This is a genomic window from uncultured Microbulbifer sp., assembly GCF_947498635.1.
Taxonomy (GTDB): Bacteria; Pseudomonadota; Gammaproteobacteria; order Pseudomonadales; family Cellvibrionaceae; genus Microbulbifer; species Microbulbifer echini.
Window position 1 is genome coordinate 1 of the sequence record NZ_CANMKV010000039.1, and the last position, 41,959, is coordinate 41,959.

At 46.2% G+C, this 41,959-nt stretch carries 27 protein-coding genes; 15 read left to right on the top strand and 12 right to left on the bottom strand.

From position 1 onward, the window contains the following. Positions 1-290: 290 nt before the first annotated feature. The 4 genes from Q1A69_RS16435 to Q1A69_RS16450 all read right to left on the bottom strand — a co-directional run bounded on the left by Q1A69_RS16435 (position 291) and on the right by Q1A69_RS16450 (position 3,623). Positions 291-863: an NAD(P)H-dependent oxidoreductase gene (locus Q1A69_RS16435; RefSeq protein WP_299587752.1), complete on the bottom strand. Its 573-nt coding sequence runs from the start codon at positions 861-863 to the stop codon at positions 291-293. Between the two features lie 36 nt (positions 864-899). Next, entirely contained in the window at positions 900-1,277 is a 378-nt protein-coding gene (locus tag Q1A69_RS16440; protein WP_299587754.1) for a MerR family transcriptional regulator, read from the bottom strand. Between the two features lie 261 nt (positions 1,278-1,538). Then, positions 1,539-2,498 (bottom strand): transcription termination factor Rho, encoded by a 960-nt coding sequence (gene rho, locus Q1A69_RS16445; RefSeq protein WP_299587758.1) that lies wholly within the window; start codon positions 2,496-2,498, stop codon positions 1,539-1,541. A gap of 147 nt (positions 2,499-2,645) precedes the next feature. Next, positions 2,646-3,623 (bottom strand): TIGR00341 family protein, encoded by a 978-nt coding sequence (locus tag Q1A69_RS16450; protein WP_299587761.1) that lies wholly within the window; start codon positions 3,621-3,623, stop codon positions 2,646-2,648. A gap of 1,681 nt (positions 3,624-5,304) precedes the next feature. On the opposite strand from Q1A69_RS16450, the gene Q1A69_RS16455 reads away from it, so the two are divergent. The 3 genes from Q1A69_RS16455 to Q1A69_RS16465 all read left to right on the top strand — a co-directional run bounded on the left by Q1A69_RS16455 (position 5,305) and on the right by Q1A69_RS16465 (position 9,539). Further along, a complete protein-coding gene (locus Q1A69_RS16455) occupies positions 5,305-6,876 on the top strand; it encodes an FAD-dependent oxidoreductase (protein WP_299587764.1) in 1,572 nt (523 codons plus the stop codon). A 16-nt stretch (positions 6,877-6,892) separates the two neighbouring features. Further along, complete coding sequence (locus tag Q1A69_RS16460) at positions 6,893-7,501, top strand: hypothetical protein (protein ID WP_299587767.1); 609 nt, start codon at positions 6,893-6,895, stop codon at positions 7,499-7,501. 1,033 nt (positions 7,502-8,534) lie between these two features. Continuing rightward, on the top strand, positions 8,535-9,539 hold the full coding sequence (locus Q1A69_RS16465; RefSeq protein ID WP_299587769.1) for a hypothetical protein: 1,005 nt from the start codon (positions 8,535-8,537) through the stop codon (positions 9,537-9,539). 1,577 nt (positions 9,540-11,116) lie between these two features. Here the strand turns inward: Q1A69_RS16465 and Q1A69_RS16470 are convergent. The 3 genes from Q1A69_RS16470 to Q1A69_RS16480 form a co-directional block, all read right to left on the bottom strand. Then, on the bottom strand, positions 11,117-12,508 hold the full coding sequence (locus Q1A69_RS16470; protein ID WP_299587771.1) for a class II 3-deoxy-7-phosphoheptulonate synthase: 1,392 nt from the start codon (positions 12,506-12,508) through the stop codon (positions 11,117-11,119). Positions 12,509-12,577: 69 nt separating this feature from the next. Beyond that, positions 12,578-13,768 carry an amino acid aminotransferase gene (locus Q1A69_RS16475; RefSeq protein ID WP_299587774.1) on the bottom strand — a complete coding sequence of 397 codons (1,191 nt, stop codon included), beginning with the start codon at positions 13,766-13,768 and terminating at the stop codon, positions 12,578-12,580. A 24-nt stretch (positions 13,769-13,792) separates the two neighbouring features. Then, a complete protein-coding gene (locus Q1A69_RS16480; protein WP_299587777.1) occupies positions 13,793-14,293 on the bottom strand; it encodes a MarR family transcriptional regulator in 501 nt (166 codons plus the stop codon). Positions 14,294-14,566: 273 nt separating this feature from the next. Here Q1A69_RS16480 and Q1A69_RS16485 point away from each other — a divergent pair, with 273 nt between their 5' ends. The 3 genes from Q1A69_RS16485 (at position 14,567) to Q1A69_RS16495 (ending at position 16,923) form a co-directional block, all read left to right on the top strand. Continuing rightward, a complete protein-coding gene (locus Q1A69_RS16485) occupies positions 14,567-15,697 on the top strand; it encodes a homogentisate 1,2-dioxygenase (protein ID WP_299587779.1) in 1,131 nt (376 codons plus the stop codon). 84 nt (positions 15,698-15,781) lie between these two features. After that, positions 15,782-16,411, top strand: coding sequence for a maleylacetoacetate isomerase (gene maiA / locus Q1A69_RS16490; RefSeq protein ID WP_299587781.1), 630 nt, complete (start codon positions 15,782-15,784; stop codon positions 16,409-16,411). Between the two features lie 203 nt (positions 16,412-16,614). Beyond that, positions 16,615-16,923 (top strand): 2TM domain-containing protein, encoded by a 309-nt coding sequence (locus Q1A69_RS16495; protein WP_299587783.1) that lies wholly within the window; start codon positions 16,615-16,617, stop codon positions 16,921-16,923. Positions 16,924-17,147: 224 nt separating this feature from the next. On the opposite strand, the gene Q1A69_RS16500 is transcribed toward Q1A69_RS16495, so the two are convergent. From Q1A69_RS16500 to Q1A69_RS16515, 4 genes are all read right to left on the bottom strand, one after another. Then, positions 17,148-27,152: a calcium-binding protein gene (locus Q1A69_RS16500; RefSeq protein WP_299587786.1), complete on the bottom strand. Its 10,005-nt coding sequence runs from the start codon at positions 27,150-27,152 to the stop codon at positions 17,148-17,150. A gap of 165 nt (positions 27,153-27,317) precedes the next feature. Further along, a complete protein-coding gene (locus Q1A69_RS16505) occupies positions 27,318-27,833 on the bottom strand; it encodes a hypothetical protein (RefSeq protein ID WP_299587788.1) in 516 nt (171 codons plus the stop codon). Between the two features lie 175 nt (positions 27,834-28,008). Continuing rightward, a complete protein-coding gene (locus Q1A69_RS16510; RefSeq protein WP_299587820.1) occupies positions 28,009-29,379 on the bottom strand; it encodes an HlyD family type I secretion periplasmic adaptor subunit in 1,371 nt (456 codons plus the stop codon). Further along, entirely contained in the window at positions 29,376-31,559 is a 2,184-nt protein-coding gene (locus tag Q1A69_RS16515; RefSeq protein WP_299587821.1) for a type I secretion system permease/ATPase, read from the bottom strand. Before Q1A69_RS16515 ends, Q1A69_RS16510 begins: the two co-directional genes overlap by 4 nt. Positions 31,560-31,967: 408 nt before the next feature. Here Q1A69_RS16515 and Q1A69_RS16520 point away from each other — a divergent pair, with 408 nt between their 5' ends. The 4 genes from Q1A69_RS16520 to Q1A69_RS16535 all read left to right on the top strand — a co-directional run bounded on the left by Q1A69_RS16520 (position 31,968) and on the right by Q1A69_RS16535 (position 35,225). Then, positions 31,968-33,446 (top strand): ricin-type beta-trefoil lectin domain protein, encoded by a 1,479-nt coding sequence (locus tag Q1A69_RS16520; RefSeq protein ID WP_299587823.1) that lies wholly within the window; start codon positions 31,968-31,970, stop codon positions 33,444-33,446. A 173-nt stretch (positions 33,447-33,619) separates the two neighbouring features. Beyond that, positions 33,620-33,898: a hypothetical protein gene (locus tag Q1A69_RS16525; protein WP_299587825.1), complete on the top strand. Its 279-nt coding sequence runs from the start codon at positions 33,620-33,622 to the stop codon at positions 33,896-33,898. 353 nt (positions 33,899-34,251) lie between these two features. After that, on the top strand, positions 34,252-34,695 hold the full coding sequence (locus tag Q1A69_RS16530) for a CopD family protein (protein ID WP_299587828.1): 444 nt from the start codon (positions 34,252-34,254) through the stop codon (positions 34,693-34,695). A gap of 38 nt (positions 34,696-34,733) precedes the next feature. Further along, positions 34,734-35,225, top strand: coding sequence for an arsinothricin resistance N-acetyltransferase ArsN1 family B (locus Q1A69_RS16535; protein ID WP_299587830.1), 492 nt, complete (start codon positions 34,734-34,736; stop codon positions 35,223-35,225). Positions 35,226-35,261: 36 nt separating this feature from the next. Here the strand turns inward: Q1A69_RS16535 and Q1A69_RS16540 are convergent, their stop codons facing one another. Continuing rightward, the gene (locus Q1A69_RS16540; RefSeq protein WP_299587833.1) at positions 35,262-36,014 is read right to left on the bottom strand and encodes a phytanoyl-CoA dioxygenase family protein; all 753 of its coding nucleotides are present in this window, start codon (positions 36,012-36,014) and stop codon (positions 35,262-35,264) included. Positions 36,015-36,731: 717 nt separating this feature from the next. Here Q1A69_RS16540 and Q1A69_RS16545 point away from each other — a divergent pair. The 5 genes from Q1A69_RS16545 (at position 36,732) to Q1A69_RS16565 (ending at position 41,740) form a co-directional block, all read left to right on the top strand. Then, positions 36,732-37,346 carry a polymer-forming cytoskeletal protein gene (locus Q1A69_RS16545; protein WP_299587835.1) on the top strand — a complete coding sequence of 205 codons (615 nt, stop codon included), beginning with the start codon at positions 36,732-36,734 and terminating at the stop codon, positions 37,344-37,346. A gap of 69 nt (positions 37,347-37,415) precedes the next feature. Beyond that, complete coding sequence (locus Q1A69_RS16550) at positions 37,416-38,645, top strand: class I SAM-dependent methyltransferase (RefSeq protein ID WP_299587837.1); 1,230 nt, start codon at positions 37,416-37,418, stop codon at positions 38,643-38,645. A gap of 2 nt (positions 38,646-38,647) precedes the next feature. Beyond that, positions 38,648-39,958, top strand: a complete 1,311-nt coding sequence (locus Q1A69_RS16555) for a MotA/TolQ/ExbB proton channel family protein (RefSeq protein ID WP_299587840.1) — start codon at positions 38,648-38,650, stop codon at positions 39,956-39,958. Further along, positions 39,951-40,652 (top strand): OmpA family protein, encoded by a 702-nt coding sequence (locus Q1A69_RS16560; RefSeq protein ID WP_299587842.1) that lies wholly within the window; start codon positions 39,951-39,953, stop codon positions 40,650-40,652. Before Q1A69_RS16555 ends, Q1A69_RS16560 begins: the two co-directional genes overlap by 8 nt. Further along, entirely contained in the window at positions 40,649-41,740 is a 1,092-nt protein-coding gene (locus Q1A69_RS16565) for a hypothetical protein (protein ID WP_299587844.1), read from the top strand. Before Q1A69_RS16560 ends, Q1A69_RS16565 begins: the two co-directional genes overlap by 4 nt. The last annotated feature ends 219 nt before the right edge of the window (positions 41,741-41,959 follow it).

The following is a 41,959-nucleotide window of genomic DNA, read 5'->3' on the forward strand; positions in this document are numbered from 1 at the left end:
AGAAGCAGCAGATATTACCTTCAGCTGACCGTTCTTTTCCAGGTGATTAACTGATGCACTTCAGAGTTGAATGCAGGAAATATTAAACGAGTACCTATATAAAATTTCGGAACTACAGAAACTCAGATGGAAAAAGTGTGCTTAGACTATAAGTTAGTTCCCTGAACAATACGACATATTCGGCATAGAAGTGACAACCAATATATCATTTTGGTAACCGATGTGAAATTTAACTCTATATTAAGAATGCCCCACCTGATGGTGGAGCACAGTTGAATCTATGCCTTAATCTAAATACAATTAGAGCCCAGTTCTTTTACTATCTCAGTCCACTGGACTATCTGCTCTTCAGAAGCAGATACTACCGAACCAAATAAATTATACTTCGCCATTTTTACACCGCAATACTGCAACGTGAACCGGTCTAACTGCTCCAAGACAGGTTTGAACTGATCAGTATGCATATTGACTGGGGCATCCATCGTTACAATTAATCGGGAAGTTTTACCCTGTAAAAGTTGTACAGGTACCGCGGAACCCGTTTCAAATTTAAATGTAACTCCAGGAAGAAATGTACGATCTATTAACCCTTTCAGCTTGCTTGGCAACCCACCCCACCACACTGGTAATACAATTACGATATGATTAGACCATAATAATGCCTCCGTGAAGTCAGACAAGCAGTACTCTAGCCTCAGAAATTCATCATATCCGCAGTCTAAACTAGGGTTAAAATCCATCGCACACAAATCAAAGCGCCTAACAATCGCACTCTCACGCGCCTCAATCTCATAAGTATCACTTAAGTGAGAACATAAACTGTCTATTTTTGGGTTTCCGTTCAAAAGTAATATCTTCTTCATCACCTTACGTCCTAAATCTCATCTCTAGTGATGATTCTAAAGTCTCCCCTTAGGGGGAGAGTCAAGACCCTTAGGACACGACTCTATACCATCAAGACATCGCTCAACACGTGTAACTCTGTCTCGAATGGTTTGCATCTCTCCTATAAGCTGATCTTTGACCTCAACGAGAAATCTAGAAATTTTTTCCCAATCAACTCTTCCAGATTCATAGGTTACAACGTTCTTAAGTGTAGACAACGTAACACCCAACTCTTTTGCCTCAGAGATCAGATTAAGAACTTCGATATCGGCATTGGTATACACACGATAACGTCCCTGCCTTTTTGGCGCCTTAATAATACCCTTTTCTTCATATAGCCTTATAGCTTTTATCGATAGCCCTGTCTTTTTAGATGCTTCGCCGATAAACATAAGCTTCTCTTAACCTCCGAAACTATAGAACTATAAACAACCTGAGTTGATGAGAATACAATGATTGTACAAACACCCAAGAACAAAATCGGATAAACCAAATTCAAGACGGATTGAAAATGGGAAATACCCTTGGTGAATCACACAAATTCATCGCCTTACCATACCTTCCAAAATTACGATACCACATAACAAATGTATTATTATAGGCACTGCATGCTCAAACCAGGCAGACACCAATAATATTTCAGGGCATATAGTTTATTCTTTTCTGGAAAAACGACTTAGTAGCTCCGCATTCGCAGGATATTTCTCAAGTAGCTCTACAAGCTTTCCAGCACCCTCTATAGGTTTTAGGCTGCCGAGCGCTCGACGTAGAACCCTTATACTTTCAATATCTTTTGAGTCTATCAGTAGCTCCTCTCGACGTGTACTACTTTTAACAATATCCAGCGCAGGAAAAATGCGTTGTCTCGCAACCTCTCTTGACAGAACCAATTCCATGTTACCTGTACCCTTAAATTCTTCAAATATTACCTGATCCATCCGACTGCCTGTATCCACAAGAACGGTTGCTAATATAGTAAGCGATCCTCCCCCCTCTATCTTTCTTGCCGCACCAAACATTTTACGGGGTATTTCCATAGCTCTAGCATCAATACCACCAGACATGGTACGCCCTCGCCCCTTTCGCTCTGCATTATGTACACGAGAAAGCCTTGTAAGTGAATCTATAACAATCATTACATCGTGGCCGCTTCCTGCTTCGCGACAGGCAATTTTAAGAAGGTCATCGGCCACACGAACATGCTGTTCATAACTGTTATCTGAGGATGAGGCATGTACTTGTGCAGGAACACTGCGCTTAAAATCTGTTACCTCCTCTGGTCGCTCATCAATCAGCAACGCATAGAGCTTTATATCTGGATAAGCTTCTCCGACCGACTGACAAATATGTTTTAAAATGGTAGTTTTTCCACAGGCCGGTGGCGCAACAATCAATCCTCTTTGCCCCATACCAATTGGTGTTATTAAATCCATTGCGCGCATAGTGAATTGTTCAGAACCGGATTCTAGACGTATAGGCTCAGAAGGATTAACCGCGATACCATCCAAAAATCGTTTCTGGGGATCCTCAATCTTTTCAGTTTTCAATTTATTATCATCTAGCTCGACATCTGTATTTCGTTTTACCTTCAGAGACAGTATTTTTCTAGCCATAGTTCTCATTGATTACATTAAATAAGTTAGCAGACACACATCAAACAGATGCCGTGATAAAAGCTTGCAAATAAGGCAAGATTATAGCCTTGCCCCACCAGATAAATTGTTCTATAGATATCTCAAAGAAAGCAATTAGCGACAGCCTTAAGAGCTGCCACGAAAAAAGATAAAGGTCAACAGGGCTGTTAATGTAGATATCCAGCCAAGGATATAACGCATCATGGCTTTATTTGCTTTCTTTTTTTCTATCCAAGTTCGGGGACGAATTCCCTTGAACAAGAATATTGATTTACTGGCGAGATTAACACAGACAATATTGATAGCAAGTAATAACCCAGCGCCGCTCGCCAGATGCATCTGCCCGTTACCTAGCATAATGCCCATAGTTACAGCTGGTGGCAGCAACGCCACAGCAACCATTACACCAACAAGAACCCCAGATAAACCAGTGGTCAATGAAAGAGTAGCTGCAGCTCCGGAAGCAAGCGCTAAGGCAATTGAATCCAGACTGGCGTTAGTCCTAGACATGATTTCATGATTATGGAATTGTCCAGGCCATAACAACCCGATTACCACAGACATACCAATGGCAATAAGAATCCCGATAAACAATGTTTTTATGGAATTTAGCATTAACTTCCCATCGCCTAATGCTGTTCCAAGACTTAGCGCAAGATTCGGCCCGAGTAATGGTGCAATGACCATCGCACCAATAACAACTGCAACATTATTTTCTATTAGACCAATGGCAGCTACGGTTGTAGCCAAAATCACGAGTAAAATATAATTGGAATCTAATCGCGCCCCCCTGGCGACTTCTTGATAAAGCGATTCACGAATTATACTGGACGATACTTTTTCATCTTTTGGCTCATCCTTTTTTTTGGGTAGATCGGCATAGACGGGTAAAACCACTATACGAATAGTGGGCTGCGCTCCTAGAACAGTCTGCAATGTATCTAAGGTTTCCTGCAGATTATTATCATCAACAAGCATGCGCATCTGCTGCATACCATCCTCCCCGAGGACTCCAACCCGAAAGTCAAGAGCCTTGACTTTTTTGGCTATGGCAGAAATGGTATTTTTACTTCCTGCACTTGCAATTATTTCTACATATTTCAATGGTAACTCTCTTTATGAGTGTAATCGTTCACGGTCGTTAACAGTCAAAGATGAGCCTAAAGAGCTTCCAGATCACTCTGGAATCCCTCTATATTCAAAGAGATTCGCAGTCAAGAAAAAGATATTAGGAGCATCTAGATTTATCAAAAATCGGAAGCGTAAAGTATCAATTACCTGGTAGCCCGCCATAAACCTCTAAAAGCAACACCTGTCATGTAATTGTCATTCGCGGCAAGTTCCACCTATCATCATCGTGGTTTCAGGTCACATAGAGACATTGTGAAAATAACTGAAGACTCTTTAGTTGCCTTTCTTAAGATCCTTAAGCCAAATGCAAGATCAAACTTGTATCCAGAAAAGCCACCAAGTCCAATACGCCACGAGAAACCTGAGATTATATCGCCTTTGGGTGCTAAAAGGTGGATTTAATCCTTAAAAATTCAAACTTTTTGCTCCGCTCAGCGATACATTCTGAATCATTTCATAGCGGATTATTTCATATGCATATAAGATATGACCATCGAACCCTCTATATAATACTGAAAACATTTAAACACCGACTGAAATTAGAGTAATAGGAAATCAACTAAGAATCCTTGCAATAGGGAATATGATCATTCTTCTGGTTCATTAATTAGTGCTTGCATCATAATGAAGCCAGCCAAGAAATATTAACAGATAGCCTTTCAGTGGCAGGCCTTACTATAACCTGCCTGATATGTTTGTCGAATTAAACCACCTGAAGTCGCCCACCTATCTCATAAGGCCAAAATGATATCGAGTACATCCATTACTCACCTGATAAGTATATAATTAATCGACCCCTAAAAATATAAAATTAGCTACATTAAACCCTGAAAAGCATCACCTTTTGAGCTACTACTGTGGATGTATACGGATGTGTAAAATAGATATCGATATCTTGAGCCCCACTAACCTTCTTGTGCAGAGCAAATTCTTAGCCATTATCGTCGATGGTGTCTAAATACCTTTAGGAATCATGTAAAAAAACTAGAGTGACCAACCTTGTTTCTTTTTGTGCTCAACTTGCTGAGAGAGTGTGAGTTTGTTCTTATAATCTAAAATAGCAACCAGCTCATCAATATGATGATTTACCTATAACAGTATCAATTTTCCACTCTCCGAAGCAAGATGTATCTTCTACTACTTGTTGCCGCTGCCCAATGCTGATGGTGTTCTTGATACACCCCAGAGTTTATTTATCACTACCTCCTTTGTTATAAATTCTATTTCTGCAGCGTAATTTCGAGCAAAGAATCCTCCACGGCATTTATCGAACTAGACATACCGGTAGGTAGTTTCATAGCTGACTGGCAACTATTTACCAAGTTCTAACCAGTCGCAATTTTTTTGAGTATCAGCAGATATTATCACCTGCGGGATGTTCTTTTCTAGATGATCATCTAATGTACTTCAGCGTTAACTGCAGGATTAACAAAACAAACTGAAGATGCATTAAATTTAATTGCTAACTCAACCTCTCATACAACCATCAAATTAAAACTCACCAACAGGCAATCACCTGCAAAATCCTCTAGATGCTTACTCAAAATAAAATCACTGGTAATGAGAGAGATTCGGCAAAAAATTCAGATAAAAATCTATTTAGAAGCCTCTATCGAAAGCTAAAATCCCTATAACTATCAGTAAGGATTGGAATATGCTTCTCGATAAATTGGACTCATTGAAATTAAGCGATAAGGGTTCGAACCATGAAAATTACAAAAACAGTGGTTTAGTTGGCCACATAAGAGACATTAAAGGTATTTATATACCAAAAACCACAGATGAATTAAAGAAAATAATCCAAACTTGCCACCTTATAAACCAGCCATTTTATGCAATAAGTACAGGAAAAAATTGGGGTTACGGAAAATCCGTCCCCGTCATGGACGATAATATAATAATTGACCTTAGCCAACTTAATGAGATTTATCATTATGACTCCGACTTGGGAGTAGTTGAAATTGGCCCAGGTGTAACCCAAGGGCAACTGGCGAATTATTTAAAAGGTACGCCTTGGATGCTTGATTGCACAGGTGCAGGACCAGCAACCAGTATCGTTGGAAATGTACTTGAACGAGGGTTTGGCCACGGTTCTCGCGGCTACCGTAGCCAACACTTCACCATAACCGAGTACATCCAGGCAAATGGGAAGACAAAATCCTTAGATACTGCTTCACGTTATATTGGGCGCAACGGTCATAGCGCCGGGCTTACAGAAGTCTTCACACAAAACAACCTAGCCGTAATTACCAAAATCCGCTTTGAATTAACAATGCGGCAAGAATTGAGTCTTCGCTGCATAGTTAGGTTAAAAGAATCAGAGAGTATCGGTACTTACATAGATATCATGCGTCAACTTAAATCTGAAAACACATTAGACTGCCTAGCGCATATTGGTAATAATTACCGAGTGCTCTCCATGATCACCCAATTTGACTTTTCCAAATGGAATCCAAGTCACGGCGTACCTATACACGACCTATATACGCTTGAGATGCAGAATCATATAACACCATGGACTGCTGCTTTTGTTGTTTCTGGTGAATCTAAAGTCGCAAAAGCAAAAGCCAACCGTATTAAGCAGGCACTAAGTGATATTGGAGATGTAAAGATCCTATCTCTACAAAAACTCAACAGGTTGAATTGGTTTTTACACGGCTTAAAGCCGTTATTTAATTATTCATCGCGGCTCACCAAATTTCAAAAAAATTTAACTAAATTCACTCAAGCTATGCTTATGCTTGAGGGTAATCCCAGCCCTATGGCATTAAAGGGATGCTACTGGAGAAACCAATCACAGAGCTTCGATAATAGCAATGATCCAATCGATAGCGATTGCGGCTTCTATTGGATAGCGCCTGCACTGCCGATGTTAAGTAACGAAATAAATGCTTGCATGCAGAAAAGTGAACAGTTATTTCAAAAGTTCGGGTTTGAATTTGGCGTTACCCTAACTTCTATTTCAGCACATATGTGTCAGGCCATTATCAGCCTCTATTACGACGTTAAATGCGATAAAGAAAAGCAAAGGGCAAAAGAGTTGATAACTCAACTCCGCCAATGCTTTAAAGACAATAACTGGCAGTGTTACAGGCGTTCAATTGATGAAATGCCCTTCGATTTATCCAAGGAAAGCAATAGAGATGCGCTAGCGCTAAAGCATAAAATAAAAATAATGCTTGACCCAAATAATCTTATCAATCCTGGCCGCTATCAAATAAAGTAAAAATAGAGTATTTACGATGATTAATACATGCCTTATCTCTCAGAGCAAAGAACTAGAAGCATTTACCAGAAATTATATACTTGAATCAGGAAACGAGACATCAATCAAGCATTTCGAGCGTATTTCAACTGTTCGAGTATTCAAAAATAGACAGGGCGACATGATCGGTGGCTACAGCTTAAATACACGCCTACCGATACGATACTTTGAGGACATCCCTAAAACAACTATCTTACCCAGCTTTGTAACCCAGTCAATTAATGTAATCGAAACAGGTGGGCTATGGATTAATCGTGAAGTTAACCAGTTCTATCGGGGAGTTATTTTACTATACTCACTTTGGGATATACACCAAAGTAAAAAGAAATACATCGTAAGCGGGGCCAAACACCCCAAAATAGCGAAAATTCAATCACTGGTTTTTCCTCACAAGCTTTACGAGGGCCCGGTAAAGAACGCACAATATGCATGTATTTTTTATGCAAAACGGGGATATCTACCTACCCAAGCCTTAATAATTATAAGTAAATACTGGATTATAGAACCACTCAAAAGCCTAACCTTTCATTGTAAGAATATCATGAAAAAACCCATTAAAAATATAGAAAACAATCTGAAAAATTAAATACCCCCCATTTAACTTAAAATTTTTAGACATCCGCAGCCGCAATCCCTAAAAATTCGCTTTGGGACTCTATAGTAATTAAAACCCAAAACTACATGAACGTTCAAAATTACAACTAAGAACACAATCTCAAATTCTAAGGCCTGGCCGTTAATGCATTAATTAAAAGTGTATTCAACTCTAAATTACATCACTCTTTAGACTACAGCGACGGCCGTCTACCCTCCCAAGACGCATACGAATGTGTAGATTGGACTTCCATATCCAGAGCCTCACCAATCTTCTCGTGCAAAGTAATTTATTTGCCACTATCGACGGGGCTGTTTAAGTACCTTTAGGGATTAAGATGTGTCATGGCAGACCGACCAAGCAAGTCTGCCTTCTTTCACCCAGCCGGCTGAGAGCAGTGTGAATTTTCTCTTACGATCTATAATAGCAATCAGAATATCACTATCACCTAAACCATTAGCGGTATCAATTTTACAGTCTTCGATGCAAGACTTATTATCTACAGCCTGTTCCCCAGCGCCATGCTGATGGGATCCTTATGTACTCCGAGTTAGTAACTCATTCGTTCACTTGTTTTAAGATCTAACCTGCGGCGTGAGCTCTAGTACAAAGTCCCTATCGATGCCTATTGACCCAGACAACTAGATAAATAGTTTCATCGCTGATAGGCAGGTATTTCTCAAGCTCTAACCAGGCAGAAATTTTTTGAAAAACTAGCAAATATTACCCCCCCCGCTGGCCCCTTTTTCCAGATGATCAGCCGATGCACCTCGGAGTTAAATGTAGTTATTTTGAATAACGGCCTTTAAAAATTATACATATCCCGTAATTATTCATTTTTTATGGGCTAGGGGGAGAGTCATTATCTATTTTGAAAAATTGCATTTTTTATTGATTTTTCTTCTTAATGGCTTTTAGGGTTGATAGAATCCTACGTGACCAAGTGAAGAGTCGCTCTATTTGACTGAAGAGGAGGGCTATTTCTCCAGTTTTTACAAGAATAATCAAATTAAAATGGTGAAAAATGAATATTCAAGTAACAAAATTTACAACCTACTTGGCATTTTTTTTTGGCGCCATCCAAGCTCAGGCATTTGAACCTAAATCGAATTTCTCAGTGAACTTGGAGCGTGTTCGTTATTGTCAAAACTTTTGGTGTACACAGCAGTATACTCAACCCGAGTATCAGGTTTGGGATCAAGAAGGTGTGAGTAAAACGCATCAGTTGTACACTCAGATTGCCAGAATTCAGCAACCGATGCGGGAAGATGTGCGAAATTTGGTGTTTATTGCAGCTGGGCAACAGCCACCGGGATACGGTTCTGAGAGCTCTGTAACAGGTCAGGAAGATAACTATAAGAAAGACTGTGGAGTCTCAAAGGGATCCTGTTCCCGAAGTGTTGATGGCCGCTCTCTTGCTCGGCAGGTACTGGATTCAGAATATTTTCCAGCTGACGACACTTTCTTTGCGGTAGCTTTTGATACCCAATTTAATTATATGGTGAGTAGCAGTGAGAAGTCTCGCATGGAGAGGGCTTACCTAAATTGGCTAAAGTCAAAAGCTTATGCGTCCAATCTTGAAACTATCTATCTGGCCGGATCTTCCAGAGGTGGATGCCTGGCCATGCGCTTGGCTAAAGCCCTGCGTGATGATCCTGCTTTTCGTAAGATTCGAACTATAGTTCACAGTTTTGATGGTGTCTGTAAGTGGGACCAAAATGAAATGGGAGTAACCTCTTCATTTTTCCGCAGTCCAGTGAATTCAAATTATTTGAGTTACTATACTGATCTGGATGTTCAGTTTCCCTATAAAGACAACCTGTATATCCGGCAACTGGCAGGAGGTGATGAGGTGATTGAATTTACTGGAGTCCACTCTTTTGTATATGCGGCAACGGATATCAATTTAGGGTGGTATGCTCAACAATGGGTCAACTTAAATCATATTACTATCGATCGAGATATGACGCCTACTGTACGTGATCTGACCGTAGTACCTTTTTTACAACATTTGGATGATATTTTTTAATTATTCTTCAGGAATTATTTATTTAGAGTTGGGATTGTTTGACCGGGGACAAGGGCTACTGTGTAGTGGCCCTTGTAATTAACCCGGAGAATAAATGGTTCACCCATGCTGTATATTTAATTGATACATGTTGGAATTAGCATACTACACGCTCAGGCTTCTTTTGAAATATGCTCATCTGGTAAAGCACTTCCCTTTCAGCTTCTCCTTGGACCGCGCTGGCATCCCACTGTGGGCGCCTTCTTTAAGGTCGCAATACAGGTACTCATCTAGGATCAGCTCAGGTGAATGTGCCGGCAAATACACTATTTCTATTTCAGCCTCCAGCTCTTTCAGTCAAGCTTTAGCGAATCAAACATGATGCACTCTAAGGTTATCCATGATGAGATTAAGTTTGCGGGATTGCTGCTCTGATACATCGTTTGAGAATATCAATCTATCTGTCACCATTTATACTTCCTTTGCAAAATTGAAAGCGCACGGCTCCTTAACTTGTAATCGCGGAGAGCTTATTGGGTTAAGTACGTTTTGTATTCAGCTTTACAATAGGCGTTTTTCCTTTTGGTACACAGTCGCGCTTATTAAACCCCTGTGCCTACTGGTTTCGCACGCTGCCAAATACCTGGATACCTTCTTCCATCCATTTTTTAACCGCTTTTGGGTTTTACTCATAGGCCCGTTTAGCGGGTTTCTGAGGCATAAAACTCCGGCGTTTCAGGTAACCATCAGCGATGCGAATTAGTATTGTTATTCCACATTCGCATTCGATCAACTCCATGACAGCCAATTGTGGCCACAACACATCCTTGAGCTTGAATTGATCTGGCTGTTCATCCGTGATTTTTTAAAGCTTTTTTTACTCTGCAGTTAGCCTCTAACTCATACCTTCCGGGTGGCCGTGCTTTAACAGCCAATGCTTTGAAAGCACCTGCCTTATAAGCATTAATCCAATTTAATACACCTCGACTAGAAATATCCATTGTCCATGCAATTTCCTCTTTAGACTCTAATTTCTTCCAAAATTTAAAGCCGTTCAGTATTTTTCTTCCTAGACGGTAGCGGGTAAATTTCTTGCATCAATAATATCGATTTGGACATTATACGGAACGATAGGATCGCCAGCTTAATAGTGATCACCCGAACCTTTATTCTCGTGATTACTATTACTGCTGTAAACTTGTACCTCACCCCCTAACCTTCTTTAAAGAATCAATTAGATATGGTCAACTGGTACCACCGTTGCCCTCCCCCCCTAGAAAAGGGTTCTTCATGCTCACAATCACATTTATTTCTATACGCTTCAACCAGTTGATTTTAAGAAATATTTCCCTTGAATTTCATATTTTTCAGAAACAATCGTCACAATAACCAGAACTACCGTAACTATTTTGTCACGAAGTAAGGAAATCAAGCTCAACACGCTTATAAATAGGCACTGAAATTTACATTGGATACGATGCCCATTAATGGTTTTTAAGGGGCCTGATTCTTTGCAGTTATATAAAGAAAAAACCCCTTATCCAAGCGTTAACTCAAAGAAGGGGTTTCACTTTTTACTTTGCGTTTTACTTATGCCGTTAGGCTATTCGCCCTGCGCGCAACCATTCAGACACACAGAAGGCCAACTCCAAAACCTGATCGGCATTGAGTCGTGGATCGCACTGGGTGCGGTAGCAGCTGGCGAGGTCGGCTTCAGAAATTTTCCAGGCACCCCCAGTGCATTCCGTGACGTGTTCGCCCGTCATTTCCAAATGGATACCGCCGGGGTGGCTTCCCTCAGACCAATGCACCGAGAAGAAATCACGAATCTCTCGCAAAACCTTATCAAAATCACGGGTTTTGTAACCGTTGCCGGCTTTAACCGTATTGCCGTGCATGGGGTCTGTGCTCCAGACAACCGAGCGACCCTCTTTTTGGACGGTACGCACCAGGCCCGGTAGTTTATCGGCAAGAGTGTCCGCCCCCATACGCGTAATCAGCGTAAGTCGACCCGCTTCATTCTCTGGGTTGAGCTTGTCGATCAAACGCATCAACTCATCGGGCTGCATGCCTGGGCCCACTTTTACGCCGATAGGGTTGCACACACCAGAGAGGAACTCCACATGAGCGCCGTCCAGCTGGCGAGTGCGCTCGCCGATCCAGAGCATATGTGCAGAACAGTCATACCATTTGCCGGTGAGACTGTCAGTGCGCGTTAGAGCCTGCTCATATTCCAGCAGCAGCGCTTCGTGGGATGTATAGAGTACGGTCTCACGTATCGCGGGGGTATTTTCTGAAGTAACCCCGCACACCGCCATAAATTCTAGGGCCTCTTGCAAACGCTCCGCCAATTGCGCGTACTTTTCACGCTGGGGATTATTTTGTAGGAAGCTTAGGTTCCAGCCGTGTACCTGGTGCAGGTCGGCGAGGCCGCCCTGGGCGAAAGCGCGCAGCAAGTTGAGAGTGGCCGCCGACTGGTTATACGCAGTAACCATGCGTTGGGGGTCTGGCTGGCGAGATTCCGCTGTAAAGTCGATACCATTGATGATATCGCCACGATAGCTGGGGAGTTCAATACCATCGACTGTTTCAGTGTCCGCGGAGCGTGGCTTGGCATATTGGCCGGCCATACGCGCCACTTTGACTACGGGCAAATTGCCAGCAAATGTCAGAACTACGGCCATTTGCAGCAGCACTTTGAAAGTATCCCGAATCCGGTTGGCATTAAAATCGGCAAAAGACTCCGCACAATCACCACCCTGCAACAGAAATGCCTTTCCCTCTGCCACCTGGGCCAACTGGCGGCGCAGTTCGCGCGCTTCAGCGGCAAACACCAGAGGTGGATGGCCTGCGAGCTGCTTGGCTACCTGGGAGACGTCTTCGGCGGAGGTGTATTTGGGCTGCTGGTGCGCGGTGAAGTTTCGCCAACTCTGTGGGGTCCAGATTTGGTTAGGGGATTCAGGCACTTGGACTCCTAGCTCAACTTCCATCTTTCACTCTTACTTCTAAGGATAACTCTTAAAGGGTGAGCACAATGCTCACCCTCAAATGTGCCGAATTTACAGCACGCTGGCAACCGCCTTGCAGAAGTATTCCATATTGTTGGAACTCAAGCCGGCAATGCTGATGCGACTGGAGTCCACCATATAGATGGAATAGTCTTTCTGTAGTTTTTCCACCTGCTCTGCGCTGATGCCCAGGAAGGAGAACATGCCCTTCTGCTGGCGGATAAAACTAAAATCTCCTGCGGCTCCGGCGGCAGCCAGGCCCTCAACCAAGCCGGCGCGCAGCCCGTTGATGCGCTCGCGCATTTCGGTGAGCTCCGCTTCCCAGTTCGCCTTAAGGCCCGCATCTGTAAGGATAGATTCCACAATCGCTGCACCGTGCGAAGGTGGCATGGAATAGTTCCCACGAATCGCACTTAGCATTTGGCTGTGGCCTTTATCGGCGCTCTCAGCATCGGCATAAATCACCATGGCCAGGCCGACGCGTTCTCGGTAGAGACCAAAGTTCTTGGAGCAGGAGGCTGCCACTAGCATTTCAGGTACAGACTGCGCCATCAGGCGCAGGCCGTAGGCGTCGTCTTCCAGGCTTTCACCGAAGCCCTGGTACGCCATATCAATAAACGGGGTAAAACCCTGCTTCTGGGCCATTTCCGCCAGCACTTTCCACTGCTCGCGGGACAGGTCTGCACCGCAGGGGTTGTGGCAGCAAGCGTGGAATAGAACTACATCGCCCTCGCCCACATTCTTCAGGGTGTCTACCATCTTGTCGAATTGCAGACAGCTGGTGGCGCGATCGTAATAGGGATAACTTTTGATCTGCAGGCCGGCATTACCCAACAAAGGCACATGGTTTGCCCAAGTGGGATCGCTGACCCAGACGGTAGCGCCTTTCTTCGCGCGATGAACCAATTCCGCCAGGACACGCAAGGCGCCGCAACCACCGGGGGTTTGTGCGGAACGCACACGACCGCCAACCAGTGCCGGGTGTCCTGCGCCCAGGACCAGTTCCTGCATCACCGAGTTGAAACCCGGTGTGCCCGCGGGGCCGATATAAGCTTTGGTTTCTTCGCTATGCAGGAGGCGGGTCTCCGCTTCTTTCACCGCTTGCAAAACCGCCGTGTGGCCGGCCTCATCTTTGTAGACCCCTACCCCAAGGTCGATTTTGCTGGGGTTTTCATCCGCTCGGTAACTGGCCAGCAGGCCGAGAATTGGGTCGGGCGGTAGGCTGCCTAAATGCTCAAACATCTGAAAACTCCTTATTTATGCTATTTATTCGTCGATCAGTCCGCGCTCGGACCACTCTTTAGCGCGAACCATCAGCTTTTCAATAATGCTATCCAACTGTTCCCTCTCCTCTGTGGAGAGTGAGGTGATTAAATCATTCTCATACTGCTGGGCCAGGGGCACTATGCGCGCATATACCTCGCGCCCCTGCTCTGACAGGTTTAGTACTTGGCGGCGGCGGTCGGCCGGATCTTCTCTGCGGGTGACGTAGTCGCTCTTCAGCAGGGAGGAAACCGCTCGACTGATCGCCACTTTGTCCATGGCCGTCTGCTCTACCAGCTCTGCGGCAGAAATATCGGGAAATCGCCCGAGAATAGCCATTACACGCCAAGCGGGAATGGTGAGATGGAAACGCGCACCATACGCTTGTGAGATGGCATTACTCACACGATTGGAGAGTACCGAAAGGCGGTATGGCAAGAATTTTTCCAGGCGCAACTCATCCTGCTTTATCACCGTTTGCGGTGCATTGTGGTCATTAGTCATGGCTGCTCTCACACCTGCCTGTCTGCGAACTCCGGTTGTACCAGATGCCCAATTTAACTAACATTGGTTTCAATTGTAACCACTGTATGTGCATTTTTTGAACTGGGAATTCCTGGGGCACCGGACGAAATTGGTCGCACAGTATAGGGTTTTTTACGCCATTCTGGTTAATCCAATGCCGTTTAAACGTAAAAAACAGGTGCGATCAAACAGCGGGGCGCTCAGTTCCCTGCCCTACCCCAAGTGCCCGGTTAGCAAGAAGCGAGGCCGCCAATGAACAAGTGGATCCGCTTCCCCCGCGTTGAAGGGAAGACCAGCCGCCAGGCCCATGCGGACTTCCCCCCCAACACCTTTGAGCGAGAGATGGGCAAAGAGGGGTTCTTTGGCCCGTGCACGCACTTCTACCATAGCCACCCACCAACTGGCTGGAGCGAGTTTGCAGGGCCCATGCGGCCCCACGCATTTGACGGTAGGAAGATCCCGCATTCAGGCAATAGCCCCTGGGATCAAAGACCACTCCTGTGCAATAAGAACAGCCTGATAAGTCTGTGGACTTGCCGGGAACCCATGGATCATCTGGTTCGCAATGCCGATGGCGACCAACTACTGTTTGTCCACAACGGCAGCGGAGACCTGTTCTGTGATTTTGGCCACTTAAGCATCCGCGATGGTGACTACATACTCCTCCCCCGCGGTACCCTGTGGCGCCTGTCCCCCACGCGAGACGAACCCCTGGAACTATTGCTGATAGAGGCAACCAGCGGCCATTTCCAGCTGCCGGAGAAAGGCATTTTGGGCCCCAATGCCATTTTTGACGAGGCCATCTTGGATGTTCCATGCATCGACAATGCCTTTCTCGCCCAACAGGAGGAAACACTATGGCAGGTGGTGGTTAAAGCCCGCCAACAGCTATCCAAGATCACCTACCCCTTCAATCCGCTGGATGCCGTCGGCTGGACCGGGGACAATCTGGCCGTAAGGGTGAACTGGCGTGATATACGCCCAGTTATGAGCCATCGCTACCACCTCCCCCCTTCCGCCCACACCACTTTTGTCGGCCCCGGCTTTGTCGTCGCCACTTTTGTACCCCGCCCGATCGAAAGTGACCCCGACGCACTCAAGGTGCCGTTTTTTCACAACAATGACGACTATGATGAACTGATTTTTTACCACCGAGGCAACTTTTTCAGCCGCGACAATATCCATCCCGGCATGCTCACTCTGCACCCCACGGGCTTCACCCACGGTCCCCATCCAAAGGCCTTTGCCGCCGGCGCTAAACACGCGAGAAAGGCAACCGATGAGGTAGCCGTAATGATCGATAGCCGATCTCCTTGGGATATATTGCCAGATGCCCATGCGATAGAGTGTGAGGATTATGTTAACTCCTGGAAGACGCCATAGCCTCCAGAGAACAGAAACAATACAGTAAGCGGCAACTCCCCCTGCTGCCGCCAGAATAACGCGTAAAATAAAGGGAAAAAGAGAATGGACCTTTACGGATATTTCCGCTCCTCCGCCAGCTACCGAGTGCGCATAGGTCTCAATTTAAAAGGCCTCAGCTATGACTACCACCCGGTCAATCTATTAAAAGGCGATCAACACGGTGAGCACTATCGCAAACTAAATCCCCATGGCCTATTGCCAACCCTCAATGACGGCGATACCAGCCTCACTCAATCACTAGCCATTTTGGAATGGCTGGATGAAACACACCCAGAGCCCGCATTACTACCCAAGGGAGCGGAAGCCCGTGCGTATATTCGCGCACTCGCACAGAGTATTGCCAGCGACATTCAGCCACTGCAAAACCTTCGTGTACTCAAATATTTAGTTTCTGAGTTCAAAATCACGGAAGAGCAAAAAATTCTGTGGATCCAACAGTGGATTCACATAGGTTTTGCCGCCCTTGAAAAGCAGTTAAAACCGACCCCCTTTGCCGTAGGTGACACACCTGGGCTATTTGAATGCTGCCTGCTGCCCCAGGTATACAATGCCGAGCGCTTTGGAGTAGATATGAATCAATATCCTAAAATTCAAACAATAGCTGCAACTTGCAATGAACTGTCGGCCTTTATCGAAGCCCACCCACAAAGTCAACCAGACAGCACGGTATAACTGAGCGCTTCAGGTGTTCGGGCGACCGGACACCTGAGCAAACGCTGAACAACCGGTCAAATACTACACCGTCTCTATCCCTCCTCCTCTTAACAAACCCCAACACCTATCACATTCTTTATGCTTGCCTGCCACGGCAAGCTGTGGGTAATATCCCTGGCAATAATTACAAGAAATTATTGCAATATTGGCCTTGGCCTCTAATGACCCAATCCGACGAGATCAATAAGATGCACCCCGAGCAACAAACATCGGCAAAAGAGAGAGAAGCCATCGAGCATGTCAGAAAGCTCAGAGGCTTTTATCAGCACCTGATCACTTACCTGGTGATCGTTTCTGGCCTTATTCTCGCCAACTTAATCCTAGCCCCAGAATATTTATGGTCCCTTTGGGCCGCTCTGGGCTGGGGTGTTGGCATCACCTCCCATGCAATACGCACCTTTAAGCCATTTTCGATTTTTGGGCCCGAGTGGGAAAAGAAGCAGGTTGAAAAACGGATGGGTAAAAAGTAGCGCTATTTATTAGCAAGAAGGCAATAGAAACTCTACTTGTTAAGAAAAAACAAAGAGCCGGTAACTCCTCACCTTATTTATCTCTGCACTTTTCGCAGAATAAAAATCCCCACCCCTATCATCCTTACTCACACAAAAAAGCCTGCTCGCAGTCTGAGCAGGCCCTTCAATTAAATAATAAGATTTGGTACTCCCCAGAAGTGGAGCACCAAATTTATTAGGGTTTATGCGCTAGCTTGCCAGCTGGAAGCAATTGCAGTGTTAACCTGCTCTTGTTCCTCTGAGGTCAAAGTAATTTCACCACCAGAGGGTGCTCCAAAGGATGCCATGGCTGTAACCAATTGCTCAATATCACTATTAGAGATCACGGTATCGTTAGTTCGTACGTTATCTAATTGGTTTGAAGTATTAGCAAACCAATCTTGTACAACAACCTGATCCTGGCTACCAAGCAGATCTACAACCAAGTCATCACCTTGTTGACTAAACCACAAATCAGCTTCATCAACGCCCTCGGCAAATTGTAGCTCATCATTACCAGAAGAATTCGAGAAGTTATTTATGGTGTCAACGCCATCACCAGCGGCAAAGTGATAGACATCATCGCCCTCTCCGCCTATTAGATAATCATTACCAGTACTACCATACAGATGGTCATCACCGGCTCCGGCATCGACAAAGTCAGCATCTGAAGAGGCAACGATAACTTCATTTGCAGAGCTACCAGTAGTCAAGGTACCAAAACTGCGCTCATCCGGTAACCCACTATAATCAGGGGAGCCTTGAGAGTCTGGATTGCTAATACCGAAAACCCCAAAGAGTTGGTCGGAAGATATTTCCTGGCCAGAGGAAAATTCGATCTTGTCGATAGCATGATCTCCCCCCTTGAAGAAATCCTTCAGCGTAATTTGATCGCTAGAACCGCTCACTTGTAAGATCAAATTATCCCCAGATTTTAAAAAGCCACTGGCAATATCGTTAAAACCAATACCTTCAAAGCGAAGGATATCTACCCCCCCTCCGGTATTATCGATAATGTCTTGACCATCTCCGGCACTGAATAGGTAAACATCATCTCCACGGCCACCAACTAGCAGGTCATTGCCAGTTCCACCAGATAGTTGATCTGAACCATTCCCCCCCTCTAGCTGATCATTCCCAGCATCGCCATTGAGCTGGTCATCGCCATTAAAACCACGGATTAAATCAACATTACCAGTCCCATCTAAGGAACTATCATTTCCGGAGCTACCATCAATAATCTGGTCAAAGGCGTCCTGAGGCGTTGGTATCGCCATCCCAAAGGCACCAAAAATATCACTCGTAGTCAATTGGCCGCCGGTTTCAAATTCAATGGTTTCAACTAGGTTATCCCCTCCCAAGAAGAAATTCTTAAGTGTAATCTGATCCGGCCCGCCGTTAACTTGTAAAACCAAGTCATCACCCGAACCTACTAAACCTGAAGCGACATCATTCCAAGTAATGCCTCCCGAGAAGCGCAAAGTATCAACGCCTCCCAGTTCTTCAAGGACATCCTGCCCACCAGTGAAGATATAAACATCATCCCCTTCACCACCACGGAGAACATCATTTCCTGCACCACCGGTAAGCGTGTCATCACCGGATCCAGCTACAAGTATCTCATCCCCGCTAGTACCGGTAAGCACATCATTACCACCTAACCCGGGTTGGGGTACAGGATCCGTGCTGCCATCACCAGAGCCAGTATCGCCCTCACCTGGATCGGTATTACCATTTCCTGTGCCAGGGTCAGTGCCTTGGTCACCATCTTCATTACCTGTATCGGCGGGCAATGCCGTTAACATGGAGTCAATATCTGCGGCACTTATTGAGAAGCCACCATCTGTTGGCTGAACAAAATTGATAGCATAATCCCCTCCCAGGAAGTGATTGGTTACTCGCACTTGTTGCTGCAAGTCTTCGTCAATCAATATCACCAGATCATCGCCATCACGGTGGTAACTCAGGCGTGATCTCTCAAGTCCATCAAGGAAGAAGATACCATCAGCACCACCACCACTATTGTCGATGGTATTCACCCCGGGAACATCCTTAAAGTAATAGTGATCATCACCTGCTCCACCAGCCAGCTGGTCATTTCCGTCCTCGCCGACGAGAACGTCATTACCAGCACCACCAATGATTACGTCATCACCGCTACCGGAGTAACTGCCATTACCACCATATAATTGGTCAGCACCTTCACCACCTTCGATCTGGTCGTTACCTCCCGCACCAAAGATAATGTCGTCACCATCAAGCCCCTGAATAAGGTCCTGATTACTGGTGCCGCCCAGTTGCTCTCCACTATTGGTACCAGTGATTACGTTGTCGAAATCACCATTTTGCTCCCCGGCCACCAACTGGTTGATACTAGTGGTATTGATCATTGAGCCACCGACTGGTTGTACCCAATCAATTGCTGCTTCGCCGCCAAGGAAATGATCCTTTACACGAACACTATCGCTACTACCATCATCGATAAGTATTAACAGGTCGTCACCATCACGGGTAAATGTCAGGCGATCTTCAGTTAGCTCATTGGCAAAGTACACACCATCAGAACCACCGTCACTATTGTGAATAACATCATGGCCGTCACCAGCACCGAATACATACATATCATTGCCAATACCACCGGTCAGCTCATCATCGCCGGCGCCACCACTCAACTGGTCATCACCACTTCCGCCAAGCAAGGTATCTTCACCTTCTCCAGCTTCAAAGTAGTCATTATCAGCACCACCATCCAATAGATCGTCGCCTTCACCACCAAACAAACTATCTTCACCATCCTGGCCAAATAACTGATCAGCACCTTCGCCACCTTGAAGAGAATCTCCCTCAAGGCCGCCTTCCAGATAGTCATTGCCAGCACGGCCAACCAGATTATCTACACCGTCTCCACCAAAGAGTCGATCATCACCTTCTTCACCATCCAGGTAATCATCTCCGGCTTCACCATGGAGCTCATCATTACCCGTGCGCCCCCAAACCTTATCATCACCGCCACCGGCAAAGACTTTTTCATTGAGGTCACGATAACCGGTCCAAGAGTCGACGCCATCGGTTCCCAAAGTCACCATCTGCGCTTCAAGATCCGCATCAGTAAGGACCGTTCCATCAGTAAATTCAAAGCGGTTAATCTTGAAGTGGTCATTTGGTTCGCGGAACCAATTGCTTATCGTGATTTCATCGGTGCCGTTAAGATGGCGAATATGCAGGTCATCTCCCTGACGAATAAATTCCAGATCAACAGAATTAATACCTGCACCAAACTGCAATGTATCCATTGAAGGGTCAACATTACTAAAGTTTTCACCTTCACGACGTTCGATCAGGGTGTCTTTACCATCCCCAAGGTTAAACTGATAGATGTCATCCCCGAATGAGCCATACAGAGTATCGTTACCGGTCCCACCCGCAAGAGTGCTTGCCGTGCCAGACCAGGTATCAGTGTCTGCAACCAGGGTATCGTCTCCTGAACCACCTATTAATGTTGCTGCACCCAGCCCGTACAGTTCGTCGTTATCAGCACCGCCTTCCAGTAACCCTGTACCCTCGAGCTTGTCGGAGCCAGCATCGCCATAGAGCTCACCAGAGCCGTACAGTTCATCATTACCCTCTCCACCATGAAGCGCATCAGTACCGCTATCCCCATACAGGGTGTCATTGCCAGCATCACCATACAGGGTGTCATTGTCCTGGCCACCACGTAAGGTATCGTCGCCTTCTCCGCCATTCAGAGTGTCTTCACCACTTCCGCCGGAAAGGTCGTCATTCTCGGTTCCACCGTAAAGAGTGTCGGAACCGCTATCGCCGACAAGGACATCCTCTCCGGCATCACCGTGAAGCTCATCATCTCCACTGCCGCCATAAAGGGTATCGTTATTGTCGCCGCCCTTCAGAGTGTCATCGCCAAGCTCACCATGTAGCTCATCACTACCCTGACCACCTTCAACTTGGTCATCTCCGTCACCGGCATTAACCAAATCATCACCGCCTAAGGTTTGAATCACTTCGCTTGAACTAAACCCTTGGATAGTATCAGCACTCTCAGTACCGGCTATTGCCTGGGCCATCAATGCCTCAAAGTCCCAAGTTACACCATCACTAAAATTGACGGTTTCAAAGCTGGAGCTTGCAGCAGTTAATTGTTCTCCAAGGAACTGATTACTTATGGTAATTGCATCGGAAGAACCGGGGATACTTATGACCAGATTGGCCCCTTGACGACGCACTAAAACCTCACTCGAGGCAATATCGGTGAACTCCACACGATCTGCTCCGGAGGTTTCATTAAAAGTATCGGCTCCATCACCGCGTTTAAAGCGATAAATATCATCCCCTGCGCCGCCGGAAACCTTATCGCTACCGGTATCGCCTGAGAGAATATCGTTGCCCTCGCCACCACTCAATTGGTCATCACCAGCCCCGCCTGACAAGGTGTCGTTACCACCATTTGCTTCCAGCACATCAGCACCGTCGTTACCTTCCAGCAAATCATCGGTGCTATAGCCAATTAAGTAATCATCGCCCTCGGCACCAATAAGAGCCTTATCTAATAGCGACTCACGATTCCAAACAGTACCGTCACTAAAGTGAACTTCATCGATAGCGTTGTTGCTACTACCTTCTTCCAGGAAGAAGTTGTGCACCAGAACCTGATCACCTGAGCCATAACCCAATAACAGGTTATTACCATCGCGAGTAACAGAAACAGATTCTGGAGATACATCTGCGGTAAACACGACTGTGTCTGTTCCACTAGTATCACTATTATCAATCTGATCTTGACCATCGCCGGTACTGAATTGATAGCGATCATTTCCTTCGCCACCAATTAACACATCGTCACCAACACCCCCGATCAGAAGATCATCGCCTTCACCACCGATAAGACGGTCGTTACCCACGTTTCCGCTGAGTTCGTCGTCTCCATCATAACCATCAATGATGTCATCACCGGTCAGGCCATCTACGATATTGGAGTTCACGTTGCCAAAAATGTAATCAGCATTTTCGGTACCTTCTAGCATCTTGCTATTTATTTCCTCTGCGGAAACATCCCAGGATGTTCCATGTAGAGCTTGGTGGAATCCAATTTTCCTTCCAGCAATACCACTATAATCGGGGAAATAATCGCGGATGGTAATTTTGTCGGTTTCGCTCTGTTTGAAGAAGACATTGAGATCAAGACCATCACGGCGGAAAACCACGTCCTCAAGCTCAATATCACTGACATAAATATAAATGGTGCCGCTATCGACAATCGTGTCCTGACCATCACCGGCAGTAAAATAATATTTATCCTCACCAGCGCCGCCTTCCAGGTAGTCGTTCCCCTTACCGCCGACTATCTCATCGTCCCCATCGTTTCCATAAAGGGAGTCATTGCCATCTTGGCCGAATAAACGGTCAACCCCACCCCCCCCATTGAGTGAGTCTTCACCAAGGCCGCCTTGCAGCTCATCCTCGCCGTCCTCACCGTGCAGCTGATCATTTCCTTCACCACCAAGCAGGATGTCGTCTCCCTCTTGGCCATAAAGTTCGTCATTGCCATTGAGACCACTCAGTACATCATTACTGGAGAAACCATAGATGGTGTCATCCTCATTTGTAGCCTGAATGGCACGCTGCTTAAGTTCAGATAAATCCAGAATAGAACCATCGTTAAATCGGATTTCGGTCAGCGCATAATCGCCCAAGCCATCCGCTTCAAAATAATTATCAACCGTTATTTGGTCCTGCATATTCTGATGGTAAAGCACCAGATCATCACCTGAACGGCGTATCCACAGATCATCAGAAGAAATATCTGGACCAAACTGTAGGATATTGATGTCAGAACCATCGGCTTTACGATCTGATATATAGTCCCTACCATCACCTAGGTTAAAGTAATAGGTATCACTGCCATAACCGCCATAAAGGGTATCATTACCTGTGCCACCAGTTATTGAATCATCGTCATTACCGGCTGAAACATAATCATCTCCCTCACCAGCATTTATGATGTCGTTACCATTTTCACCATAGATGTAATCTGCCCCATCGCCGCCATCAAGCGTGTCGTTTCCTATTCCACCATAGAGTTTGTCATTACCTTCACCGGCATCAATGCTGTCATTGCCATCTTGACCACGAATGGTATCGTTTCCGGCGAGGCCTTTTAGATCGTCATCGCTGGCATCATACCCCCAAATTTCATCAGCACCGTCTGTTGGAATTAATACTTTGTCTTTGACGGTATCAATATCCCAAACAGTTCCATCCTTGAATTCGATAGTATTTATTGCCTGGCCAGTGGTAGCGTCTACATTAAAATAATCATCGACCCGGATTGATTGAGCACTTCCCTCAAATTGGATCAGCAGATCCCAACCTCTACGAAGTAATACAGCACTCTCTGGAAGGAGACCCGAGCCCAACATAAGGCGATCAGTATCACTGGTGGAATAACTCTCCCTTATAGTCGTTTGGCCATCTCCGGCAGAGATTTCATAAATGTCACTTCCTTCTCCACCTTGTAGATAATCATTTCCTAAACCTGCTTTAAGAACATCATCTCCATCTCCTCCAGAAATGGTGTCATCTCCTTCTCCACCATCCAGAGTATCAGCACCCTTCTCACCGTATATTTTATCGTTGCCCGCAAGGCCAACTAAGTTGTCATCAGTGGCATCATAGCCCCAGATTTCATCTGCCCCAGCAGTCGGAATTAATACCTTGGCTTTAACAGTATCTACATTCCAGATAGTGCCATCGGTAAATTCAATGGTATCTACGGCGAGGCCGGTTAAAGCATCGGAAGCAAAGTAATCATCAATTCGAACGGACTGGTCCTGATCAGTAAATTCAATCAATAAATCCCTGCCACGACGTAACAAAACTGTATTTTCAGGGGAAATACCATCACTGAAAATCAGGCGATCATTCTCAGAAGCACTGCTTGATTCTCGAATAGTGTCATGGCCATCACCAGCAGCAATCCGGTATATATCGTTGCCGCTTCCTCCGCTTAGGTAGTCATTGCCAGAGCCACCTACAAGGATATCATCCCCAGACTCACCGTATAGATTATCCGCACCCTCTCCACCGGTGATATTGTCATTACCCGTGCCGCCATTTACCCGGTCATTTCCAGCCCCACCATCCAGGGAGTCATCACCAGCCTGCCCATACAATGCATCATTACCACCAAGGCCTTCCAGTGTATCTGCGGTAGCGTCGTATCCCCAGATCTCATCCGCGGTTTCACTTGGAACAATGACCTGCTGCTTAATAGTATCAACATTCCAGGTAGTACCATCCGCAAACTCGATACTATTCACTGCGTAGCCGCCATACCCATCGCCCACAAAGTAGCGCTGAATATTAATAACTTCACCGGTAGATTGAATTGTCAGCAAAAGGTTGGTGCCAGAGCGCGTTGCCACAACATCTGATGCTTCAATACCGTCAGTCAAAACTAACTTGTCGTGTCGCTCAGCACTGGTATCGTAGTTATAGATAGTGGTTGAACCATCCCCTTTAGTGAAGATATAGCTATCGTTACCCGCTCCTCCAGAGAGATAATCGCCACTACCTGTACCACCGATCAGGGTATCATTACCATCACCGCCGTAGAGGTAATCGCGCCCCTCTCCTCCCTCAAGGGTATCGTTCCCATCTTCTCCGTAGATGGAGTCATTACCGTCATTACCGTAAAGCGCATCGCTGCCAGCACGACCGAAAATTCGATCGTTGCCATCAAAGCCGACCATGACATTTTGGCCATCATCACCATAAATAGTCTCAGATGCTGAAGTACCGATATTCGAACCTATATCTAGAACTTCAAAAACAGGATTGGCAAAAGCAGGTAATAGTGCATCGAGGTCACCATATGAGGAAACAAACTGGCCAATAGATTCAGCCAGAATCGTTCGTGATGCAGGATTAATTTCTACCAAGGAAGCAATTGCCAACCACTGCAGGGTTACAGCTTCCGAATCATTCAATGAGGAGGCAATATTGCCAAGTGCTTCATCGAAAGTCTCTTTATTAATCGGCTTGACTGTCGAAAGAACATCAGTTTCTGGGTAATAAGCTAACTCTGGCATCACCTCCTCAAGCAAACCATTGGCTATTGCAAACTTAACCAATAAATTCCTGGAAAGTTCGTTGTAAGCTTGGCGATAAAAGCTACCCGTTGTTACTATCTCACCATCTTGCCGCCACTGGCCATCACCCAACTGCAGGACATCCATACCAGCATATTGTTTAATAACACCCAGTTGTTCCAAGCTGAACGCTTCACCGGCAAGTCGGAATTCCACCAATCCGGAGTCGCTATTGACGCTCAACCTGTGATTTGGGTCAATTTCCCCAATCGCAATATCACGGGCACCTGCCCATTCAATCAGCAGTTGATCAAAATTCGCAATAAGAGACTCAGCAGTTGGAGTCTGCAAAAAATCTAAAACCGAATCCTTCAAATCACTATTCATGCTCATAGCAATATGCAGGTCAGGCATTTGGCCATAACCTTTTATATTACTGACAGCGAGTACTTCTGAATCAATATCTACATCACCGACAAATTGAGTAAAAGTTGGGTTTGAAGAGAACAATACATCTGCAGCAATGCCAGTGGTCTCGGCTGCAACGCCCTCAGAGCCATCAGACCAGGTGAAGACACCCTCACGAGCAATTTGCCCATCAGCACCCTCTTGGGCTTCTACAGCTGTATGGCTTAAGCTGATACTGACTATTCCAATATCTGTTAAGGAAACTAGCTCCTCTGCCTGGCTAATACCATCCCCATCTTTGTCTTGCCACACCAGAAGCTCGGAGTACCGCTCATCATTAATATCGATAATACCATCGGCATTGCTATCAAGATCACCCAACTCCTCATAACCGGTACGCTCCGGACTTCCGAAAAGTTCAGTGATATCGTTAATTTGACCATCCAAATTTCGATCAAGTGCCAGGAAGCCATCATCACTGCTCAGCCAGGAAGTAAGCGTTGCGAAGCCATCACCATTAAGATCAAAATAGGCATTGCTTCCCGCAAGCGCGGTTAGCCCCACACCGTCTCCATTTAAGTCCAACACTAATGGGTCTCTAGGGATGGAGCTTCCTGAGCCTCCGCTGCCCTCTCCCGCCGATTCGCCTGCGCCCCCTCCTTCACCGCCCTCTTCTGAACCCGGAGGAGTAAGCTCCCTTCCCAACTGTTCTTCTAGTTTCTTTTTTGCCTCCTCCCATTCAGGAGTTCCTGGCTGATAACGCTTGTCTTGTGCCTCGGTCTCTCCAGCATGCGTGATTGACCCATCAATATTAGGCATATATTCACCGAGCAAGTTTGTTGGCCAATAATTAGCACTACCGGTACCTTCACCGCCAGTACCTTCACCACCAGTAGCTTCACCGCCAGTACCTTCACCGCCTGAGCCAGTACCTTCGCCACCGGAGCCAGTACCTTCACCGCCTGAGCCAGTACCTTCGCCACCGGAGCCTGTACCTTCACCGCCTGAGCCTGTACCTTCACCGCCTGAGCCTGTACCTTCACCGCCTGAGCCAGTACCTTCACCGCCTGAGCCAGTACCTTCACCGCCTGAGCCAGTACCTTCACCGCCTGAGCCAGTACCTTCACCGCCTGAGCCTTCGCCACCGGAGCCTGTACCACTGCCTGTACCTGCACCATCCCCCTCATCCGAACCAGTGCCCCCAGCACCTCCGGTACCCCCAGTGCCATCATCAACCGTACCAGGGTTACCACCACCAGTATCCCCCTCTAGTCCATCTTCAATCTGCTCTCTATAAGAAGTTACTATACTTGCTATTCCAAGGCCGGCAGACGCTATTCCAAGACCAGCAATAAGAAGCGGAGACGCTGCAACACCAAAAAGTACTCCTGCACCAGCCAAAGCAAAAGCTGCCAAACCCGTGATATCACTTGCAGCACCAAGCAAGTCGGAGGTTTTTATCGGCTCTCCTTTGACAAAAGCCGAGTCCATTATTTTCCCAGTATTAACCGCTAAACTTGTGCCGGTAATGAGTGTCCCAAAAATTGGGACTTTCTTATACATCACATCGAAGTACTTACTTTTAGCAGCATCCCCCATGAGCATCTGGGATATACCATATAAGAATCCAGCAGATGCTATAGCTGCTTCCCCCTTTTCTAAAGCTGTAGCATTCTCATCCGTTGCTTTCTGCATCTTTGCTAGAGAATCAAGAAACTTTGCGGATCCATCTGGTCCAGAAATTGTGCTTTCCGCAGTCTCAGCTACATCAACAAATTCATTGAATATTTTCTGCTTTTGAGAATCATAGACCCCCCCCCTTCTAAAAGCTCAAACCATTTATCATTTAAAGCCACCATCTCAACCCTCTAGTTTTTTACCAAACAAAGCAAAAAATAAAAAAACAGGAACCGAATAAAAAAACATACAAATAACAAGAAACGGCACACCTAGCCAACCCGACCTATTCATATATCCTTTATATACAACATCACCCTCACTCTTCACCCAAACAATATATCTTTTACCAATTGGGCTTATATAATATTTAATTTCCAGTTTAACACTTGGCCTATAAAGCGACTTAAGCTGACTCTTACTAAACAAGGAGTGCAAATGAGATATTGAACCATCTTCATTTCTAAAGGATATACGCTGCATACCCTTATCTCTTCCCTTATATTCATATACATTTTCAATTTTTCCGTTAAGTACGATTGGTTCAGCACCGTCTCTCCACCATGAAAACCATTGCAAAAACTCCCTAGATAAGCCTATAGCTATATATAAAAATCCAATTGTAACCAGCAAAACCAAAAAGAATTTGCCTACCCCAAACATTGAAGAAAATTCACTTTTCTTTGAGACACTCATCATCTAAGTCCACTAAAATTCAATTGTTCAACTTCTTAATTCTTCTAAAGAAAAATCCACACCTCAAGAAAACTACTAGAGCAAGTTGATCCCTGGGGAAACACTAAGCGCAGAAAATCTGATTAATCAAATCACAGAAAATCAAAGAGTCAAACCGGTCAAAAGGCGCCTGTCATTACTACCTCTCACCCATGCTACTTTCTCTGTATCGCAACAAAGGTGACAAAAAGAATTCAATAACTCTTCTCTTTCCAGTCTTTACCTCAGCCATTACCGACATCCCTGGTGAAACCCTGACAAACCTACCATCTACAGCAAGCCCCTTTTGCTGCAGTCTTAAGCGTGCCTTATAAACCAACCCCAGCTGCTCATCTTGAATAGCATCATCAGAGAGATGCACAAGCTCCGCATCAATTACCCCATATTTGGTAAAGTTAAACGTATCAATCTTAATTTCCGCCGACTGCCCTTTATGAACAAACCCTATATCCTTATTAAGAATATATGCCTCGACTTCCATATCACTTTGCTCAGGAACGACCAGCATTAATTCTTGTGCAGGTGTTACCACACCACCGATCGTATGTATCGCTAGCTGCTGTATTGCGCCATCAATTGGGGCGGTCAAATGGTATTGCTTACTTCGCTGCTCTGCCTTAAGCTTCTCCTCGTACAAAGAGGCTTCACGAGTACGAATATCGTGCAATTGTTGTAGAGCTAACTTATATTGCTGATGTAGAAGCGCATCTTGTTGGGCTTCATTTGCAGCCATGCTTGCTTGCAACTGAAGCAAACTAGCCTGTTGGATACTGATATCCTGTTCCACTTCAATCTGGCTCTGCTTTACCTCTAAATACTCCATGCGAGCCCCAAGCTTTTTCTTCTGCATAATTTCGTAAGCGCTGACTCGCTCATTCAACACTTCTAGCAGTCGTTTATTTTTCGTAACTTCCGCCTCAGTCATTTTGTACTCAGCGGCCATACGTGCCGCCTCTCGTTGAAGAGAAGTGAGGTTTGCAGTAAATTCTGCTGCCTCCTGCTGCAATAGCACTTCATATTTTCCTTTATAGGGAGCGAGCCCTGGAAGCTGTACAGAAAGGCTGGGCAATGACTGACGCTCAGATGAAAACCAGTTCGTTAGGGCTTCCAATCGGTTGCGATGCAAAGCTGCATCCCGCCACTCCTGATTAAGCCTACGAACATCTGCGGCAGTAATGGAGGTATCCAGAGTAATTAATGGGTCACCGGCCTTCACTTTCTGCCCTTCCTTTACATGAATGGCCGCTACCGCGGCCGTTTCCAGCGGCTGGATAGTCTTTACTCTTTCACTGGGAATCACCTTGCCCTGAGCCGTGGCCACAATATCAATGCGACCAAAGCAGGCCCAAAGGATCGCGATAACAAACAGCAAGACAATGGACCACATAATTGCACGCCCCAAAGGCGGAGGGGGCGTTTGCTCCACCTCAATCGCCGCAGGACGAAAGCTATGGATTTCCTTATCACTTAAAATCGCCTCTTTATCTGAGGATGCAGGTAACCATTTCATAGGTGTCCCTCCTCCAGTTGCCCAGTTTGCGGCACCGCCTTAAGCTTGGGGGTATGGTTTTGATAGCTATGCAAACGAGCGTAATACCCCTCTTTCTCAATTAGTTCGTCATGAGATCCACTTTCAACAATATCTCCTTTTTCCACGACAATAATCCTATCCGCATGGCGAACGGTAGAAAGGCGATGGGCGATGATAAAGACCGTGCGATTCTTACATATATGCCGCATATTCTCTTGAATAATACGTTCAGACTCATAATCTAAAGCACTGGTAGCTTCATCAAAAATTAAGATCCTGGGATTGGTAATCAGCGCACGTGCAATCGCAATTCGCTGCCTTTGTCCACCAGAGAGAGAGGCACCCTGCTCCCCCACCGGGGTGTCATAGCCTTCTGGTAGCTCCACAATAAAATCGTGTGCGCCAGCCAACTTTGCGGCCTGGACGACCCTTTCCATTGATAAACTCGGGTCAACTAGAGCAATGTTTTCTTTTACAGACCGGTTGAACAGTCGGTTTTCCTGTAAAACCACACCCACCTGCCTGCGCAGCCAAGATGGCTCCATCTGTGCTAAATCAATACCATCCACAAGCACACGACCGCTCTCCGGAACATACAAACGCTGCACAAGCTTAGTGAGCGTACTTTTACCAGACCCCGAACGTCCGACAATACCGACAACCTCCCCCGCCCTTACCGCCAAAGAAAGCTGACGAAGTATTTGTGGCTGACCCGGTGCATAACGAAAAGAAATATTGTCAAATGTGACCTGACCATTAACTTTTGGTAGTGTTGTTCGATTTGGATTGTGGCCCGGCTCCGTTGGGGTATTGAGAATATCTCCTAGCCGCTCAATAGATATCCCAGCCTGCTGAAAATCCTGCCAAAGTTGAACCAACTTGAGAATAGGGCCACTTACTCGCCCAGCAATCATATTAAAAGCGATCAGCTGCCCAATGCTGAGCTCATTGCTCATCACCAGAGTGGCGCCAACCCATAGAATCAACACGGTTACAATCTTATTGATGAGCTGTGCAACTTGACCGGAGATATTCCCAAGATTGCTTGCTTTGAAAGATGCAGCAACATAGGCCGCAAGATTCTCTTCCCAGCGCTTCTGCATCTGCGGCTCTACCGCCATTGCCTTAACCGTTTCAATACTGGCTATTGACTCGGTTAAGAATGCCTGGTTTTCAGCGCCCCGCTTAAACTTTTCATCCAAGCGGTTTCGTAGAATTGGGGTAATGTAGACAGAGAGCGCCACATAAAATGGAATAGAACCCAATACTATCCATGTCAATGTGGGGCTGTAGAAATACATAACAGCAAAGAAAACGATGGTAAAAAATAGATCGATCACCAAAGTTAGTGCAGAACTCGTAATAAAATTACGAATTGTGTCCAGTTCGCGTACCCGGGCAACCGTATTACCCACCTGTCGAACCAAGAAATAGGCAATCGGCAGTCGCGTCAAGTGATGATACAACTTTGCCCCAAGTGTGACGTCTACTCGGTTAGTTGTATGAGCAAATATATAGTTACGCAAGCCATTCAGTAACACATCAAATACGGATATGACAATCAAGCCAAAGGCCAGCACATCCAGTGTTGTCACCCCCTTATGTACAAGCACCTTATCGATCATTACTTGGAAGAAAAGAGGCGTAATCAAAGCAAAAAGCTGGATAAAGAAGGAGGCAACTATTACATCTCTCAGTAAGTGCTTATACTTTAGGATTGCCGGAATAAACCAGCTAATATCAAATTTTCCTTTACTCCCCGGTAACAATGATCGTTTTGCAAGCAAAATAACACGGTCGTCCCACAAAGAGAGAAAAGCCTCTTTCTCCAACTCCTCAGGCTGGCCGCCGCGCCCAAAATGAATAAGAATTTTGCCTTCTTGAACGCCGGCTAATACAGCAAAAGTGCCATCTTTCAACGACACAATAGCAGGCAAGGCAAGACTAGAAAGCTTCTCCCATGAAGTCTTGAAGGCGTGCGCCTTAAATTTAAGATACTTTGCCGCCCGAAGAATCTCTGCTTCAGAAAAGGATGTTTCACCAGAGCAAAACTCATGGCGTAACTGATCTGCATCGGCGGGTACTTGGTGGAAACGTGCCACCAACAGGAAGGCAGACAGACCTGTGTCCACACTCCTTTTGGACTGAGAAAAACCCATCTATTACAACTACCGCTTGGTCTACAACTGCGGCGCAAACCTACACAAGAAAATTCGACCTTTCAATAAAAAAACAAATCGAGCCAAAAGATAACCCTGAATCCTCTACAGACTTCACAAACTATAAAAATCATAATAAAAATAATAGATTTTTATCTGAAAATGCGCAGCCACTCCGAAAATATCAACCCCGACATGCACAATTATTCATATTGGCACAAAAGTCATTTTATTCAGGTTGCACTTAAAAACACCCAGCGAAAAAGACGTATGTTGACGCTTACATGAAAGCTCTCTACCCACTCACCCTATTAAAAATAAATGTAACGGCGTTTTCATACTTAAAATATAAATTATCAACTTTATTACTTGAAACCAAGACTCACCCACTTAAGCCCTTTGATACATATGACTTACATATTCAAGAACTCCCTTATCCGCCTTACTTTATCATTTGTAACTCTGTACAGTATCTGTCTATCTGCAAGTACAGACTCGGCATTTCAAGCCAGCCATGCCGACAGCCACCACCGCATAGACCAGCTCTACTACCTCCAGCCCCACAACAGCTACGTGCGCCTGGAGGCCAGTGATCGCCTCACAGACTGGCTGGATAAGGGGTTTCGCTCGCTGGACCTGGATGTTGTCGACCACGGCCCCTGGCAGGGAAGCAGCTACGGGCCCTATGTCGCTCACGGTCAGAATGATATCGGTAATCATATGTGTGGGAGTAATGGCAACGAGGATCGATTGGTTCACTGCCTAGACGACATCAAATCCTGGCTCGCGAACAACGAACTTAGAGCGCCGTTGATGCTTTATATTGACATGAAGCCCAATAGCAATTGGCTGAGTGCCTGGTATGCGGATGAGATCTATCTGCTGGACCAATATATTCAGCAGGAGCTAGGAGATCTGCAATTCAGTTATCAGGAACTCATCACGCACTTACAGGCAAGCTCCCCCTCCACAGACTACCGCAACACGCTGAAAAATATCGGCTGGCCGACATTGGGTGAACTGCACTCCAAGAATAAAAAAGTATTGGTAGTATTTACTGGTGGCCAGAGTGGTAATGTCAACAATCGTATGGAGTCGGCACTGGACGGCTACAATCTTCATGCTTTCCTGTGCCCCAATATTGACACCGCCAATCCCGAGGAGTTTTCTGGAAATATTGATTCAATCGATTCTAACAGCTCCAAGCGAATAGTTTGCGGTAATGTAAAGGCGGGCGACCACCACCAAATAACCGCTAACGAAGCCGCCAGTAGCAAGCAGTTGATGCACCTGTGGAGCAGCTCTGGCGACTTTAGCAATACCGATTTTGCTTATGCTTACCTCGCGGTTGCACACGGCGCTACAGCTATAGGTATGGACCCCTCTAACGTTGCTAACACCCCAGAATATACCAATCAGGCAATTCCTTTTGTTGGTGTTCGACGCAGTTTACCCGGCTATATGCGCCTTCACCCCGCCTCGAATAGCGATCTGTGTATGACCGTATCCCAAGGCTATGGCAATGGTTCCAACCTAACCATGCGTAGCTGTGATACCAGCCACGAACAGCAGTTTGTCTATACTGCCGAAGGCCAGCTGCGGCCCAAGGCTAATAATAAATACTGTGTCGATTACAACACCGGGAGCGCTGACAACGGCGATAAAATGCATTTATGGGATTGCGATGGCGGCAACTCAGAAAAGTGGAAAATTCAGCTAGACGGCACCATTCAGAATCGCGACAAGAATTGGGGCTACTGTATGGATGCCCCAGGAAATTTAGCCAAGGAGGGAGAGCACTTGCAGGTTTACCAGTGTGACAGCAACGATGTAGGTCAAAAATTTGTATTGGAGGCCGTTTCTGACTGGGAACAAAACCGTTTTTAAAACTCTCCGTCCATAAAAAAGGGCATCTGTGAAGATGCCCTTTTAGGGTGCTTCCCTACCACCTATCTGCAGCGCCTCAACAACCACCCGCGGAAGCCCCAAATACCTCACACTGTAAAAAGAGCTCACCCTCACTCTGGGCAAGCGACATTGGCACCGATCAACAGATACTATTGCGCGCCGATAGTACGGTAGCGCACTGGGACCTGATGGTACTAATGAATCACCTAGCGGAGGAGGTGGAGGAAACTCCTAAATCTATTGAGCAACCGAAACTCGCCCTGCAAGGGGATACAACCGACGATGCCAATGATGATACAGTGGTAAAGCACAGCTTCTCTAGCTACCAAGGTAACCGAAGCGGAGCTCGTCGTTGGGCATGGCTGTTCCAGTCGAGTTTTTATACGTTAACAAACCGCACAGTACTCTCGAGCCCCCCGTATTTCCACTAGCGACACCTCCTGCTGATACCTTGAAGCAACTGACCAAACGAACACATATACATGCTGCAAATATAGCGATGTCGTAATGAGCCAAACTTTGAGCTCCTTAATGAAAGAATCCACTAAAGACAGCACATTGCCCTACACGCCGCCATTGGCAAAGGGCTGGATGCACTAGCTACGGGGTGCCGCCGCTTGCTTTTACCATTTTCCATATCAGTAGCCTCTATTTGCTCAGTTTCACCATCAGCGGTATCAGCTGCGGCGCTTATGGGATCTGACCCCCTACGGAACCCAAGGAATAGAGACACTCGTAATTTTTAACGCTATAGTCCCCCAAAATGAATTTCTCTGGGGGCAGAATGTACAACGCTGTACTTTTCATTCACTTGCTTGGTGCAACAGTTTGGACCGGCGGGCACCTAATACTGGCTTGCACAATATTACCCAATGTTTTTCGGGATAAGGACATCGCATTTCTTTCCCGATTTGAGAGCCACTACGAAAAAATAGGCATCCCCGCTCTGATCATTCAGATTCTATCTGGGCTCTATCTCGCTTACACCCTACTGCCAGACTTGTCCCAGTGGTTTGATTTCTCCCACCCAGTTTCTCGCCTGGTCGCCTTCAAACTTATTTTGCTCGCTTGCACTTTCCTACTGGCCATAGATGCAAGACTTCGAATCATCCCAAACCTCTCTAAGAATAACCTTAAGTCGCTTGCCTACCATATTATTCCGGTTACGGTGTTATCAGTTCTTTTTGTTTATGTGGGCATCTCATTTAGAACTGGCTGGCTTTTTTAAGAAATCACGACAAACAACCTATCTGAGAAATTCAAACAATGATTAGACCCGCTGAGCAAAAGGATGCAAACGCGATAGCTACGATATACAACCATTTTATTTTAAACACTTCTGCCACCTTCGAAGAGCAAGAGGTCAGCGAAGATGAAATAATCAACCGCATAAAATTTATTCGGAATTCCAATCTGCCATGGCTAGTGAAACAAATACATGGAGAAGTCATTGGCTATGCATACGCTTCAAAATGGAGGGAGAGAAGTGCCTATCGATTTTCAGTGGAATCAACGGTTTATATTGCGAACAATATGAAATCGAAAGGCTTGGGTACAGAACTATATTCAGCGCTATTTACCCAACTGAAAGAAAGGAATATCCACAATATAATTGGTGGAATCACACTACCCAACCCTGCAAGTGTCGCTCTCCATGAGAAGTTGGGTATGAAGAAGGTTGCGCATTTTGAAAAGGTTGGATTTAAATTTGGCCAATGGCTCGACGTGGGCTACTGGCAGGCCCAGCTAGATTCTTGAACCCACCAACTTGAAACAAGTAAATAGGCAGCCTTTTTAAGCCCACTTGACCCCGCAGGGCAATTTAAAACTACTATATTCCAAATGAATAACACGACGACGCCCCGGCAAACAAGCTTTATTCGAGGAGTGAAGAATATAAGGGCACATAACCAATACATCTCCTGCTCTTGCCTCACACGATACTGCGCCTCCTTTAGCTACAAACTGCCTAACCGCCTCAGCGCCCATCACTCCCTCTCGTTGACTATAGGGCAGCACCCATAGGCAACCATTGTCAATACCGGTATCATCAAGATGCACCCTTAGAGTGATCATTTCCTTTAATACATGCAAAGGAGGCTGCACATGGTGAACCCCATCCTTCAAACTCCAGGGTCCCCACGCAGAGCCATCAAATGGCGAGGAAACAGCTACCGTCTTATCCTGATGCCAGGTAACAAACCAGTTATTCTCCTCATTTTTTTCAAATAGAATGGCTCTCACCAATTGGGCAGGCTTCGATAAGTATGCATGTACCAAGCCAAAAATTGGGCCCGACTTTGCTAATAAAGCGATGGACGAAAATTTCTTTTCTGCGTTACGTATACCACCTCTTCGACTAGCAAGTGTTAAATCTACTAAATTAGTCTGCAGAGCCACTAATTGATTGTCAGACATAACATTACGGATCATGGCATAGCCACACTCAAGCTCACTCACTTTAAATAACCTCACACAACCCACTGAGAAGAACTTGGCCATCAGGCTTCTCTGCTTGTTGGGCGCTTTGGAAAAATTCAAACTCATTTACCTCCATATTCTGCATAGTGCCACCGGATCACGCCCTCCGCTTAACAGAGAGAGAGGCGCAAGCGCTACCGGCATTCCTTTAGCTATAGGGCAAATAGGCTTAAATTACGTAAAAATCTCCCAAAAAAGAAAAAAGTGCCATGGTTCACATTTTTAGCGTGCAATGCGTGCTAAATTTGCTCCATTCAAGTCGAGGTCAGCTTGATTGATAGTCAGATGTTTATACGCTGGCAAGCGCGCTGTAAAGTAGTAAATCCCAACTCATATGATATGTGTCCGATAGGGCCCCTATACTCATCAGCAGACAATTTAGCAGTATGTCCTCCATATTTAAAAGTGAATATTTACTTACAGCTATCACGCTGTAGTAAGTTTCTCGGATGCCGCGTTATTGCAATTATCATTGAGGTTACTCAGCGCCTGGAATTTGATTACAGGCCCCTATCCTCGCCCGCAAATTGCAAGGGGCTATTCATCCCGCGGCACTGCAAGACAGTGTATATAAAGGGCCCAGTTAGAAAAATGGCTTGCGCAATTGTGCTCAATTTTTTTCAGAAGACCCATGCCAGCCATTGCACTAAGAAGGCTAGTGACCTGGCTATCGATGATTTTTAACTTAAAAGATGATCTTACGTACCAGCATACCTTCAACGATGGGCATGGGTGCAACAGACTCAAGAGCTGACTTTTTCCACAACGAAGAGATTTATTTCAATGAGCACTGACAAAAGCAATGACTCCACACCATTTCTAGCAGGCATGAGTGCTGGTGAACAGCAATCATCTCTCTCGAATTCAGGCGCAAAATCAGTGCTGGGGCAGGGGATCAATTTTCGCGGTGAGCTGATTGGCACCGAAGATCTTCACGTAGAGGGCACAGTCGACGGCACCGTTATTATGGTTGGTCACAACCTTTCTGTGGGTACCGGTGGTGCAGTAACCGCTAATATTCATGCGAAAAATATTGTTGTAGAAGGCACTCTGGATGGCGATGCACTTGCCGACGAGCTGATCGAAATTCGCAATACTGCACAAGTGAATGGAAATCTTATTGCACCGAGAATCAAGCTGGATGACGGTGGTAAGTTCCGCGGCTCGATGGACATGGTAGATACCGACTCCGAGATGAAGGAGCGCCATAAAGAGTTCTCCGATCGCCTGGTACACCCTGACCTGCCAGCGACAGAGGACAAGCCCGCAAACCGTGCGCAGAATAACGCTCCCTACGTCTCTAGCAGCACTTCTGCAACTGATTCATCGCGCCTATCTGACACCAGCGATTACTTATTCGGCTCCAAGGAGACCGAAGAGGAAGCTGAGGAAAGCTGAGCTAATAACTTCAGATAATCCTCAATTTAGGCCCCGGCTTTTGCCGGGGTTTTATTTGGTGTGGAAAATATGTTGCAGCATCACTCGTTTGGCACTGCCGCCCTGGTGGATGAGGTCATTCAACCTGGCAGTAAAGTTTTGGATCTGGGGTGCCTGTCATTTGGCACCACACAAACCTTCTTAGAGTTATCCTGCCAGACCTTTATTGAAGATTTACGCAGCCTCCTATTGGAGATTTATGCCGCCGATACACAAAGCAGAGCTGTACAGTTATCAGGACATCTCACAAAAAAGCCACAACGAGTAAAGATCGACATTGTACTCTGCTGGGATCTATTTAATTTTATGGAGCCCGAGCTTATCGCTCGGCTGATCGAGGAAATCCGCCCACACTTAAAACCGGGAACCATTTTCCTCACAATGTTGTATACCGGCACAATGCCCAAAGCTCCAGCAGACTTTAAGCGTTTAACAGGCTTTACATTTAATACTGAACCCCTGGATCTGCAGAAACCCTTACCCACTTATCGCTACTCATCACTGAAGCTGATGAAAACCATGGGGAATTTTTCCCTGCGCTCTTCCCTTTTACATAGGAAAGGCATGCGTAAAGATCTTATCGAGCTGATGTTTGAGTATGGCAATGCAAAATCTCAAAATACGGTGAGAGCGGGAGGCTCCTCCGGAGCAATCTCTGCCTTTAGGAAAACTCGCTTAACAGAGCTTCTCTTTCCCGCTCTCGATACGGCCCTCGCACAAGTTGCACGCTCCCCCGTGAGCAAGATTTTTGATATTGGTCAGAAAGCTGGCCGGAATATACAACAACTCCAACGTTCGGTTGGGGAGCTATTCATCTCCGATCTTTACTCTGCCATTCTCTGGCAGTGCAGCCGCAAAGTGCCGTTTGACGGCGCGGTGCAAGCCGCTTTACGGCAAGCTACGCTGCCCGACAATTTAGACTGTATATTGCTTTGGGATCTACTGAATTTCTTTTCCGCTGAAGAAATACAATCAATCACCAACGCACTATATAACTATCTCAGCGATGGCGGCGTAATGCATTTTCTGCTATTTAAGCAAGAACAACTGCCAATCAATTGTGGTGTATTCGAGATTCAGCCATCGGGACATGTTGGCACCTACATTCATCCATACGGCAATAAGCAAGCAAAATTCCGCACCGTTACCGACGTGGTGAAGTCCCTGCCGCAAATGAAAGTGCTTAACCAGAGCACAGGGCGGATACCTAGCGGGCCCTTTTATCACGAAATAACCATGCAAAAAGTTGTAAAGGATTAATAATGACTCAGTTCTTCTACCACTGGTTGACTAAGTTATCTCCAGAGCAGGTGACCGACACCTTTCTTATCGTTATGCTTGCCCTTGGCGCTGCTGCGTTGATCCTCTATCCCCTAGGTAAGTTTTCACGCTTTGTAAAAGAAACCCCGTCACTCCTCACCGGCCTGGGCATACTCGGCACCTTTATTGGCATTATCCTTGGCATCTACGGTTTTGATCTCGCCAATATTGACACCTCTATCTCTGAGCTTATGCAGGGTTTGGAGACGGCCTTTATGACCAGCATTCTGGGCTTATTCCTCTCTTTGATACTGCGTACTATTTTTCAAGTATTTAGTAAAGAGCTGCCAACCAAAGCGACAGCCGATGATATTTTGCTGGCAATTAATGCTCAACGACAAGATTTATCAAAATTTCAGCACAGCGTGAGTGAGGAAGTACTGCAGTCCCTGAATTCTGTGGTAGAAAAATTTAACCAAGGCCTGAATACTCAGATGGGCGCAAGCCTGCAACAGTTTACTCAACAACTGGAAGCCGTATCCCCTGCCCTACAAGCCTTAATAGATCAGCATGAGCAACATGCGGAACTAGCCACAATCTACCGTGAACAAACCACCTCACTACTAATCGAGATTAATAATGCCCAGGAAAATCTCCTGCAACTACACCAACGCATTACCGAGCTACCCGAAATTTTTAACGTTATTCCTTCACTGGTAGAACAACAGCGCACACACTCAGAGCAGATATCCGTTATGCTCAATGAGCAGCAGGCATCGATTGAGGTGCTGCAAAAGTCGATCCCGGATATAGCACCAAAATTCGAATCCCTCACCCTGGGCATGGATAGAGCCAACCAGCAGCTGGGCACTCAAGTTCAACATCTGATTTCTCTGAGTGAAACCCAGGCCAAGATCTTTGAGCAAAGAACGAATAAAGTGGTGGCTCTTGCCGATGTTCTAACTAATATCGACCCCAATCAATTCTCCAATGTCATTCAAGAGACCGCCAACAGCCACCGCGACTCTATGGTTGAGCTCGCACAACTAATCGCCAAAACCCATCAGCAGATGATCACAGAGCTATCACAGGTGATCACCCGTGATCTGACGAATGCGGACGTAAGCATCAAACGACAGTACGAACTGCTGGACCAGCGCCTGCACAATGAGGTGGAGAGTGTTATGGCCGCGATGGGTGATGCTCTGGGTACTTTAAGCGGCGAATTCTCACGAGATTTCCGCCAGCTGATTCAGCAAATGAAGCGGATTGACACTCAAGTGAAGCAGGCTACCGGAGAGGAGCATGTTTGATCGCGCTCACTCCAACAGCGAATCCAATGAGAGCCAGTGGATCAGCCTATCCGATATGATGGCCGGCCTGATGATGGTGTTTCTCTGTATCGCCGTGTTTGTGATGCGCTCTTTGATTGATGAGCGCGCCAAAATTCGAGAGCTTGCCGAATCTTACCGAGATACCCAACTGGCCATTTACCAGACTCTACAGCAGGAGTTCGCCCACGACCTGGAGCGCTGGGGAGCCTCTCTGGATAAGCAAACCCTTGCTATCTCATTCAATAACAGTGATGCATTATTCAGCACAGGTAATTTTACCCTGAGCGATAATGCGCGCACGATTATGTCTTCCTTTGTACCCCGCTACATTACCGCACTCACGCCTTATATGGATTCCATTGCCGCAATCCAGATTGAGGGGCACACCAGCTCCGAATGGGGAGATCAAACTGCTCCAGAAGGAGGTTATTTTCACAACCTGCGTCTTTCACAGCAGCGTTCACGGGCAGTAATGCAATATGCGCACTCCCTACTTCCACCGACACAAGCTGTGCTCGTTCGAGCTAAGGTCGCCGCCGTTGGCTACTCTTCCGCCCGCCCCGTAGTGGATGCCAACGGTATAGAAGATCCGGATCGCTCACGTCGGGTCGCTTTCAGGGTAGTACGGGATTCGGAAAGCCATATCCTACAAATTCTTGAGGAGGCGTTGTGAAGCTTACCAACTTCCAACAGATTCCAAAGCGCAGCCCCCAAGTACCACAATCTATACTTAAGGCTGTGCCGGCATGTTCACACCCGCCGCACACCAGTGTGAACAAGTCACCCATTCGCAGACCTAAAAAACCGTTATCATCTATCGACAAACCAAACCGAAACAGCCTGGCCGTGGCTATTCAATCGGGTATCCAACTGGATTCTTCAGACCTCGACAAGCTCGCCTGCGGCTGGCGCTATCGGTGTATTCCAGTCTTTGTGTTTGGACTGGAGCAATCTTCGTCAGCACAAGAAGGCTCTTTCGGGCAAATTCATATCTCACCAAAATGCCCAGTGGCAAGTAATTACCAGGGCACACTTTGGGCCAGTAGCGACTACAGCGCCGCGGGCAAAGCCTTTCCGCAGGACCCGCTAAAGCCTTGCCCTCATTGCCTACGCCACCTGTATAGCTTAAATATTGCCGAGTTAGTGCGCAAAGACCGCTTTGGAAATCTTACGGATATTGATTGGCTAAACTATGCAAGATATTTTTCCAGCTCTATTTTTGACCAGTACCCACTATTCTGGAAAAACGGCGAACGCCCCCAGAAAGTACGCGCTCTATTCACCACTGACACGGCTGAATATGCCTGCGCCATTTGCCAGTGCCATGTAAAAGCTAGCGATTGGGCATTGAACCCAGAGCTCGCAGAGCGCAGTGGAATCCCCAGAGAAATTTGCCTGCTCTGTGCCGAACGACGTGCGCGCGCAGTCATAATGGCACCACCACAAGCGGCCCTGCGCGCGGCAACACTGCGCTACGAATCTCTCACCAAACAATTAGGCAGCGAACCACAAGCATCCTGGGCAATCGCCGAGCAAGTAGTTCCGGCAGCTTGGCTGCCATTGGTACAGAAGCTAAAAACCCTAATGGGACCACCCAAGGTCTTCCAGTTAATCTCCCCAAAGGTACTCGCGGTTTTATGCTGGCCCAGTATGGGGCGGGCGATCATTGCCGATAACGCTAAAGAGGCAACAATCCCCCAAAACTATTCGATATGGCGTAAAGCTCAAATTGAGCAGGAGTTGGGCCTAAGGAACCCCTGAATTGCGCCGTAACATCCCAGCGGAATAAAGACTGCAGATGTTAGGTGCAGCCCACTGTAATAGCCTTAAGGCCTTTACAATCGTACAACTCAACAGAGGCGGGCTTTAGACTCGCCCGCCGAACTTTAAGAGTTACCACGGCATCCTAGATTGCCAACATAAGTGACACACGTTTACCCACCAAAAATTCCAGTGGGCTCAAGTAATTTAACACCTTCC

Coding starts and splice junctions, on each gene's coding strand:
- Q1A69_RS16435 (WP_299587752.1), bottom strand. CDS start 863: ATGAAGAAGATATTACTTTTGAACGGAAACCCAAAAATAGACAGTTTA.
- Q1A69_RS16440 (WP_299587754.1), bottom strand. CDS start 1,277: ATGTTTATCGGCGAAGCATCTAAAAAGACAGGGCTATCGATAAAAGCT.
- rho (WP_299587758.1), bottom strand. CDS start 2,498: ATGGCTAGAAAAATACTGTCTCTGAAGGTAAAACGAAATACAGATGTC.
- Q1A69_RS16455 (WP_299587764.1), top strand. CDS start 5,305: ATGCTTCTCGATAAATTGGACTCATTGAAATTAAGCGATAAGGGTTCG.
- Q1A69_RS16460 (WP_299587767.1), top strand. CDS start 6,893: ATGATTAATACATGCCTTATCTCTCAGAGCAAAGAACTAGAAGCATTT.
- Q1A69_RS16465 (WP_299587769.1), top strand. CDS start 8,535: ATGAATATTCAAGTAACAAAATTTACAACCTACTTGGCATTTTTTTTT.
- Q1A69_RS16470 (WP_299587771.1), bottom strand. CDS start 12,508: ATGGAAGTTGAGCTAGGAGTCCAAGTGCCTGAATCCCCTAACCAAATC.
- Q1A69_RS16475 (WP_299587774.1), bottom strand. CDS start 13,768: ATGTTTGAGCATTTAGGCAGCCTACCGCCCGACCCAATTCTCGGCCTG.
- Q1A69_RS16480 (WP_299587777.1), bottom strand. CDS start 14,293: ATGACTAATGACCACAATGCACCGCAAACGGTGATAAAGCAGGATGAG.
- Q1A69_RS16485 (WP_299587779.1), top strand. CDS start 14,567: ATGAACAAGTGGATCCGCTTCCCCCGCGTTGAAGGGAAGACCAGCCGC.
- maiA (WP_299587781.1), top strand. CDS start 15,782: ATGGACCTTTACGGATATTTCCGCTCCTCCGCCAGCTACCGAGTGCGC.
- Q1A69_RS16495 (WP_299587783.1), top strand. CDS start 16,615: ATGACCCAATCCGACGAGATCAATAAGATGCACCCCGAGCAACAAACA.
- Q1A69_RS16500 (WP_299587786.1), bottom strand. CDS start 27,152: ATGCAGAAAGCAACGGATGAGAATGCTACAGCTTTAGAAAAGGGGGAA.
- Q1A69_RS16505 (WP_299587788.1), bottom strand. CDS start 27,833: ATGATGAGTGTCTCAAAGAAAAGTGAATTTTCTTCAATGTTTGGGGTA.
- Q1A69_RS16510 (WP_299587820.1), bottom strand. CDS start 29,379: ATGAAATGGTTACCTGCATCCTCAGATAAAGAGGCGATTTTAAGTGAT.
- Q1A69_RS16515 (WP_299587821.1), bottom strand. CDS start 31,559: ATGGGTTTTTCTCAGTCCAAAAGGAGTGTGGACACAGGTCTGTCTGCC.
- Q1A69_RS16520 (WP_299587823.1), top strand. CDS start 31,968: ATGACTTACATATTCAAGAACTCCCTTATCCGCCTTACTTTATCATTT.
- Q1A69_RS16530 (WP_299587828.1), top strand. CDS start 34,252: ATGTACAACGCTGTACTTTTCATTCACTTGCTTGGTGCAACAGTTTGG.
- Q1A69_RS16535 (WP_299587830.1), top strand. CDS start 34,734: ATGATTAGACCCGCTGAGCAAAAGGATGCAAACGCGATAGCTACGATA.
- Q1A69_RS16540 (WP_299587833.1), bottom strand. CDS start 36,014: ATGAGTTTGAATTTTTCCAAAGCGCCCAACAAGCAGAGAAGCCTGATG.
- Q1A69_RS16545 (WP_299587835.1), top strand. CDS start 36,732: ATGAGCACTGACAAAAGCAATGACTCCACACCATTTCTAGCAGGCATG.
- Q1A69_RS16550 (WP_299587837.1), top strand. CDS start 37,416: ATGTTGCAGCATCACTCGTTTGGCACTGCCGCCCTGGTGGATGAGGTC.
- Q1A69_RS16555 (WP_299587840.1), top strand. CDS start 38,648: ATGACTCAGTTCTTCTACCACTGGTTGACTAAGTTATCTCCAGAGCAG.
- Q1A69_RS16560 (WP_299587842.1), top strand. CDS start 39,951: ATGTTTGATCGCGCTCACTCCAACAGCGAATCCAATGAGAGCCAGTGG.